This window comes from Prosthecobacter debontii (assembly GCF_900167535.1).
GTDB classification, from domain to species: domain Bacteria; phylum Verrucomicrobiota; class Verrucomicrobiia; order Verrucomicrobiales; family Verrucomicrobiaceae; genus Prosthecobacter; species Prosthecobacter debontii.
Map to the genome: position 1 here is coordinate 1 of NZ_FUYE01000010.1, position 56,912 is coordinate 56,912.

A 56,912-nucleotide genomic window follows, 5' to 3' on the forward strand; every position below is an offset into this window, starting at 1 on the left:
CAGGCTTGGCCTTGAGATGCTGGCGGATGGCGATGCGATGCTCGGCGACAATGGTTTTCTTGCGTCCGGCGCGATGATGACGTGCTTTGATACAACCGGTCTTGCGGCGCTGCTGAAGAAGCTTTTTGACCATGCCTAAAGACACATCGAAGCGGCGAGCGATCTCGGGTTGAGTGCCCTCGCCTTGATCATAGGCTTTGACGATACGTTCACGTAAATCCAGAGAAAGAGTGGCCATGCTCAGACTATCTCACACTCCCTCTTGTTACGCTATAGAATTATTTAATATGCTCTAACCCTATTCAAGAAAGTGACATGCTGAGGGCTAATGGAGACAAGAGCGGGGATTGTCGGGGGGCACGTTCTGCTCAAAAGTGTCAGGATCGGGAAACGGCTGTGGAACCCGCCGCCTCAACGGCTTGGCGACGGCACAATCCGCTTGCATCGCCGGAGGTTAACCCACCCGGTCGGGGGATGAGCATGGAACAGCATCGGTCAGTGGTTTATCGGCATCATCGGAAGGTCTGGGTGGAGATGATGCGGGCGAGGCAGGCTGGGGCTGCGAGATTCATTGAACGCCCATGGAAGGTGCGGTTCACGGCGTCGCAAGGCGTGCGGGACGTCGCCGCGCTCGCAAGAGCGTGGCCGGGGGACGGTGGTGTGAATGGAAAGGTGATGCGGCCACTCTTGGCCGCAGGGTCGGTTTTCCGGGCGGATGGAGACGAACAAAGCCCGTTCACCTGCGGGCAGGATCACCGCAGGCGCGGGACAGGGTGCCCACATCACTTGGATGAGAAGACCACCGTTTGGCAACGGCGGCTACGTGTTGTGCTTTGGAGCCGTTTCGAGCCAGGGATGAGCCATCGGGCAACGGGGGCAATCCGTTTAATGGCAACGGTTTGGGATGCTTTTTCGACCCGGAAGGGGGCGAAAATGCAAAAGCTCTACAAAAGGCATCAAAGGGCTCATTTCAGCCACTATGAACCTAGGGTGTGTTTTAAAATTGGGGAAGAGCTCGTTGAGTCAGAACGGAGGTCAGGGCAAGGCGTGAGCGCCGTGCCTATATCCTCTGCGATACTGGCCCAGCGAAGCAACGCCGCCATGGCCTTCGTTCTGACTCAACCCGGAGGGCCCTTGAGAAGGTGCCGAATAGCTGCGTTGAACAGCTCGGAGCTATGTATCCATAGCCCCATCGGCGTTCGCCTTGCTCTGCAGCACCTTCTCAAGGGCGAGCCTCTCCCGAATTTTAAAACACCCCCTAGACAGCCCTTGGCCCTGGCTTCAAAGAATGGCAGAGACCTGGAAGGTGAGGCCCGGGCGGACTTCAACATGGTCACCGGCTTTTTTTCCCATGAGCTTTTGCCCCAGCGGCGAGGCGGGTGTGATGAGGAGGATCTCCTGGCCCTCCACCTGAATCTCGGTGCCCCCTGCCCCTGGGCCGATGAAGTGCAGATGCTGGCCGTCCAGGGTGACGAGGGAGCCGAGGCCGACCCTGTCCATGACGGCTGGAGGCTGCCGAGAGAGAACCTGGAACTGGTGCACGGCCTCTTGGAGTTCCGCCACGCGCTGGGCCTGGCCCCGGGCCACGTAGGAGGCCTCCAGGGTGCGGGTGTCATACTTATTCTCCGCGCGGCTGTCGGGATCGGTGGCGGCGGCAAAGGAGGCACGAGCCCCGCGCGTCAGTGCAGCGAGTTCCTGGCCTAGAGCCTCGACAATGGCGGAGACGACAGCGGTTTTGTTCATCTGTCTGAGTTGGAAAGCAGGCTCAAAACGTCAAGATCGAAGACGTCCAAAAGCGGCACATCGAGCAAAATGCAAAAATTTCCCATCATGCTTTAATTTCCATAATTTTAAGCTATTTCTATCTACATCTCCCGAAATGCCCGATACCCCCGCCGCTCAGCCCAAAAAGCGTGTGCGCCTAACTCCATGGCGCGGGCCATTTCATTTTTTGCTCCTGCTCATCACGAGCAGCCTGACGCTGATGCTGCCATTAGGCTATCTCCTCGTGGTCGTGGTTCTCGGGTTCTTTGTCGGTTGGCTTGGCTTTGAATGGACGACCTACTTGGCCTTAGCGGAGACGTGGAAGTGGCAGGACATCCTGCCCCTCTCCTACATTGCTGCGGGTGCAGCCACTTGGATCTTTATGCTGCGGCCCTTGCTGCCGAAGCCTCGCGCCGACCATGTGGCGCTGCAGATGGCTCCGGCCAATCAGTCCCGCTTGTTTGCTTTGGTCGATGAGCTGTGCTGGCATCTGCGTCTAGATCCGCCTCAGGAAATCTGGTTTGATACCACCACCAGCATTCGGTCCTCGGTGCGTGATGGCGTGCTGGGCGTCACGGGGGGGGAGCTGATCTTGCACATTGGTCTTCCCGTGGTTTCAGTGGTCAACGCCCGAGAATTCGCTGCTTTGCTCGCCCGGGAGTTGGCCATGAATGCCGGGGGGTTAGGAACGACCTTTTCTCATTTGGTGCGGGAATTGAACGTCTGGTTTTACCGAGCATTGCATGAGCGGGATCCCTGGGAGATGGAGATGCGTGTCGGCAAGTCCAAAGAAACGGCGACCCAACGTCTTGTGCGTGTTGCCACCTGCTTGTGGATGGGCGTGGCTAAAGTTCCCTTCGCACTCTTCGTCATCGCCGCACGTCTCATCAGTCTGGCCGCTTTAGCGCGGCTGTCCTCAGGGGCAGATGCTGCCGGGGTCAATCTGATTGGCAAAAGCCGTTGGAAGAAGCTGCGCGAGAAAATGGACCATCTTCAAAACGCGTGGGACGCTTCGCGAACCGAGATCCAGCGCGGTGTCAGCCAGCATCGTCTGCCGGACAATCTGGCCCTACTGATCGCCCGGCATGTCAGTCGAAATCTGGCCTCAGGTGGTAAGGCTGAGGAGGCCAAGGAATCGACTACGCCCCCTCGTGGAGCGACGATCACAGAAGGGTTGCCTGAAAACATCCCTGCGGCTGCCTTGGTGCGCGGGTTTGTCGATCTCTCCCGCCAAGTGACCTGCTTCTACTATCAACATGAGCTCGGCATCAATTTGCATGAAATGCGATTGGTGGCCGACGAAGAAGTCATTCATCAGAATCGACGAGAGGATGAGTCCCTCGTCGCCATTCGTCGGTATTTTGGCGGCCTGGCGCATCCCGAACGCGCGATGTGCGGCTTGGGCAATACCCACCAAGTGTCACCTGGAAGGCTACAGCTTCAGGAAGAAGTGACCCGAGTGCGTGAGGAGATTCGTCAATGGGGCAGTCGGCTCAAGCTGGCGCTTCAGGAGTGGAACTTAGCCTGGCAGCGCCGTCGTGATTTGGAGGCGGCAGCTGTCCTGAGCCTAGCCGGTTTCACGATCTCCCGTATTCAGTTTGGAACCGATGATTCTTCGCCTCAATCTCTACGCAGTGAAGCCGCTCGCCAGCGCATGCTGATGGAGCACATGGAGACTTCTCTCGCCGCCTACGAAGCCAAACTGGAGAGTCGATTTGCCGCTGCCCTGGGGCTGCTCTGGTGGAGTGAGAAAGAGTTGCTGGATGAGGCCCTGATCGAGCGTCGTAACGACCTACCTGCCTGGGTTTCCATCTATGAAGCCATGGCGGGCTCTCTACCCAGCTTTCGAGAACTCCTAACCACCTTCTTCGCCTTCCAGACACTCGGGGCGCGCCACACGAGCCTGGATGATACCCACAATTACTTCGCAGCGCTTCAGTCCGTCGTGCCTAAGATGAACAATCTGGTCAGGCAGATTCTCTCCTCCATGGACGGTGCCATGTATCCCTTCACGATGAATCGGCGTGCAATTCCTCTGACCGATCATTTGCTACAAGGAAAACTCCCGGAACCGATCAGCGTCTCCATGAATCCCAGCGCTGCGGCCGATACCAAGGCCCTGGCGAGCAAGATGGCCGCCGACACGTCGGAGCTGATTGCGCCCTTTGTCGATCGCTTCCTCCAACTCTACCACAAGGCTTATGCTTGGCTGGCAGAAGCTGCCGAGAAGACAGAACTGCATTTTCTAGGGCCGATGAGTTTAGGAGCCGATGCAGAACTGCTCATGCCCGAAGAGTATGCCAAAATGCACGATAGCCAACCGCTTACGCCGAAGTCTAGACTTCCTTGAAAATCAGGTTTACGCCTGAGCTTGCCCGAGCCAAGGTGGACTGATGCGAATCCTGGCTATCGGAGACATCCACGGCTGCTCCATCGCTCTCCGAACACTGCTGGATGTGGTGCAACCTGGGAGCGATGACATACTCGTCACTCTAGGCGACTATGTGGACCGAGGCCCCGACTCCAAAGGAGTTTTGGACACATTGATCAGCCTTGAAAAAACCACACAGCTCAAGCCTCTTATTGGGAACCACGAGATTCTCTTTCTCGATGCAATCACCGAGCAGCTCGATGCCGAGGCGTGGCTCAGAGTCGGCGGACGCGAGACGATGCAGTCTTATGTGGCTGAGGGTCAAACGCCCACCTGGGCAGATGTGCCAGCAGCGCATATTGAATTTCTCAAGGAACGCGGCCTGCGATACTGGGAAACAGAACAGCACATCTTCGTCCATGCCAATGCCAATTCAGTCTATCCGCTCAGCGAGCAAAGCGACGATTGGCTGTTTTGGACACGCTTCGATGACAGCTTCCCCCATGTGTCAGGTAAGACGATGATTTGCGGCCATACCGCTCAAAAAGACGGTGTGCCGGGCTTACGCCCACGGGCTATTTGCCTGGACACCTGGGCCTATGGTGAGGGCTGGCTGACTTGCATGGATGTGGCAACGGGAGAGTTTGTTCAGGCCAACCAACTTGGGCAAATCAAACGACTTTCCTTGGCTGATCTAGACTTGTTATCCTACCAGTTACCAACTCAAATCATCAAACCCAGTTAGGCTGCTTTCCAAATTCCTAGCTTAATCAGTTGTCGGGTTGCCTCCCCTGCCCAATCGCGATTGGCCAATGGACTCGCGGGACTCGGATGGAGAACACGCCCCACTTTGAACTGCGCCTTACCCTTTAAGCTCTCTTGGGCACGCAAGGCACGCTCTTCCGCAAAGCCACCGATCCCGATCACCCATTCGGGCTCTAAGATCGTAATGACGTCTCTCAAATGCTTATCGCAGAGAGCTTCCATGGCTTCGGTCTCATGAGCTGGCAGTTTGTCCGGGGTTCGATTCCGGCCACCTTCTTCCATGAAAACCAGCGGGCAATAGTTGGCGACGAAGTGTTCCTGAAAGAAGCTCTCAGGACTTCCAAAACGCTGGGCAAAAAGCCCCCAGAGACGGCGTCCACTCACCTCGGAGTTTTTGCAGGCGAAGCCAGTAACCTTACGCTTCGGGTGTTCTTTGTCGGGCTTCCCGACCGGAGCTTCAATCTTCATCCAATCTCGCACGGCAGCAATTTCGCCGAAAGGCACGCCGGTCTGAGTCATCCCAAAGGGCCCCGGATTCATCCCCACAAAGACGACGCGCTTTTGCCCCTCACCATAACGGCTCAGGTAAAGTTCATGAGGAGCGCGGGCATAATCGAGCGGCCGATACACATAGGCCGTCGGAGGTTCGAAATTGACCGCCAGGAGTCCCTCATTGAGATCTCGGGCTGCTTGGATGAGTCGAGCTGAAGTGGACATGATTACAGGACAGCGGCGACTTTTTTGGCGAAGTAAGTGAGGATCATGTTGGCACCGGCGCGACGGATGCCCAGCAGCGATTCCATCACGACTTTGTCTTCATCCAACCAGCCAGCGGCGGCTCCGGCTTTGATCATGAGGTATTCACCACTGACCTGATACGCGGCAATCGGCAGGGTAGTGGCGTCGCGCAGACGCGTGATGATATCCAGGTAAGGACCTGCTGGTTTGACCATCAAGATATCGGCCCCTTCCGCTTCATCCAAGGAGGCTTCGCGCAGAGCTTCCAGAGCGTTGGCCGGATCCATCTGATAGGTTTTCTTGTCCCCAGCTTTCGGAGCTGAGTCCAAAGCTCCGCGAAACGGACCATAGTAGGCGCTGGCATACTTGGCCGTGTAACTCATGATGGAGACTTGAGTGAATCCTGCATCGTCCAGGGCTTCACGCAGCGCTTCGACACGGCCATCCATCATGTCGCTAGGAGCGACGATATCCGCACCGGCTCGGGCATGGCAGAGGGCTTGCTGACAGAGAACCTCGACGGTCTCGTCATTGAGGATACGCCCATCGGTGGCCACCAATCCGTCATGCCCATCACTGTTGTACGGATCGAGCGCTACATCGGTAATGACCATCAAGGTTGGATGGGCTGCTTTCAGAGCTTTGATGGCACGAGGCACCAACCCTTCATCGTTATAAGACTCTTCGGCTCCAGACGTCTTGAGCTCGTCAGGGATGCGTGGAAACAAGACCACGGCAGGAATGCCCAACGCGTGAGCTTCACCCGCTTCCTTGACCAGATCCTCCACACACCAGCGCTGGCAGCCCGGCATGGCACTGATGGGCGTGTTGTCACTCCCATCCTGTAGGAACAGCGGATAGATCAGGTTTCCTGGCGTCAAAACCGTCTCGCGAACGAGATCGCGAATGGCGGGAGACTGTCGGTTACGACGCGGACGGATGGGTAAATTCATGCCTTCATCATGGCGGGCGAGCGAGGGAGATCAAATCCTCACTTCACGGCTTCGATGAAGCTGAGCAGATTCGCCATGTCGTCCAGGCTCATGCCTTGCTCCAATCCCTCGGGCATCAGGCTTTGACCGACCGACTGGCTGCCTTGGATATTGAAACGTTGAATGGTCATTTCGGCTCCCCCCATCATTTTCAAGGTCATGCTGTTGGCATCGTCGCGGGCAATGATGCCGGAGAGCGTTTGTCCGTCCTTGGTGTTGACCGTGTAGGCGATGTATTGGGAGGCGACTTCCTTGTGAGGTTCCAAGATGGCCGTGAGCAAACCGTCGCGGCCGCGGGTTTTGACCGTGGTCATGTTCGGCCCCACTTCGATCCCCTGCCCATTCGCCACATGGCAAGCGAGGCATCGAGACAGGAAGACGATGTTCCCTGCCTGAGCATCCCCTTTCATGGCGACCGCAGGCTGGAATTTTTTCACCACCTCTTCGCGTGAAGGCGGGATAACGGAAGCCAGAACTTGTTTGGCAAGCGTGGCGATCTGCGGACTCTTGTGCTTCGCCAAGGCTTGAATTTGGGAGGCCGAGAAGTCCGATGGCAAGACAGCGGAATCCTTGCTCTGAAGAGATTCAAGGAGTGTCTTCACACTGTCTTCCCGCACCATCATGGCAGCCAGAGCCGCTTCTCGTGACTTCGGCTTCAGTCCTTTCCAAGAAGCCAATAAATGCGCTGCTGTCTGCTTTCCGCCCAAACTGGATAAGGCCGCAATGGAGGCGGTTTGAATGATCTCGCCTTGAGTTTCCTTCAGGCAGGCCAGCAAAGTCGTTTCAGCCTGTTCTTTGGTCGCTAGAGCCAAGAGAGCAATAGCCTCCAGGCGTGAAGCTTCTGCCGCCTTTTCATCGGCTGCCGTTGCGGCCGCTTGGGTAAAGACGACACTCAACTGCCCTTGGCTATCCACTTTGGCAATGGAAGTGCCAGCGTGTTTCAATCCTTGAGCAAAGGCTTTGAGAAGCTTCACTTGGGAAGCGGGTTTCATGGCCACCAAGGAGGCAAGGAGTCGCTGACGATCTTCCGGAACGTCACGCGCAGCCACGATCTCAAACATCGGAATCAAATCATCATCACCACCTTCATTTGTGGCGAGGCGAAGCATCAGTGTTGCCGTGATCAAATCCGCAGGCGCACTCAAAAGGGCGGGTTGAAGGGATTTGTCAGCTCCTGCGTTGGTGGCTTTGGAAAGCTGAGCAAACAGCCTAACGATGGCGTCATCCGCTGCGTCAGGATTCGGCCGCAATCCGCTTCCGAACAAACTGCCCAGGCTAAGCACGGCCTGAAAACGGACTCGCTTCGAGTCGTCTGATTCAGCGAGTTTAAGCAGCGATGGCAACAGCGTATCTGCCGTTGTTGGTGTTGCCTGGATGAGTGACTCGGCAGCTTTGATGCCCTTCTCTTTGACAAAAGGGTCCATTGATACCAAGGCGATTTGAACCGCGCGAACATCCACAGCATGCAAGCCATCGAGGGCGTTCAAGGTATGGATCTTGGCCAAAGGTGAACTGTCTTTAGCAAGGTTTTCAAAGAGCAGCGGCACCACTGCCCTATCCTGTTTTTCATAAAGCAATCGTGCGGCGGTATCGCGATGCCATCCGTTGGAATGCCCCAAGGTTTGAATCAGTTCTGGAGTGCTGGCTTCGTCCAGGGCTGGCTGAGTGCGATAGGCACCTTTTTCTGGGGCGGAATCTTCGCGAATGATGCGCCAGATACGACCGCGATTGCGGCCGCTATTCAGATCCAAATGAGTTTTGATTTCGTCCGGAATGGCCCAGGGATGCTCAATGATCTCCCGATACATGTCACACACATAAAGGTGGCCATCGGGAGCGTTGGCGAAGTTCACCACACGAACCCAAGTGTCGTCACTCGCGGCAAATTCATAGCCCCGCTCATCCGCTGGACGTTCACCCAAGAGATCGATGCCATTGTCGGCATAACGAATGGTTTTGCGATGAATGAGCTGACCACCTGCATCGCCCGTGAAGCTGTTGTTCAGGAAGTCTGGCCCATAAGCATCGCCACGATAAATCGTGGTGCCCGTGGCGCCGGTGAAATAACCACTCACACGCCCCCCGCCTTCCACGGCCCCCTTCACCACACCCGCAATACGCCAGCGGGTACGGATGATCCGCCAGGGCTCATCGGGACTCAGGCGAAAGACCTCTGCAGCGCCGCCATCCACGGCGATGCTTTTGCGCGCCGGAGGCATGGAATAGAAGGGATTCCGCGTCCGATACTTTTCATCGTAGCTCCAGTATTGCAGGTGATCCGAGTTGGAGCAGCCGAACTTGCGACCGTAGTTATCAAAGCTCATGCCATACTGAGCACCACCGGCTTCCAGACCGAACTCATGGGTTAATGGATCAAACCAAAAATCTTTCCCGCCCAACTCCACCTCCGGAAGTTCAGGGTTCTTGAAGCATTTGATTTTTCCACGGTTGCCACCTCCGGCTAACACATGGATGCGGTTATCCTGACCCCACTGAAAGCTGTTCATGAGGCCTTGGACATTGAGAATTTTCAAGCCGGTGCCGAAGCCCGTGTAAACCTTCTCACGGACTTCCGCCTTGCCGTCGCCATCCTGATCTTCGAAGCGCCAGATGTCAGGAGTCGCTCCGACATAAAGGCCCCCCTTGGCCCAGATCAATCCAGTCGGCCACGGGAGATTATCCGCAAAGACTTGGCCTGTTTCAAAAAAGCCATCGCCATCCTTGTCTTCTAAAACCGACACACGTCCGAGATGCGGAGTCACATCACGCATCTCCGAGTAGTCAATCATCTCGCAGACGAACATCCGCCCACGTTCATCGAAGCAAACCGCGATGGGATCTCTCACCAAGGGTTCATGAGCCGCCAGCTCCAACCGGAAACCTTTCTTCACCTCCCACCTCGCCACCGCATCCTTCGGCTCCACCGCAGGATAACGCGGGAGATCCTTGGCAGGGTCTACCGCCACCGCATTCTTCGTGGCTCCATAGGCCTCAGCATGCGTCGTGACGGACTTGATGCCGTCCGCAGGAGGTGGGGCGGCCATGAGTGATCCGACCCAGACAAAAGAAATGACGCCAAATAGTTTCATCATAGAAAGTGCCTAAAACCAACGTGCTAGCGAATCTTGGCGTCCAGTTGGGGGATGATAGGAACAAATACTTTTATCCCTGGCAATGGCAGAAAGCCGATCGTGAAAGCCTGGCACCCAATTTTATCATCCCGAGAAAAGCTTTGAATCCAGATTGCGTCGGCAAGCGAAAAACAGCTCGACAAAACATATACAATTTCATGTCGAAACCTCGTCTATGCATCATTGGCACAGGGATATCCGGGCTCGGATGTGCCTATTTATTAGACAAAAAGTTTGACATCACTCTCTACGAAGCCGCAGATTACGTGGGAGGGCATACAAATACCGTCACGGTGTGCGAAGATGGTGAGGAGGTGCCAATCGACACGGGATTCATGGTTTTCAACCACCAGACCTATCCCCTCCTTTGCCGCCTCTTTCGTGAGCTAGGCGTCGAAACGAAACGGACGGATATGTCCTTCAGCCTTCGGCATGACTCGACGGGCTATGAATACAACGGCAAGAATCTCGACACGCTTTTTGGGCAGCGCAGGAATCTGGTGAGTCCGCGATTTTGGAGGTTTCTGCTGCAAATCCAGCGGTTCAATGAGGAGACGGTGCAAGCCATGAACGATCCTCGGTTCGAGCAAATGTCACTTCGGGAATACACGGAAGCACGTGGTTACGGACAGGATTTCCTGAACCTCTATATTTTACCTATGGGAAGTGCGGTGTGGTCCACACCACCGGAACTGATGATGGATTTTCCCGCGCGGACCTTGATGCACTTTTGGTTTAACCACGGGTTCTTGGGTATGAAAAATCGGCACCCCTGGTGGACCGTCGTGGATGGATCTCGCCAGTATGTGCGTCGATTGATTCCTCCGTTTAAAGATCGCATCCGCCTCAGAACAGCCGTCCAGCGGATCGAGCGTCGGGAAGGCAAGGTCACCGTGCATGCGGAGGGACAGTTGCCGGAGACCTATGACAAAGTCATCCTCGCAACTCATGCGCCGACATCCCTGAAGATGCTTGATGAACCAACGCCTCTCGAAGAGGAGTTATTACCAGTCTTCAAGTATCAGTCGAATATCGCGACTCTACATACGGATGATCGCTTCATGCCGCGCACCCGCAAATGCTGGGCCTCATGGAACTACCACATTCGGTTCAAGCCGAATGGGGTGATTCAGCCGAGCACTCATTACTGGATGAATTTGCTGCAAGGAGTCTCTCAAAAAAACAACTACTTCGTCAGCATCAATGCACCGGACGAAGTGGCGGAGGAGAAGGTCATCCGCCGAATCTCTTACGAGCATCCGCTTTTCGATCTGAAAGCGGTGAATGCTCAAAAGCGGCTACCTGAGCTCAACCGCCTTTCGAAAAACCAGACCACCTATTACTGTGGAGCCTGGTTCCGCTATGGCTTCCATGAAGACGGGTTCATGTCGGCCGTGAATCTCTGCCGCGATCTTTTGGGGGAAGAGCCATGGTAGAGATCAAGTCAGCCATCTACGAATGTGAAGTGATGCACCACAGGCTCAGTCCCAAGGTTCATCACTTCGAATACCGTCTCTTTTACTTGTGGCTGGATCTCGATGAATTGGATTCCTTGAGCCATCAGCTCAAGCTCTTCAAAAGAAACCGAGCTAGCTTGTTTTCCTTCTTTGACACGGATCACATCAGCCTCGGTCAAAAAGATGTCCGGGCTAATCTCTTGGCGATCCTTGAGAAAGATGGGAAAGACATTTCAACGGTTCATCGAATCAGACTGCTGACCTTCCCTCGTGTGCTGGGGTATGTGTTTAACCCCGTCTGCTTCTATTACTGCTTCGATGCCGACGACCGGCCCCTGTATGCAGTAGCCGAAGTGACCAACACCTTTCATGAGCAGAAGCCTTATGTGGCGGATCAACAGGATGGACAGGGTTTTCGCCTGATCACGCCGAAGCACTTCTACGTGTCGCCGTTCTTTGACTTGGAGCTCAACTTTGATTTTAAGCTGCCTGTTCCTAACGAGAAACTGAACATCCATATCGATGATCGGCGCGGCGATGAGCGGGTGATTCTGACCGCCCTGAAAGGCAAACGCCGTGAGCTTACTGACAGCGCCTTACTGAGCTGTGCTGTGCGTTATCCGCTGCTGACGCTGCGAGTCATGTTTCTCATCCATTGGCATGCGCTTCGCCTTTGGATCAAAGGGCTCAAGGTTTACCGCAAAGCAGCCTGTCCTGAACTCCAAACCGGTCTCTACCGCCCGCATCAATCCATCGCCTCCGTTAAACCATGAACTCGACCTCGCTCATCCTTCCCGAAGCAGTCGCCAATACCGAAAGTCAGGTTAAGACCCGGATTGGACTTTATGAAAAGCTTGTGATGAAGCAGCTAAGCCGTTTTTCGCTGGGTGCTCTGCGCATGACTTTGCCAGACGGTCGAGAGTATCACTTGGGGCAATCAGGTGCGGAGATCGAGGCCGAGATGCGAGTGAGAAACCTCGAGTTTTTTCGGCATTGCGCTCTCTATGGCAACATCGGTTTCGGGGAGTCCTACGTCGCCGAGGATTGGGATACCGATGACATCGCGGCAGTCATTTCATGGTTCATCCGCAACATCGCTCATCAGCAAGGTAGCCGAGCTTCGTCCACCCGTCTCAGTGGCATGAATTTCCTCAAGGGAATCAATCGAGTGTTCCATCTTTTACGCCCTAACAGCGTGAGGATGAGCCGACGTAACATCTCGGAGCACTACGATCTTGGGAATGATTTTTATTCGCTGTGGCTGGATGCGACGATGACCTATTCTGCCGCTCGTTTTGAGCATGCTCATCAAAGTCTCGAGGAGGCCCAGTTCAGCAAATACGAGGCTCTATGCCAGAAGCTTAAGCTCAGGCCAACCGATCATGTCCTGGAAATTGGATGCGGCTGGGGAGGTTTCTGTACCCATGCAGCCCGTGAGCATGGCTGTCGTGTCACTGCAGTCACAATCTCCCAACAGCAATTCGACTACGCTCAAAAACGAGTGAAACGCGAAGGCTTGGAGCATCTGATCGAGATCCGACTTCAGGATTATCGTCATGTCACCGGCCAATTTGATAAAATTGCCTCCATTGAAATGCTGGAAGCTGTGGGTGAGTCCTATCTGAACGGATACTTTGCCAAGTGTCACGAGCTACTCAAACCTGAAGGTCTATTGGCATTTCAGGTCATCACCGTGCCAGACTGCCGTTATTCCAACCTGGTGAAAGGAGTTGATTGGATTCAGAAACATATTTTCCCCGGTTCGCTACTCCTCAGTCTGGCTCGGTTTAACCAGGCCATCAACCAAACAGGGGATATGTTCCTGCATGGCCTTGAAGATCTGGGAGCTGGTTATGCCAAGACACTGAATCTTTGGTATGAACGCTTCAATGCACAGCTGGACGAGGTGCGTCGGCTTGGTTTCAGCGAGCCATTCATCCGCAAGTGGAATTTCTATCTGAAATACTGCGAAGCAGCTTTTGCCACTCGGAACATCAGTGTGGTACAGGCGGTTTATACACGGCCTAACAATTATTCACTTCATCAAACCTGGAGCTGAACACAGAGCCGATTAATCCGAAATCTCCATCCCTTTATGATCTGGTTTCTCCGAATCTTTTTTCTCGTCGTCCTGATTTCCATGCTGGGAGTCACCAGTTGGGCCAGTTCTCAAGTGGCCCTCTGGAAGCTGCCGTTTGAGACGTGGACTCACCCGTGGTTTTTGGCAACACTGGCTGACGCCTACTGGGGGTTTTTGACTTTTTACTGCTGGGTCTTCTACAAGAGCAATCATTGGTGGAGCCGATTGCTGTGGCTGGTTGCCGTTCTTCTTCTGGGTAATATTGCGATGGCTGTCTATGCTTTGGTTGAGCTGTTCCGTCTGCCCTCCACCGCTCCCATCGAGGATCTGCTTCTTCGGAGGAAACGTTATGCCTGAGTCTCGACGCAGCTTGTGGCAGAAATGGGTCGTGCAGCCTGTGGTTCAGCAACTAACCCAGGGAACATCTCCTCACCAAGTCGCGCTGGCGATTGCGATGGGATTACTCATCGGCGTATTTCCCATCCTCGGCTCCAATACGCTACTGGCATTGTTGATTGGGATTCCATTGCGCCTCAATCAGCCGCTCCTTCAGGGATTCAAGACAGTCGCATACCCGCTGCAATGGATTTCATTGCTGGGCTTTTACCGGGCAGGTGAAATGATGTTTGGGGTGCCCCATGTCAGCATCCACATCCCGACCATGATGGAACGGTTCTTCACTGAACCTGGTCCATTTTTCCGAGACTACGGCATGACGGCCCTCTACGGCATCGCCGTCTGGTGCCTGATCGCACCACCTTGCGTGATCCTACTTTACGCGATCTCCAAACCTCTGGTGGAAGCCATCGCCAAGAAACTTCCAGCTAAAAAAACAATCCTGGTCTGAACTTCACTTTTTGTTCGTCATGATGATTCTCTCTGCCCTCTTTCTCTTGGCTCTTTTCGCTATTGTCTGGAGGCTGAGCGTCAGAAGCAACAATTACTCCTGGGTCGATGTCGCTTGGGCCATGTCGTTCGCCCCGGTGGCACTCGGATATACCTTGGGGGGGGACGGTTGGCTGCCGCGTCGCCTTGGTGTTGGGCTTCTGGTGGCTGCATGGAGTCTGCGTTTGGGCCTTCATTTATGGTGCCGAGTGGCATCCCATCATCCCGATGAAGACCCTCGCTATGCAGTGCTCCGTGAACGCTGGAAGCAAGGATTACAGAGAAAGTTCTTCTACTTTTTTCAGGCTCAAGGCGTCCTGGTTTGGCTGCTTACCCTACCCGTTGCTCTGATTGTTCAGCGCACATCCACCTCGTTCCATCTTCTCGAATGGGTAGGATTGACCCTCTGGTTCATTGCTTTACTGGGTGAAGGCATTGCTGACGCTCAACTGGCGCACTTTAAACGCACCTCCTCTCACCGTGATGCTGTATGCCAGAATGGCCTTTGGCGCTACAGCCGTCATCCGAACTACTTTTTCCAAAGTCTTCTCTGGTGGGGCTTGTTTTTAATGGCCTTACCTTCGCCTTGGGGGTGGTTGTCCATCCTGGCCCCTTTGTCCATGCTGCACTTTTTGTTAAACGTGACGGGTATTCCTTTGACGGAAAAGCTGTCGGTGCAGAAGCGCGGTGATGTTTACCGCGAATACCAACGGACGACCAGTGCCTTCATCCCCTGGTTTCGCCGTGCTTAACAGGTCTTCTTCTTTACGTCTCACACGCCCCTACCCCCATGATCAATCTCAACGACCTCCTCGCGAAGGACTTACTTCCTGATGCAGCCATCCGTTTCGGTATTCGGCAGCGACTGGCTAACACGCTGCGTAAGCACCGCCAGCCTAATCTGGAGGCTCAGCGCGCGGCTCTCCTACGACACGTCAACGAGTTAAAAGCAAGTCCTGTGGCGATCGCTACCGACGAGGCCAATCAGCAACACTATGAGGTTCCGACTCGCTTTTACCAGCTTTGCCTGGGGCCTCATTTGAAATACAGCAGCGGCTATTGGCCGGCCCCAACCACCACCTTTGAGGAGTCGGAGGCTCACATGCTGCGCCTGACTTGTGAGCGAGCCGAATTGCAGGATGGACAGAACATCTTGGAGCTCGGTTGTGGCTGGGGATCACTTTCTCTCTGGATGGCGGCTCATTATCCGAACGCCAAAATCACCAGCGTTTCCAATTCCCGCACCCAAAAAGAGTTTATTGATGCTGAAGCGGCCAAGCGAGGTCTGACCAACCTCACCATCGTCACGGCAAACATGATCCACTTTCAGGGTGTCGGCGATGGCGTCTTCGATCGCTGTGTTTCGGTGGAAATGTTCGAGCACATGAAAAATTATCAGGAGCTCATGCGCCGCATCTCCACTTGGCTGAAGCCTGGCGGTAAGCTGTTCGTGCATATTTTTACTCATCGTGAGTATGCCTACCATTATGAGGTCACGGGCGAAGATGATTGGATGGCCCGCTACTTCTTCACTGGAGGTCAGATGCCCTCCGATGATCTTCTGCTCTATTTTCAGGACCATCTCAAAATCGACGATCACTGGTGTGTCAGTGGCATTCATTACAGCAAGACTTCCGAAGCTTGGCTGGCCAACATGGATGCGAATAAAGCGGAAATCATGCCTCTCTTTGCAGAGACCTATGGGGCTGATCAGGCCGTGAAATGGTGGGCTTACTGGCGCATCTTCTACATGGCTTGCGCAGAACTTTGGGGCTACCACGAGGGCGAGGAGTGGCTCGTGTCTCACTACCGATTTACCAAACCTATCCCTTCGGAATCTGCATGAAAACGATCCTTGGACTTCTCTTGTTTGCTAATTGGGTGTCGGCAGCTGACCTCTCGACCTTGATCCAGCGGGGCGATGTCTATGATCAGCAGTTACAACCAGATAAAGCCCTGCAATATTATCTGCCCGCCGAAAAACAGGCTCCCACGAATGCCTCCCTGCTGGTGAAAATCGCTCGGCAGTATGTCTTTCGCATGGATTCGCTGAAGACTTCGGCTGAAAAACTAGCTTTAGCACAAACAGCCTTGGGGTATGCCCAACGAGCCGTAAAAGCTGCCCCCAAGGAAGGAGACGGCTATCTTTCCATGGCCATCGTCTATGGGAAAATGACGCCCTTGCTGGGCAACCGCGAGAAAATCGAATTGTCTAAAAAGATCAAAGAAGCCTCTGAGAAAGCTGTTCAATTGGCCCCTCAAAACGATTACGCTTGGCACATGCTGGGTCGCTGGCATCAAGCTTTAGCAGGTATGGGAAGCCTCACCCGCAGTTTAGCTCAGTTGGTTTATGGTGAGCTCCCTGAGGCGTCGCACGAAGAAGCCATACGATGCTTCAAAAAAGCGATCCAACTCAATTCAGAACGTCTGATTCACTACATTGAGTTAGGCCGGACATATGCCCAGATGGGGGATACGGCTCAGGCTCGCCAATGGATTGAAAAAGGCCTGGCGATGCCCAACCGTGAAAAAGACGATCCAGAAACCAAATCACGAGGCAGACGCACCCTCAATAGCTTGTGAACCCGCCAAAAGACGAGATCACAAGAAGGTAAAACTCGATATCTATCGAAGCCGATTAACCGCGCCTGAACAGGAAGAACTCCAGGCTATCCACCAGGGCCTGCCAACTGGCGTCGATCACGTTGGTGGAGACCCCCACGGTGCCCCAGGTGCGGGTGCCGTCGCTGCTGACCACAAGCACGCGAGTTTTGGCCGCTGTGCCACTGCCACTGTCGATGATACGCACCTTGTAGTCTTCCAAACGAACTCGGGCGATTTCAGGGAAGTGCGGCAGCAAGGCTTTGCGCAGGGCTTTATCGAGAGCATTCACGGGGCCGTCACCTTCATCCACGGTGTATTCCGCATTGCCGTTGACATGAATTTTCACCGTAGCTTCGGTGGTTTCAAGGCTCGCTCCGGGATGATGGCGATGCGTCGTGTGATATTCGATGAGATCAAAGATCTGGGTCTGCTGACCGAGCTGTCTGCGGATCAACAGTTCAAAGCTGGCCTCGGCCGCCTCAAATTCGAACCCTTCACTTTCCAGGTGCTTCACGGTGGACAGGATCTTTTGCACCTCGGGGCTGCCCTTGGCCAAGGCAACGCCCATGGTCTCGGCCTTCATCAGGATGTTGGATTGGCCCGACATATCCGAGATGGTGATGACACGTTCGTTGCCGACCAATGAAGGATCCACGTGCTCATAGGTTCGAGCCAGTTTCTGGACGGCATGCACGTGCAAACCGCCTTTGTGCGTGAACGCGGCTATACCGACGTAAGGGGCGCGGATGTCGTGCGGAACGTTGGCCAATTCATCCACGAAGAAGGCCAGATCACGCAGACGTGTCAGGTCCAAGCCCAGGTTGTAACCCATCTTGAGTTGGAGGTTGGGCATCACCGTGATGAGGTTGCAGTTCCCCACACGTTCACCGTAACCATTGATCGTGCCTTGCACCTGATTGGCTCCGGCGCGGACTGCGGCTAAGGCATTGGCCACGCCGACTCCACCATCGTTGTGCGTGTGAATGCCGACGGGGCAGCCGAGATGAGTGATGACTTTGCGGGTCACTTCCTCCACCCATTCAGGCAAGGCACCGCCATTGGTTTCACAGAGCACGACGAGATCAGCCCCTGCATCTTTGGCAGCTTTGACGGTCTTCAGCGAGTATTCGGGATCTTCGCGGAAACTGTCAAAGAAGTGCTCAGCATCGTAGAGCACTTCACGGCCATTCTTTTTCAGATAGGCCACCGTATCGGCAATCATGGCGAGGTTTTCCTCCAAGCTCACTTGGAAGACCTCGGTCACATGCAGAGGCCAAGTCTTGCCCACAATTGTCACTGCAGGAGTCTGTGCGTCCAGGAGCATCTGCACCTGAGGATCCTCCTCCACCTTCATCTTACCGCGCCGTGTCATGCCGAAGGCGGTGATCTTCGCATTCTTCCAGGTGCGCTTGGCGGCTTCTTGGAAAAAGGCCGCGTCTTTGGGGTTAGACCCCGGCCAACCGCCTTCGATGTAATGAACGCCAAAATCATCGAGCCGCTCGGCCACACGGATTTTATCGAGAGTGCTGAAGGAGATGCCGGTGCCCTGGGTGCCATCACGCAGGGTGGTATCGTAGATCGTAACAGGAACGGACATGGAAATGAGAAAAGGAACTCAGGGGGACGAAACGTATCAAAGAGGAGTCACCACCAGATGTTAAAAAAACGCTCCATCCAGCGGAACGCAGGGGGCAGTTGCTCAGATACAGCGCCGACTGGCGCGGAGACAACGGACCGTGACGGACTCCAAAGGCTGCGTTACGCGCAGAGGAGCCCGTTGATAATTCGAATCACGAAGATGGCCGGTTGGCTTGCCATGAGGGCGCGGAGGATACTCATCCGAAGGCCCTAGGCAAGCCTTGCTTTGACTAAATTTGCCCAGGCTTTTTCACTTGGCTGGATACAGAGAGAGCACCCATTCTCCAGCCCGTTCATACCAAAGTCCGACGGGTAAATCGGTCTTTTTCATGCCGAAGCCGTGACCGCCATCGCTGTAGATGTGCAGTTCAGCAGGCAACTTCTGTTTTTTGTATTCCAGATAGATCAGGGCACTGCCAGCAGCACTGTGGGGGTCATTGCTTGCATGAATGAGGCACATCGGCGGGGCTTTATCCGTCACCTTGATCTCTGGCACCAATTGAAACTCCTGTTCCCCCTTGCCGACGAGGTAAGCTGGATAGACCGGGATGGCAAAGTTCGGCGTCGCATCCGCCACATCCAAAGCAGGATCTTGCTCATAGGTGCGATCATTGGCGTGCAGGCTTGTCATCACCGTCAAGTGACCGCCAGCCGAGAAGCCGAGAATCCCAATGCGATCGGGCTGAAAACCAAACTCCGCCGCGCGATGGCGCAGAATGCCGATGGCACGCTGAGCATCTTGAAGAGGAGCCTTGCTAGGGTCGGTTTCATCTCGGCGAGGCACGCGGTATTTCAGCAAGATGGGGGTAACGCCGATGCTACGGAAATAGTCACACACCAGGGTGCCCTCGTGCTCGATGGCGAGGATGCTGTAACCACCGCCAGGGCAGACTAGCACGGCGGTGCCATTGGGTTTATCCACGGGATAAACGGTGATGGTGGGATCGGAGACATTACCCAAACGTTTGATGCCGTCGTCTTTGTCTTTTTTGATGTAGGCTTCAGGCTCGATCTTGAAGCCCTCTTTTTCAGCCGCTCCTTGGGGCCAAAGCTTGATGACCACAGGGTCTTCGGCAGGTGCCAATGCGGCAAAGCCAAGCGAAAGAATGGATAGCGTGAGCAGTCTTTTCATGGTGGAAATGCAGCTAACGGAGGCCGCACCGTTATTCACGCGCAAAAATCATCAGTAAAGATTTAGAATTTAAGTTGCGCGCAGCTCAATGCGAGCCATTATCTCAGCCCGCTCGAAACCAACCCGGTTCTTCCGAGCATCGGGGCGTAGCTCAGCCTGGTAGAGCGCTTGCTTTGGGAGCAAGAAGTCGTCAGTTCGAATCTGGCCGCCCCGACCATTCAGATGAATGGTTTCTAATCTGAAATTTCAGGTTACTGAATGTCCGCTCTCTACGCTGCTACTCTCTCCGCCTTTAAAACCCAAGGCTGGCATTACCGCGAAGTCCAGGGCATGGAGGTTATCGAATCTGAGTTCGAAGCTCATCACACCAAAGTTCCTCTGCATGTGCAGATTTACGGCGAGGCTCATGTGGCCAGTGTGGTATCCACGGCTTCCATCCAAGTTCCCACGACACATCGTCTTCAAGTCGTAGAACTGCTCATGCGCACCAACAAGGAGCTCAATCTGGGCAACTTCGAACTCGAGTGGGATGAAGGCGTGGTCATGTTTCGCGTGGCGAACATTTTCCCCCCCCATCGTTACGACGAACGCATCCTCGCGAACATGGTGCATAGCGCCATTGCCGAGATGGATCGTCTCACACCCTTCCTGGGAGAAATCTGCCAGACTCCCAAAGGCGAACTGCTGCTCGTGAGGGTAAAGGATCTGATGAAACGAGAAGATCTGCTGCCGCCAGCCCTCGAAGAGCAGGCTTGAGTCCACATGCGTCGGGGAGTATCCTGATTCTGCCATGTCGGTCACTACCCGCTTCGCTCCCAGTCCTACAGGATGGCTGCATTTGGGGCATGCCTACGCAGCGCTCTTTGCTGAAGAGCAGGCGCGGCGAGAGGAGGGACGTTTTCTCATCCGACTGGAGGACATTGACGGCACCCGCTCCCGTCCCGAATACGAAACCGCTCTCTTTGAGGATCTGGAATGGCTCGGACTTTCGTGGGAACAGCCCGTGCGGCGGCAATCCGAACATGAAAGTGATTACCGCCAAGCGTTGACTCAACTCGACTCTCTGGGGCTGCTTTACCCCTGCTTTTGCACCCGACGAGAAATTCAAGAGGAGATCGCCCGTGCAGGCCAGGCGCCACACGGCCCGGATGGTCCGCTCTACCCCGGAACTTGTCGGAATCGGAACCTCTCGGAGTGTGCTGATCTCATCGCCAGCGGACAGCCCTACGCACTGCGGTTGAATGTCGAAAAGGCCATTCATCTCGTGAATAAAACGCTCACCTGGGAGGATGCCTCGCGTGGGGTTCAAGAAGCCCAGCCCGCGATTTTTGGTGATGTGGTCCTGGCTCGAAAAGATACACCGGCGAGTTATCACCTGGCGGTCGTCGTGGATGACGCACTCCAGGGCATCACCTTGGTGACCCGTGGAGAAGATCTCTTCGAGGCCACCCACCTGCATCGTCTGCTGCAAGAGTTGCTCAAGCTCCCCGTGCCGCGCTGGCATCATCATTCCTTGATCACCGATGACGCAGGCAAACGACTCGCCAAGCGTGACGATGCACGCTCCTTGCGCTCGCTCAGAGACTCGGGCTGGACTTCCGACGATGTCCGGGCCGCCTTAGCGCGGAGCGCCTAACCAACGACGCAAAAACGCAAAAGTCCCTGCACCGTTGATCGTATGGGGACCCTCGAAGTGCTCGATCTCGGTGCGCTCCCCGATGCCCAGTTGATTGTAAAGCTGGCGCACTTTGGCGTATTCGTAGTTCACCCACTCGTCCACCCCCACACCATCGCGATGGCCACGCTCCACCATGAACGGGCGCGGGGCGATCAGTGCGGCCATCTCAGCGTAGTTGAAGGTGCGGCCCAGGTTCCATTCCCAGATCTCATATTCGCCAGTGAAGACATAGCTCAAGGGCAGATCCGTCGTCGCGCATTTCCGCACCCATTCATTGAAGTCGCCGGAGCAAATGCTGAGGCAATATCCAGGCAACGCCGCAGGGATGCGCATCGCGCTTTTGCCCCCATAACTGAGTCCATAAAAGGCGATCTTATCAGGCTGCACATAGGACTGGGTTTGCAGCCATTCTAAAAGGCGTTGGTGCTGGCCGATGATGACCGAAAAGAGCGACTTGCCGAGTGGATTCAGCTTCCGTTGCAGCGAGCGAAAGGCATCGCCTCCGCGATAAGGATTGTGCGGTGCAAAGACGATATACCCCTGCTCCGCCAGACGCAGGGCAAAGGCTTTGTAGGCCTTCCAGGCGCGAGTCGTTTCATCCGTCTCGAAGCAGTGCTCCGGCAGTCCCTCCAAACCATGCTGACAGACAATGACCGGGCGTTTTTCTCCGGGCTTCAGATCTTTGGGAAGAGCCAGCCAGCCCCACGCAAACACATCGGCCCAGACATCCAGCGTGACTTCGTAAAGGCTCACCGAATCCGTCTCCCGCACCACTCGACTACGCGGATTCATCGGCACATCGGGATCTGGGAAACGACCCAAAACGTCACTCCAGAAACGCTCCCGCTGAGGCTCCATCGCGGCCTCATACGGCTTCACGTCGCCTAAGGGCATCGGTTTCCAGAACTGCGCTTTCCTTTCGGCCTCGGTCGTGATCAGCAATCGCTGGGTGAAAGCCTCCATCTCACGGACAAGATCGCGCTGGGCATTGACGAGCGGCTTCACATGAAAGGTGTCACCGCGCGGTGAATCTGCGATTGCTTGCACCATGGCCTCTCCAGTCTCCCCCGGGAAGAGATGTCGAATGATGTTCTCGTTGGGTTCTTGATCTCGAACGAGCTTGACCCACCCTTGAAAAGCCGGGACCAGAGCTTCAGCTCGCTGCACCTCGTCCTGCACCGCCGCAAACTCAGGGATCACCACGCCACCCGGAGCTGCCATAGCTCGCGCCCCCTTGGCTGCCGCTGGCGGTCCTTTCACTTTCGGAAATCCGGCATGCTGAATCACCAACGGGCGCGGAGCGATCATGGCCGCCAATTCAGCGCCCCCAAACTCGCGCAATAAGCCGAAGACATTGCGATAGATCGGCTGCTGCCACAGGTCTTCGAGCGGGCCAAACGATCCCCACAGATAGGTCGAGGTGATGCGCGAATCGAGAGCCCCCGCAAACAGCGCTAAGCTGCCCCCTTCCCCAAATCCGGCCACGCAGATCGGCAACTTCTCAGGCTGCTGATCGAACCAATCCACAACCCCCAGCACCTTGTGCAGCTCGTAGCCAATGATATGGCGTCCCAGGATGAACGACTGCCGGTAGATCCATTCGCGATGCGGAATGTTGGTGTGAATCCCCAGTCGGTCACTGCCTGAAAAGTCCGCCTCGCGTGAGGCTAACCGAGGAATGACGATCTCCGCTCCTGAATACACCAGCGCGGCTTCCAGCAGCTTTTCCGGCGGTGTATCCGCATCCGGGATGCAGACGATCCGAGCTAAGACTTTCCCCTTGGGGCGAATCCACAGCCCTTCCCCATGCACGCCGTCTAGCACCTGCCAGCGCACGCGTTTGACAGTCACGTTAGCCGTTTCCACCACCGTCTCTGAAGTCTCTGTGTCCGCCACGATCTCCAGGGCTTTCACGGGCAGCCTCTCATCCACCAGCCCGAGCCTCTCTTTGAGACGCTCTCGGTTAGGTTGGATCGAGGTTTCGTAAGCCTGCGGCGATGACAGATCCCTTTTCCACAAAGCCTCGCGCTGACTTCTCGACGCTTCGGTTTCCCGCAGTAGGAAACGATCCATGCCTGCGACCATCGCCGCCGAAAAATCAGCTTCCGGCGCCAGCGGTGCCGTGCCAGGCAACTGAAGCGCCGCCGCAGCGAAGAAAGGCAGTAAATGCATTCCCCTTCTACGGAGTTACCAAGCCGATACTCACAAGGATCTCGGTTTTCAATGAGCAGTTTTCAGGCTCTGTCCCTGGAGGCATGAACCCAGGACTCAAAGAGGAGTCAACCACTCATGGCCACTGATCGACACTGATGGATGTTCTTTCAGCCATGAGTGTCCATGAGTGCCGATCAGTGGTTCATCATCGACTTGGGCACGCGCTCACTCCCGCGCCAGTCCAACCTGCTACCACCTCGGAGAACGGACAGCCGCGAGGACGCCGCTGTCTGCACGCGGGACGCGTGCGCTCCCGTTCCCTGATCACCGCCTCACCAAGCTGCCAACGGCGCGGCGCGCTTTTTAACCATGGCCAACCATCGCTAACGTGAGCGCAGCGAACAGCTCACATCACCGTCACCACCGTCTCTGGGCTCGATACAAGACGGGCTAGCTCACCCAAACGCATATCGGAACCGCCTAATCACCCTCAACCCTTGCCATATCTCCAGCGTGGATCGCAGCCCCGCCGTAGGACGGGTTTGTCCGGCATTGGATCAGCCTCTCTCGCTGGATCAAGGTGCCGAATAACCCGTCTATTCGAACGACGTGAAGAGGCCTCAAGACCTTCGCCCCTAGGACCAAGGCGGAAAAGAGCCTCCTTCCCACTTCCCCATCCAAGGGCTGCCACCTCCCTAGGAGCCGGGTTATCCGGCCACGAGGCACAAGAAGAAAAGCCCCTCCGCAGCCGGACAAACCCAGCCTACGGGGGACCGCTGTGTGCACGTCTATTTGGTCACTCTGCATCGCTCCACGGGCACCCGGCACTGCTCCACGGGCACCCGGCATCATGCCGCCTGAGACTGAAGACCCCTTATTGAGACTCCAAGCCCTCCTTGATGAGAATCCAGCCCCGTTATTGAGAACCCGGGCTCCGTCCTCTGTCTTCCGACCTCCGCGCCTCCGCACGCGAGATCATTCGTTCCCGCACGCGGGATCATTCGTCATTCGTCATTCGTCATTCTTCTTCCCTTGCCACCCCAACCCGCCCCCTGCAAAATCCCCCATGGCGACACCGGAAGAACAGATGAGTCCTCAGGAGCAGAAGGCTTACAACGAGGCGCTGAAGAGGATTGAGGCGTGCCGAAAGAAGGGAAAGCGGGGCACTTCGCTTGATCTGATGAATTTAGGCCTGACCCGCCTGCCGCCGGAGATCGGAAAACTCCATGCCCTAATAGGGCTTTACCTACACGACAACACTCTCTCGAGCCTGCCGCCAGAAATAGTAAAATTCCAGGCTCTGAGGGAGCTTTTTATCTCCTACAACCTACTCACGAGCCTACCGCCGGAGATCGGCCAACTCCAGGCTCTGACAGTGCTTGACCTCCGTAACAACCAACTCACGACCCTGCCGCGGGAGATCGGCCAACTTCAGGCTCTCACAGGGCTTTACCTCCACGACAACCAACTCACGAGCCTGCCGCCGGAGATTGGCCAACTTCAGGCTCTCACAGAACTTGCCCTTTCAGACAGCCAACTCACGAGTCTTCCGCCGGAGATCGGCCAACTGCAGGCTCTGACAGTGCTTGACCTCCGCAACAACCAACTCACGAGTCTTCCGCCGGAGATCGGCCAACTGCAGGCTCTGACAGAACTTGACCTTTCAGACAGCCAACTCACGAGTCTTCCGCCGGAGATCAGCCAACTCCAGGCTCTCACTGAGCTTTACCTGCATGGGAATCCTGGTTTGAATCTACCCCTGGGAGTACTGGGTTTTACATGGATGGAGGTTGCCAACAACGAAGGCAACCCAGCACCTCCAAAAGCGATCCTGGACTACTACTTCGCCCGCCAAAAAGGCACTCGCCCTCTCAACGAAGTGAAGCTGCTCCTGGTCGGGCGTGGAGAGGCCGGAAAGACCTCGGTCTCCCGAGCCCTTCGCGGAGAAGAATTCCAAAAAGACCAAGGCGAGACGCCGGGGATTGAGATTCGGCCTTGGAATTTGGCTTGTCCTGAGGGGGCGCCGGTGAAGGTGCATGTGTGGGACTTCGCCGGGCAGGAGATCACCCATGAGACGCATCGTTTTTTCCTCACGGAGCGCAGTTTATATCTGGTGGTGCTGGATGGGCGCGGCGGGCAGCAGATGGAGGAGGCGGAGTATTGGCTGAGTCATGTGGACCGCTATGGCAGCCGCAAGGACGGCGACAAGGTGGAGCGGTCCCCGGTGATCGTGGTGCTGAACAAGTGGCGCAGCCCGGGGCCCTATGACGTGGAGAAGCGCCGTCTCCAGCGTGAGTATCCAAACATCCGCGCCTTTGTGGAGACAGATTGCCGGGAGGGACATGGCATTGAGACTCTGAAGGAGACCATCTGCGCGGTGCTGGAGCAGATGCCTGCCGTGCGGCAGGAGTGGCCGCTCACTTACTTCAATGTGCGGCAGAAGCTGGATGACCTGGCGATGCCCGAGGATGCCCACCAACGGCGACATTTCCTCAACTGGGACGCCTATAAAGGAGTGTGTGCCGAGTGGGGGGTGACGGAACAGGACCAACAGAAGCGTCTGGCGGAGAACCTGAATGCTCTGGGTGTAGCGCTCTATTACGGCGATGACGAACGGCTCCGCGATACGCGGGTGCTGAACCCCAACTGGGCGGCCAATGGTCTGTATGGTCTGGTGCGCGGCGTGCATCGGAAGCCCTTCCAAAACAAACCGGGGCTGCTCTGGCAGGGAGAGTTTGCCGCAGTGCTGGCCGAGGGTATGGAGGGGATGAGCAAGGAACGGGGGGCGACCATTGACGACTATCCTGAAGAACGAGACGGGGTGCGCGTGCATGACTTCCTGCTGGAGCTGATGCAGGATCGGGAGCTGGGCTTCCTGGCTGGGGAATACCGAAAACAACCGCTGTATCTGCTGCCCGGTCTGCTGACCCTGGATGAACCGGAGCCGAAGGACTACGACATCACCGCGCATATCGACCGGGCAGAGCTGCGCTTCCGCTACCTGTATGAGCTGCTGCCTGCCGGGGTGATGAGCCGGTTCATCGTGCGCACCCATCCACTCAGCGATGACTATTTCCGCTGGCAGCGCGGTGTGGTGCTGGGCTGGGGAAATGCGCGTGCCCTGGTCATGGCCGAACGGCGTCGCAATCCCCGTGTGGATGTCTTTATCCAAGGCGGCACGCCCGAGGAACGCCAGGAACTGGCCGGGGTGGTGCGGGCGAACATGGAGGAGATCCATCGCGGTCTGCCGGACGGGCTCAAAGGCCGTGAGGAACTGGACCTGACGGTGGCCGGTGATCAGTATGAAAACGTGGAGAAACTGGAGCGCCTGGAAGCCGAGAACAAACCGGTGCAAGTGGTGACGGCCCGAGGGGTCATCGAGCTGCCTGCAGAAAAGGAACTGGAGCAGGTGCAACCTGCCAAGGCCCGCCGGAAGACCGCCCCGAAACTGAAGGTCTTCGTCAGCTATGCCCACGCCAACTACAAGCTCTGGGAGCGCCTGAAGACGCATCTGGACATCCTCAAAAACGAACGGCAGGTCTCGATCTGGTTCGACGGTAAGATCCGCCCCGGTAGCGAATGGGACGATGCTATCCGCAAGGAACTGAAGGAGGCGGACATCGTCATCGTGCTGCTCAGCAACGCCTTCTTTGCCTCCAAATATATCCAAGGCGTCGAGATGAAAGAAGCCCGGCGACGCCAGCAAGTTGGAGAAGCCGAAATCCTCCCCGTGCTGCTGGAACCGAGTGAAGCTTTTACCAAGCACAGATGGCTTCGAGACCTGCAAGCCGTGCCTAGCGTCAAGGGGCAACTGCGCCCGATCAGCAGCTTTAACCCCGGCGTCAATGGCTGGCACCTCGTCGAGCAAGCCCTGCGCGGGATGATTGAGGAGGTGGCCCAGCGGAGACGGCGCTGACGGCAATCCCGGCTTGCAATCAAGCGCCCCGAAAGTGACTATCTCGCTATGCGTCTGACTAAGCTCACCTTGAAGAACTTTGCGCCCTTTGCCGATGGCGAAATGGATTTCCCTGCCGTGGAAGGTGAAGACACTGAAGGGCTCGCTGAAGTGCATCTTTTCACCGGTGAAAACGGCACCGGGAAAACACGAGTGCTTGCCGCACTCATGGGCGCGCTAGGCAATCTGAATCCGCTCCAAGATCGAGTGAGGCAGGACTCGGGGGCGGAGATTGAGGTGTGGGGAAAAACCGTCGGTAAGACAACCCTTTCAAGTTACGAAGGTTCATGGGGCTATCGAAACGGAGCAGAAGATCCAGCGAAGCCCAGTTTTCCGATTCAACATGATATAGCCTTTGCATTAGCAGGAACAAGCATTGCATTACTTGATGATGTCAAGGTGAGTGCGGGAGCAGAAATCAAACCTGCGCGCGTTCATGAGACTTTGAATATTAGCGGCTCTGTCGGTGGGGTTGGAATTCTTCAGCGACTGATGAATCTAAGAATGCAAGTGGCCCTTGAGCGAGACGCTAATGGGGCTGCCACTCAGGGACGGATGACAAGCTGCCTTACCCAATTAGAACAAGCGATCTCGACCATCTCAGGAAAATCTTTTTCTATCGTGGTCAAACCAGGAAGAGAGATTCGTCTGATGGCTATGTGGGGAGATGTCGAACTCTACTTCTCCGAACTCCCTGATGGCATGCGATCACTCTTAAACTGGCTCGCTGGCTGGGTCGTTCTTCAGGCGGAACATTATGATGAAGCCGAGGCTCCACTGAATGAACCAGTGGTTCTCATCCTCGACGAACCCGAGAACCATCTGCATCCCGCTTGGCAGCGGCGTGTCTTGCCTGCGGTGCAGAAGTTGTTTCCGAAGGCACAGATGTTTGTGGTTACCCACTCGCCCTTTGTGGTGAGTTCCCTGAATGTCGGTTGGATTCACAAGTTCACCCGCAATTCCCAGGGTCGTGTCGAGATCGAGCCGCCCAAAGCAGCAAGCCGCGGTGACAGCTACATGACGGCGGTGCAGGAAGTTCTCGATTTAGCCGAATGGTTCGATCCCGAAACAGAACAGGAAATCGCCGACTTTGAAGCAGCTCTCGACAAAGCCTATGAGAACAATGGCAGCAGTGTGAACGAGATGCGGAGGAAAGCCGATAAACTGGCTCAACGGAGTCAAGAGGTCACCAATCTCGTGATGGGACTGGTGGCACAATTTGACCGCACGGCAGCAGCCCGTGAAAAATCTGTGAACTGAATGCGAAGACGATGCACGCCTGGGAACGACCGCAAGAGCCTGACGAACTCAAGACGCAGCATCCGGCGTTGACCTTAGCCTTTGCGGAGGAGCATCAGCGGACGGGAAAGGTTCCAAGCTGCGATTGGCCCCAGGTGAAAAATGAAAACGGTGAGATGGAAACGCTTCAAAAGATGCTTTCCCGAAGCACCTGCATGCATTGCAGCTATTGCGATAGTCTGATGGGATATTCCAGTCGCGACACGATCGACCATTTTTTACCCAAGAAGCACTTTCCTCATCTGGCGTATGTCTGGACCAATCTCTATCTTTGCTGCGACGGCTGCCAACGTAAGGGCACGAAGTATGATGAAGAGGCTCTGAGACCGGATGAAGCAGAATACAGTTTTAGTCGTTACTTCCGCTATCGCAGAAACGGAGAAATGAGTGTCGTGGCAACGGATGAAAATGATCGGCGACGTGCTGAGATCACGCTCAACGTTTTAGATTTGAATGATGTCGAGTTGGTTCGAGATCGCGCGGCCGAATTCAGAAAGCACCTCGTCCCACGTGCACGCCCCTTGCGGCCAGGACTTGATTCCAAAACAGCTTTAGCTAGGCAGGAGGCCCAACGCCCCTCATATGAAGACAGGCCATTCAGGGATTTCTTTGCTCAAGATCCTGCTCTTGGTTGAGATTGTCAGTTAATGAGATAGCCGAGAGGAGACGGTAAGGAAGTTTGCTCACGGCGTGTGCAGACCACGTCGTAGCTGCGTCTGAACGGATCATTCACTTCCCTGACGGCTCTTGGGGACCAAGAGCCCTACCGTGCAAGCGGCTCTGGTAGGGCACGTTGTCCCAACGGGCCGCCCGAGGTTGTGAGCTCTCACGGGGAGGGTTTGATGAAAGTGTCAACCCAGGTGTTGGTAGGGACCGGTCTTCGACGTGGAGGCGTCGCTGTCGCTCCTTGAGAGTCGGACGAGACGCATTCATCCTTCCGCCGTTGGCTACGGAGAATGCAGCTCGTCCCTACCCAGGGGGGGGATCAATGCATCTCGACGGCACAGCTGCCGAGGCCGCCGCGGAAGTAGTTGAACTGCACGTTCGGGTGGTCGGCGAGCAGGGACATGGGGACGGCGGAGTCGGCGAGGCGCTTGGAGATCATGAGCGCGGTGAGGCGCTGGCCCAGAGGGTTGTCATGCATGCCGGCCTGCCAGATGCTGACTTTCTCCGCCATCCAGGTTTCTTTGGGGCCGACGGTGATGGCCATCTTTGGCACCATGGTGATGTTACCCCCGCCGGAGGTGCGGGCGTTTTGGGAGAGGGTGACGGGATGCAGATCCACGATGCGGGTGCCGAGCTTACGATACTCCGCTGGGGGTGGCGGCTCGTTCTTCCATTTGCCGCTGCGCTTGAGCGGATCGTTGAAGGCCCAGTGCTTGATGTCCCCCTGCCCGCCTTGCATGACGATGCAGCGCACGCCGCTGTGCCAGCTTTTGACGTATTCGGTCACATCCGCCTTGGGGAAGTGCATGTGGGCATCGGACATGACGAGCTTTTTCTGGATGCGGTCGAAGCACAGCTCACGATCGGCTTTCTCAAAGGAGAGCGGATGCTCCATGGAGACTTCCTTCTTGGTCTCGGGATCATACCACTCATCCATGCCCCAGAAGTGGCCGTCCTTGATGGAGATGCCGAGGTCATTGATCAGGCGTGCCACGAGTGGCAGCTGCTCGGTGGGGCCAATGGGGCCGCAGATGCCGGTGGGGTTATCCGCAGTGGCCTGTTTCCAGGCGTGGATGTACTCCAGGGCTTGAGCCAGGTAAAAGTCCTCCAGGGTGTCATACATCACGACCTTGAATCCCGGCCGGGAGAGCTGGCGGAGATCTCTTTCAGTCAGGCGAGCTGCATCATTGATGAGATCGTAGTCGAGCGTGGTGTAGTCCCACCAGTCGGGGGCGATGTGGCTGAGTTTGCGCGGCATGGTGTCGGAAAAAAGGGGTTAAGGTTACGCTGCGAACGCTGCGGAGTTTGCCGCCTCTCTTCTCCTTTGCCAAGACAGAAAAGCTCTACCTGCATGTGCAAGGATCATCTTATTGTGATGCTGATCCTGGCCGACTTCTCATCCAGAGACAGCGGGTCAGATTCACAGCGTGCTTGCAGCCCCCTCTTGCAAAGCGGGCGAGTCGCACTGAAAACTGAGGGCTGACCGACCATGTCCTACCCTGCCCCAGCCCCTTCCCGCATTGATCTCTCCCAGATCGGAGAGCCTGTGTATCGCGGTTCCGTCCAGCACCTGTATGCGGTGCCGGATCACCCCGCTTACGTCGTGTTTGAAACCACCCCGGCAGGGTCGGTCTTTGATGTGGGCAGCATTTTCACCATCGAGGGCAATGACCTCAATCGCGCCATTTTCCGGCATGCGATGTACACCCGGCTGACGGAAACCGACACCTGGCAGCGGGTTCACGCCGCTCTCCTCAGCACGAGTTCCCTGAACCCCACGTGGCGGGATCAACTGATGGATGGCCCCCTCCAGAGCATGCTGGAAGGCGGTGCCCGCACCCACCATGTGGGGATGCTGGATGGCCAGACGGGCGAGGTGGTCACCACCGGTATGCCGACCACGCCGAGCTGCTTCAACGTGGTGCGTCGGTTCCCTGTGATGAAGCCCCCGCAGCGCAATGTGATGGGGAACTTCGTCTTTGATTACGCTCAGTTTCACCAGAGCGACACCTATGTGGTGCCTCTGGAGTACATCGTGCGTTTTGGCGTCACCAGCGGCAGTTCCATTTTACGCAAATATGAAGCTCTCAGCGACAAAGAGCGCCGCGCCTTTGAGCAGGAATTGGGACTCACTGGCCCGATGAAAGCCTGGCAGATGCTGGATCGCCCGATCTACGACCTCACCAGCAAGTATGAGCCGGAAGACCGTGCCGTGAGTAAGCAGGAGGCCTTGCTGATGTCGGGCCTCAGCGCCCAGCACTTCACCGATACGATCAAGATGGCCCTGCTGGGAGCCTGGGCGGTGAAAGACCTGCTCGATGAGATCGGGCTTCAGCTCTGGGACCTGAAGTGGGAGTTTGCGGTGGATCGCGAAAGCCTGCTGTTTGTGGATACCATTGATGCCGATAGCTTCCGCGCGACCAGCACCGTCCAGGTGGACGGGCGTGAACTCATCATCCACTACAACAAGCAGGCTATGCGTGACTACTACCGCATCGTCTGTGCAGACTGGTATGCAGGCATCAATGCCGCCAAAGCTGAGGCTCAAAAGCTGGGCACTCCCTTCAAACAAATCCTCAAAGAAGGTCAGGCTGCGGGGATCTACCCAGCGACGCCTGAGGTGGATGCGACTTTCCTGGAACTGCAAGCCCGCAAGACGGCCTTGATCAAAGAACACGTCCTCGGCATTTCCGATGCTGAAAAGGTTCGTGCCGGGCTGATCGAGACCGGATTGGCTGAAGCCGAATTCTACCGCAGCCGCGGCCATCTGGAGGAACTGCTGAAGCTGAATGCTCTGTAAGAGGGAGTCACTCTGAAAGCTCTCTGCAAGAGGTGGCGACCGGGCTTAAAGGTAGCCCTCCTTCTTCCAAACAAAAAGCCCTCGAACGTGAGTTCGAGGGCTTTTTGTTAAAACGAGCTACCGTGGACGATCAGTGGGAGGTCGCTTTCTCAGCGCCCAGGCCCGTGTGGGCACGCACGGACAGTTCGGCAAATTTAGACTCCGCTTCGGGATCACGAGGAGTCAGGATCGTGCCCAGATAGGCAGCGAGGAAGCCGAGAGGGATGCTGACGATGCCTGGGTTTTGCAACGGGAATGGAGCCTCTTTGCCAAAGATACCGCTCGGGCTGAGCAGGATCAGGACAATGGAGGAGATCAGCCCTACGGACAGGCCTGCGACAGCACCAGAGGTGTTGAAGCGCTTCCAAAAAACGCTGAAGATGATGACGGGCAAATTGGCACTGGCCGCCACAGCGAAGGCGAGGCCGACCAAGAAGGCGGCATTGACACTGGGGCCCAGGAAGATGGCAATGCCGATACTCACGGCACCCACGACGAAGGCGGTGATGCGGGCAACCTTCACCTCAGCCCCGGGGCGGTTTTCTTTGCCGTGGTGGATCACGTTGGAATAGAAGTCATGCGCGAAGGATGCCGAGGCACTCATGGTCAAGCCAGCGACTACAGCCAGGATGGTGGCAAAGGCGACGGCGCTGATGAAGGAGAAGAACAGCTCGCCGCCCAACTCATGAGCCAGGATCGGAGCTACCATGTTCGGATTTGGCGCACCGCTCTCGGTCAGGATGAGGGACTTCTTCAGGATGGTGGCAGCACCAAAGCCGAAGAAGGTCGTCATGATGTAGAAGAGACCAATGATCGCCATGGCCCAGACCACGGAGGACCGGGCGGTCTTAGCATCTGGCACGGTGTAGAAGCGCACCAGGATGTGTGGCAGACCCGCGGTGCCGAGCACAAGACCCAAGCCGAGAGACACCAGATCCAGAGGTCCCCAGGGGCCTGCTGCCGCGATGCCGTATTTCAGCCCAGGCTCCAGAAGGTTCTTCGGCTCTGCCGTGCCTGCATAATCGGCTTTCGACACTGCTTCAAAGAAACCAGTGAGACTGAAGCTATGATACTGGAGCACGAGATAGCTCAGCAGCACGGCACCCGCCATGAGGAGGAGAGCTTTCACGATCTGCACCCACGTGGTGGCCAACATGCCGCCGAACACCACATACACGAGCATGAGCAGACCCACACCGATCACCGCCGGAGCAAAGGGAACATGGATGAGCTCCTTGATGATGCCACCCGCTCCCACCATCTGGGCAATCATGTAAAAGGTGGAAACTGTCAAAGTGCTGAGGGAAGCCAGCGCCCGCACCGGACGGGGACTCATGCGATAGGCCAGCAAATCGGCCATGGTGTATTTACCCGCATTTCTCAAGGGTTCAGCGACGATCAAGAGCACCGTGATATAGGCGACCAGGAAACCGACTGAATACATGAAACCGTCGTAACCGGAGAAACAGATCATGCCGGAAATCCCCAGGAAGGAAGCGGCACTCATGTAGTCACCAGCCACAGCGAGACCGTTTTGCCAACCCGTAATGCTACGGCCAGCGGCAAAATAGGCGCTGGCACCGGTGTTGCGTTTGGCCGCCCAGAAAGTGATCAGCAACGTGAACCCCACGAAGCAGAGGAACATGATGAGGGAGATAGACATGCGTAAGAAAGTGGAAAAAGGAACTGCGGAGAGAGGATGCAAAAAGAGGGCTTACTTCACGTCGGCAATAACGGCCGCGGCTTCCTTATCCCACTTGGAGGCGACGCGCACATAAACGAAAGCCATGATCCAGGCCATGAAGAACTGTGAGAAGGCAAACAGATAAGCCACATTGACCTCGCCGAAGACTTTCGTTTTCATGAAGTCGGGCGCATACCCCACGAGGATGGGCAGGGCCAAATAATAGGCCATGAAAAAGATGGTCGCTTTGATGATGAAGCGAGCCTTGCGACCTAGCAGGGCATGAAATTCCGGCTTTGCCGCCAGCCGGTTCCAATCCACGGGAGTTTTATTTTCGTCCATGGAACAGGACACTAGGAAGCCACTTCTAAAATGGCAAGAGGGATATCTTTTTTCTCTCTATTATCACGCTAGTTAAATCATCCTAAAGCCTGATTGAAAGAACTCATCGGTCCTGGACGCGTGCTAGTAGTGTTCGTCTTGCGCAAGCAAGTTCCCCACCGGAAGATGGCTTAACATGAAGGGACTCATCTCCGTCGTCACCACCATCCTTCAGGATCGCACCAGCCGAAGTAATCTCCAAGCGTTGGTCCGCCTCCTTGTGGTTTTAGTCGGGCTGACGGTGGTTTTTTCCATTCTCTTCCATCTGATCATGGAGTGGGAGGGCCAGAAACATTCCTGGATCACGGGGTTTTATTGGACGCTTACAGTGATGACGACCTTGGGCTTTGGCGACATCACCTTTGAGGGAGATCTGGGCCGGTTTTTCTCCATTGTCGTGCTGGTCACGGGAGTGATTTTCATGCTGGTGCTGCTGCCTTTCACCTTCATCGAGTTCTTTTATGCCCCGTGGATGCGTGCCCAGGCAGCAGCCAAGGCACCGAGAGAGCTGCCCTCGATCATGAGTAATCATGTGATCCTGACCTGCTACGATGCTGTGGCCACGGCACTGATTCCCATGCTACTCAAATACGGCCACCCTTACGTGGTTCTGTGCCCCACTCTGGTCGAGGCCCTTGAACTCGATGAACGAGGTGTCAAAGCCGCAGTGGGAGATCTCGATGATCCCGAAACCTATCGCAAGATGCGCATCGAACAGGCAGCGATGCTCGTCACCACTCGGGGCGATATGATCAACGCCAACGTCACTTTCACAGCTCGCGAACTGGCCCCCAACCTCCCCATCGTGGCCTCCGCAGGCTCTCACGGGTGCAGGGATGTCTTGGAACTCGCTGGAGCGACCTTGGTTCTGCGTCTGGAAGACGTGATGGGCAATACGTTGGCTCGACGCATCAGCATTCGGGATTCCGACGCACACGTCATTGGCAACCTTGAAGGGCTGCTGATTGCTGAGGCATCAGCTGCTGGCACTCCGTTAGTTGGCACCACCTTAGCGCAAAGCCAAATCCGCACTCAATCAGGCGTGAGTGTCATCGGCACTTGGAATCGTGGGAAGCTTGAGATTGCCCAGCCCGATAAGGTCATCACCGATGACACCTTGTTTGTGCTCGCGGGCACCCAGAAGCAGTTGGATCAATTCAATCGATCCTTCACCACCACAAGCAAAAGCAAGCCACGTGTCCTGATCATTGGCGGCGGCAGAGTTGGCCGTGCCACTTACCACGCGCTGCGCGACATGGATGTTTGCTCGGTCAGTCTGATCGAAAAACGGCCCGATCGTGTTCTCAATATCCCAGATGCGGTGATCGGCGACGCCATGCAGATGGATGTGCTGAAGCAAGCCGGGGCCAGAGAAGCGACTACACTCATCATCACCACGCATGATGACGACACCAATGTGGCGCTCACCATTTTCTTTCGCCGACTGCGGAGTAACTGGCAGATTCTGACCCGAAGCACCATGGATCGAAACGTCGCTACCCTGCTGCGAGCGGGGGCGGACTTGGTCCTCTCCTACGCGGCCATGGGAGCCAATACCATCCTCAACATCCTGCGGGGTTCCGATCATCTGCTGCTCGCCGAAGGCGTGAATGTCTTTCCCGCCGAAATTCCGGCTTCCATGGCTGGCCGAAAACTGAAGGATCTCCAGGTGCGATCACAAACGGGCTGCACCATCATTGCTGTGGAGGAAGGTGGAAAACGCGAAATCAATCCCCCAGCCGACTATCAACTGCCCATGCAGGGACGCATGTTCCTAGTCGGCACCATTGAGGCGGAGGATCTGTTTTTGAAGAGATTCAAACCCGCCTTAGAACCTTTGCGAAAGCGCAAGCATGCCAAGGCGAAACAGCTTTCTAACGCTCCTTAAAAACCCCAGCGGCCTCTTTCATTCGATCCAGCACATAATAAACGGTTTGGCTTCTTAGCCGAACCAGATGGGCGCCGATAATGCGAGGGACAAAGTCAGGAGGCACCTCCAAGATATCCTCTAGGGTGCTGCCATTCAGCCCTTTGCACAGAATCACGGTCATCGCCTTGGTCAGTGTCTGGACCTTAGGTCCCAGCTCAATCGCAAACTCCACCTTTTGACCGCTCGTCACTTTCAGAAAGACCCCCACGGTATCGGTGCATTGCTCATCCTTTCGGACATCTTCCACATCGTAAGACTCGCCTGCTCGACGCCGAAAAGATTCCGCCTGCTCAGATTCATGGATCAGCATTTCCCGGCGTTCGGCTTCCGGTAGAAGCTCGAAAAGCTGGATCAGCTCGTCAAGGGCGGCAGGATAGGGCATCCGTTAAGATGACGGTGGCTTTCCTCGTTCTGGAAACGAAAATTTCAGGAATTTCAGTCCGGCGACTGCACTGTCTTTCCTCACCGGTGCCTCTTGCGCGGCGTATCCAGCAATGATAGCAAAGAGCAAACATGGATTGGTCCCAACTACGCGCAGATTTCCCCATCCTGGATCAGACGGTCCACGGCCATCCTCTGGTGTACTTCGATAACGCCGCCAGCAGCCAAAAACCCCGCCAAGTGGTGGATACCCTGGTGCGCTATTATCAGACGGACAATGCCAACGTTCACCGTGGGCTGCATGAGCTCAGCATGCGCGCGACAGATGCTTTTGAAGCCACCCGGAAGAAAGTGGCTCGATTCATCGGAGCAGCCCGTGAGGAAGAGATCATTTACACTCGCGGCACCACGGAGGCCATCAACCTCGTGGCGGGAGTCTGGCCTGCCCAGTTTCTCCAGCCTGGCGATGTCATTCTCCTCACCGGCATGGAGCACCACAGCAATCTGGTGCCTTGGCAATTGGCCGCCAAGCGCACGGGAGCTGTTTTGAAACACATTCCCGTCTTGGAAGACGGCACTCTGGATCTTGATGCGGCGGAAGTTCTACTGACCGAGGAGGTCAAGCTCTTTGCCTGCGTGCATATCTCCAACTCTCTGGGAACGGTCAATCCGGTGAAAGAACTGGTGGCCAAGGCTAAGGCCTTGGGTGCTGTCACCCTCGTGGACGGAGCTCAGGCAGTGGGGCATGTTCCCGTCGATGTTCAGGACATCGGCTGTGACTTCTATGCTTTCTCCGGTCATAAAATGTGTGCTCCGACCGGGATCGGTGCGCTCTATGGCCGCTATGAGTTGCTGGAAAAAATGGAGCCCTGGCAGGGCGGCGGTGAGATGATCACCACCGTGACTCTGGAAAAGAGCGACTACAAAGCTCCTCCCGCCAAATTTGAAGCCGGCACGCCGAATATCGCTGATGTGATTGGGTTGGGGGCTGCCATTGACTACCTCGAAAACATTGGCGTCGAGGCGATCCAGGCTCATGGAGCTGAGCTAACCGCTTATGCCTACCAGAGAATGGCGGAGCTGCCTGGCATCCGTATTTTAGGTCCAGAGGCTCCCCGGGGGTCTTTGGTCGCCTTCCACCTGGCCTGTGCTCACCCCCATGACTTGGTTGAGTTTGCCAACACTTACGGATTGGCTCTGCGTGGGGGACACCACTGCACTCAGCCGCTGATGAAGCGCTTCAAGGTGCCCGGCACCAGCCGAGCCAGCTTCTACCTTTACAACACGAAAGCCGAGGTGGATCGGATGATGAACATCCTCCACCAAGCTGTAAACTTTTTCTCCTGATGGCCCTCTCAGACGAACTGCGCGACTTGTATCAACAAGTGATCCTCGATCACTCTCGGAATCCACGTAATCACGGTGAACTCACGGGGGACTGTGTGCATGTCCATGGAGACAATCCCACCTGTGGCGATGAGATCGACGTTTGGGTGAAGTTTGGGGCCGACGGTAAAGTCGAAGACATCAAATTCATCGGCCAAGGTTGTGCCATCAGCCAAGCCAGTGCCTCCATGATGACCGTGAAGATCAAAGGCGCGGAGGGCGGTAAGGTTCAATCCCTCATGGAAGACTTCCGCCATGTCGTTCTCGGCGATGCACCCGTTAAGGATGAGGATTCCCTGGGCGAGCTGGTTCTGATGGAAGGCGTGCAGAAGTTTCCCCAGCGGGTGAAGTGTGCCATGCTCGGTTGGAGAGCTTTGGAGCAAGCCATCGGTGAGCACAAGAAGGCAGACTGACCTGCGTCGGACCAGCCTCCCCTAGCCTACATTCATGGGGTCCACATCCCAGGTGATGTAGATGTCTTGGGGCAGACTCAGACCCGCGATCACCTTGCGGATGTGAGCACATAAGGCACGAATTTTTTCACTGCGGAGAAGAAGCTGGAACCGATGGTGCCCATGCGCCTTCGCCAGCGGTGCGGGTGCGGGTTCCCCCATGATGCACCCCTCCGGCAGATCATTCTCCAGACGCTTGTGCAAGGTCTGAAGGGCAAACTCCGCCTGGGCCTCGTGTTTCCCTCGCGCACTGATCAGCACCACATGACTGAAGGGTGGATATTTGAAAGCGATGCGATGCTCGAGCTCCTGAAGAGCATAACCATCGAAGTCATTGTGTCGGCTAAACTGAATGGCCGGACTATGCGGAGCGTGGGTTTGCACAAAGACCTCACCTTTCACCTCACCACGCCCTGCTCGACCTGCCACCTGGACGAGCAATTGGAAGGTGCGCTCCGCCGCACGGAAGTCAGGGATATTCAGGGCTGTGTCAGCATTCAAAACGCCGACTAGCGTGACATTGGGAAAGTCCAGTCCTTTGGCAATCATCTGAGTCCCGATGAGGATGTCCAGCTTCTGCGCTCGAAACTCTTTCAAGGTGTCCCGGAGCTGATTCTTCCGCTGCATGGTGTCCGTATCCACGCGGGCAATACGAGCTTGTGGAAAGACTTCTTTGACGGCCTGCTCCACCCGTTCCGTGCCAAACCCGCTGTATTTGAGCCCAGGCTCCTTGCAGGCAGGACACTTGGTGGGCGGCACTCTCCGGGCCCCGCAGATGTGGCAGACGAGGCGATTGTCCTTCTTATGCAAGGTCATCGGGATGGCACACTCTTGGCATTGGACTGTCTCTCCGCAAGACACGCAAGAAAGGCTGGTATTGAAACCACGACGGTTCAGGAAAAGGATCGTTTGTTCCTTTTTGGTTAGGCGATCGGTGATGGCCGTGCGGAGTTTTTGGGAAAGGATGCCGGTGTTCGCAAAAGACACTTCGGTTCCCTTCCGGCGCTCCATTCGCATATCCACAATCCGGATCAGAGGCATGGATTTCCCGTCTGTCCGCTTGGTCATGGTGAGGAGTTGATACTTCCCAGTGGTGGCGTTCTGAAACGACTCCAGGCTGGGAGTCGCCGAGCCTAACAGGACGGGGCACTTTTCAATTCGCCCCCTCACGACTGCCACGTCTCGGGCATGATAACGCGGAGCGTCTTCCTGCTTGTAAGAAGGCTCATGCTCCTCATCCACAATGATCAAACCCAAGTTCTCGAGAGGAGCAAAAATGGCACTGCGGGCTCCAATCACGATCTGTGCCCTGCCCTCGTGAATCTTGAACCACTCATCGTGTCGTTCCCCATCGCTCAGATGGCTGTGCAGCACAGCAATCGCGTCTTTGCGCTCCGAAAAACGAGCTTTAAATCGTTCAATCGTCTGCGGCGTCAGGCTGATCTCGGGCACGAGCACCAAGGCGGTTTTGCCTTGCTTCAAGACCTCGGCAATCGCTTGCAAATAGACCTCGGTCTTACCGCTTCCGGTCACGCCATGCAGCAGCAAGGTGGAAGGCTTGGGCTCTTCTCCGCCTGCTGGCGATGCCTCGGCGGCAAACATGACACCGAGAGTCTTGATGAGGGTGTCATAAGCCGCTTGCTGCTCCTCCGTCAGCTTCAGTGGCTGGCTAGGCAGAAACTCCTCCGTTTGAAAAGGGTCTCGCTCCACCCGGATCTCGCTGCGGGTGATCCACCCCGCTTTGATCAGTGGCTTGATGATGGTCGTTGCTCGCGGCAGTTCACGGCGCAATTCACTCAAGGTGGCCTCCCCACCATGGCTGCGCAGCTTTTCCAAAATGCGTGCCTGCATGGGGGCCGTCTGATGCAGTTTATCAAAGATTTCCGGGGAGGGTTCCTTCGCCAGTTTGAGATGGCTATCCGTCAAGAACGTCTCCGGCTTTTCCCTCACCGCCTGCGGTAACATCGTCCGCAGCACACGGTTCACAGGCACCACGTAGTATTCGGAAATCCAGTTGGCCAATCGCAGAAGCCCCGAAGTAAACATGGGGCGTGAACCCACGACGGAAAGAATCTCCTTCAGACGCGTATTCCCCTCAGGACTGTCTAAAATCTCTAGGACCACGGCGGTGACACGCTGCTGTTGGAGAGGCACGGTGAGACGGGTGCCAACTCGCACGGATTTCTCCAGTTTCTCGGGGATCGCGTAGTCGAGCTCCAACGCGGCGGCCGTTTCGAGCTGAACCCGCGCCACTTTCCGAATGGCCCCGCTGCCGCTCTCCTCAGGAGACTCACCACGCGGCAATCCCAAATCAAAGAAGCTTTGGGCAGCAGGTGAAGAGGAATGGGAGGTCGGAGGCGGCATTCGTGACCTCACTTTGAACCATCATTTGGGAGCAAATGCACGGACGATGTTCAGGCCCCTGAAAAAGTTGGCCCATTCGGCCACAGTTCGAGCTTGGCTTCGGATCTGGCCGAACGCTAATCTCCGGCCATGATACCTTCGACCCGTCGCCGTTTTCTTCAGCAGCTCACCGTGAGCAGTCTTGGCCTGTGGCTTCCTCAGCTACCTGCGAAAACGATCCCATCGAACAGCGGACTTCCGCGCAGCACACCCGCCGCTCAAGGCGTCTCTTCGGAGGCCCTTCAAGCCTTCTTGGCGAGGATTGCCGAGGCAGAAATCGAGTTACACAGCTTCATGATGGTTCGGCATGGCCACGTCATCGCGGAAGGCTGGTGGGCACCTTATGGACCGGCCTACGTCCACAGCATGTACTCCATGAGCAAGAGCTTCACCTCCACCGCGGTGGGGCTGGCAGTAGCTGAGGGAAAACTCAAAGTCAGTGATCGCGTCATTTCCTTTTTCCCCGAGTCCTTACCTGAGCAAGTCAGTGAAAACCTCGCAGCTTTGACCATCCAGGATCTCCTGACGATGTCGGTGGGCAATGAAAAGGAACCGACGCAGCCCGTCGTCAAATCGGAGGACTGGGTGCGCACCTTCCTGGCTCAACCGATCACCCATCAGCCCGGCACCGAATTCATGTACAACAGCGCCGCCACCTACATGTGCTCGGCCATTGTCCAAAAGGTCACAGGGCAAAAGATCCTGGACTACCTGACCCCACGTCTGTTTGAGCCGCTCGGCATCACGGGCATGCGCTGGGAAACCTGTCCGAAAGGCATCAATACCGGAGGTTGGGGACTGAGCATTCCCACGGAAGCCATGGCGAAGTTTGGCCAGCTTTACCTGCAAAAAGGCCTGTGGAATGGACGCCAACTTTTACCCGCAGCTTGGGTGGAGGAAGCCACCGCATTTCACATTCAGCAACCCGGCGATGCCAGCTCTGGTCGGCCCGATTGGCTGCAGGGTTACGGCTATCAATTCTGGCGCTGTCAGCACGGTCACTTCCGCGGCGATGGTGCCTTTGGACAATTCACCATCGTCCTGCCTGAGCATGATGCTGTCATTGTCATGACCAGTGAAAACAAGAACATGCAGGGACAGCTCGACCTCGTCTGGCAGCATCTCCTGCCAGCCTTTCAAGCCGCTTCAGCCCAAGATGACTCGGCCCTGGCCGAACACCTCCAGGGGCTGAAACTGACACCCCTCCAAGGTCAATCCAACTCACCCAAGATCGAATCCATTGGCGGTAAAACCTTTGCCCTGGAGGTGAATGATTTGGGCCTCACGTCCATCCAGTTTAACTTTCACGGCAGCCGTTTGGCCTTCGTCGCGAAGGCTCAGGATACGGCTCATGAAATCACCTGCGGCATTGGTCAGTGGCAGCTTGGCCAGACTCAGATGCCGGGCACACCACCGCGACTCATTTCCGGCGGCAAACCGACGCTCCCTGTAAATTCCCCTGTCGCGGCCAGTGCCACATGGACCGATGACAGCACCTTGGTCATGACTTGGCAATACTACGAGACTCCCCATCATGACACCGTGACCTGCCGTTTTGACGGAGATCAGGTAAAGGTCAGCTTTCTCAACAGTATTGCCGCCATGGCTCCGAACCCCAAGGATCCTCGCACGGAGTTGGTGGGGAAGATGGTCGGCTGAGATTGGTCAGTTGGAGCCCAACTGACCTACTTCACCGCTGCACCAAGCGATTGGCTAACAAACCATTCACAAAAAGCTGGAGCGGGTGATAAAACATGATCGGCAGGAGAATCAGCGTCAGATCCGCGCGATCTCCGAAGATGAGCATGGCTAAGGGCACCCCCATGGCGAGGGTTTTTTTCACCGAGCAAAAGTAAGCGGCAATGCTGTCCTCGCGATTCAAGCGCAGGGCTCGACAAGCCCCCCAGACCAGCAGCGACATGAAAACGAACAGCGCCACCACGACAGCACCAGTCTGAAGCGTCAAGGTGGTGCCAAAGCGGTGCCAGATCTGCTGCTCCACCGACTCACAAAACGCCGCATACACAATGAACAAGATCACCCCATTGCTGATGCGGGTGATCCACACCTTGTGGCCCTCGATGAGGCTCTTCACATGCGGCCTCGCCAGCATTCCCAGGCTGAACGGCAGGAGAGTGAGTAAGGTGATCTTCAGCAGTAACGGGCCAAACTCCCCCGTCTGCCCCGTCTTCTGCATCAGCAGATGGACAAGGATGGGGGTCACCAGCACGCCGAGAATGTTGGAGAGGGCCGCATTGAACAGCGCCCCCGCCGTATTACCCCCGGCCAAGGCCGTCAGCACCACCGAGGTCGAAATCGTCGAAGGCAGCACACACAGATACAGGAACCCATCACGCACCGCCTGCGGTTGATCCGGAAACAGCCAGGGCACGATTCCATTGAGCATCAGCCCCACGACGGGAAAAACCGCAAACGTGAAGCTCTGGATGATCACATGCAGCCGCCAATTCGCCGCCCCGCTTTTGATCTTTTCGAGAGCCAGCGACAGACCTTGCAGAAACAGAATCAACGCAATGCCCCCATTGCTCACCACCTCCGCATGCAGCCCCCCATGCCGCGATCCCGGCCCCGGGATGATGAATCCCAGAATCACCGCCAGCACAAGCCCGATCAGAAATCCATGCACACGCCACCAGGGCACCGAGGGAGATTGGGCGGAGTGAAGAGAGGACATTCGTCCGCAACAAACGGAAGAACCGGCACGACGCAAATCCGCACTGCGCGTCGCGTCTCGGAAAGCGGATGAGAATCACTCTTCCTTCCCCCACTCGCGGAGTTGTGCGCCGTTGCCACCACTGACTTGTTCTGCCCGGCTGATTGTTATCGATGAACTGCCGACCTGAGGAGAGAAGGCATTAGAAACTCAGACAGGAGCCAAGTCCGACGTCATGCCTCCGGCTTCGGCCAGCCATGACGATTGTAGGTCAAATCTCTTCATCTCACGTTCCTTCGACCAACCCTCCCATCCCTTCTCATCGCCATCAACCCAGGCAGCGATGGAAATGTGCGACAGAATCGTCCGGTCTGAACGGAATCTGGACCGAAAGCCGCCCGTTGTCCTGGTAACGAAACGTCTCGAATGGGCCGACAGAACGGAATCTCAGCCCCCCATGTCCGTAAAATCCTGAATGATCGAATTGCGGCTTCTTGCGGAGCCATCCAGCGCACCCAAGAAAATAAATCGTGTGATCGGGGCATTTCTCGGTAGAACGCTCAAACTAAGCCAAGCAATCGCATTGGCTCCAATGCCTTATTAGGCTCCTTTTTTCTTTTCTGATGAAATGTCCTCGATTGAGCCAAGGTAAATGCTTTGCCTCACTTTAGGGTCAGAAACAACGAATTGCTCTGGCGGAAGAAGCACTATTCGATATTCTTTCTGCGATGAATACTTGGAGGAATCCTTGAGGAAAAATAGATCGCCTTGCTTGGCTCCAAACGGAACGTGCGAGAAATCCCAATACTGCGCTGGCGCAGAAAGGGCACCCCATCCCGGAAGTTGCGCGTTTAATGCTTTCTCAAACCGCTGAAAGAAAGCCGTGACATCGAAAATTTCCACGCACAAATCGCCATCAACCTCTTCATACATTTTTTCTGAGTAGCCTAACGAAAAACACTTCATGAAGTAGGGAATGCGAATTCCGAAACTCATCTTTATCGACCGTAGATTTGCAATGGGCTGCGCACTATCGATTCCTGCATCGCCGACCAGAACGCTTGTCGTCTTCACTGATGGTGATGCGGTTCGGCTCATCTCGTCATCTCGCTGGCCAGCCGTAAGTCCCTCCCGGGCAAATCCCGCCGCTAGCCCGAACGATAGATGTCCGGTGGAGCGAAAATCACCAATGTGACAAGATTGGCCGAAATGCCAAAGATTGGAAGGGTATGACATAGTTTGTTCTGCCTAAGGGTTTAGCTTTGGCAGAGCGGGGACAGGTACGTTGCGTTGACGAACGAAAGGATCATCCGAGCCATGAGTGACGACCAAAACAAGCCACTCGTGCTGTTGCCAGCAGCTTTTTGTTCGCTGTTGAACGTCGATAAATCATCATTATGCCAATTCTCGTCGAGCTTGATCTCTTCTCGCATAGTCACAGGCTTGTGGATGCAACAGCGTCCTCGAACTGCCATGGCCCGTATCTCTGTTCGATCTTCATACAAATGGCCTCTTTCTCACGCTCAATGGCGAGGATCTTGGGATGCTTCATCAGATCCACCTGTCCGTGGTATTCTGCCAACTCTCCTTCATTCCAAAGTCTGTGAGCAGTGTCGAAAATGCGGACGAACTCCTTCACATCCTTGTCGTGGGCAAGAGGCTTTCTGATATTGTTCACCTGTCTGCCCTGGTAACGTCTGTGTGGGTCTCTGAGGAAGAGGATGCGGGGAATGGGCTCCGTGCGCGGAACGATGTCATGGAGCACGCCATCAGGAGACTGCCAGACCGAGTGAAACTCCGCCTCAATCAATACCTTCGCCCGCTCCCAGATAGCCCACCCAATAACAGCCTGCCCGCCGTGGGAACTTACCCGCGCCTCAATCGTTGGGAAACAGTCGCCATCCGAAAGGCGATCCAGAGGCGCGCAAGGGATGTATCCGAGTTCAATGTCAATCGAGCGAACAACCTGCCTCGCGAAGCTGATGACGTAGGGTTTGATTATCCTAGGCGGGCGCATTTGTTTTCAGCGAACGATCAAGCTTTGGCACGGGAGGGGCGGCGGTGAGCATGAATGAAACGGGTGATATCTAATTACGACATAGGCCTCGATACGACAACTAGCGCCCCTCCCAATTGTCTAGCAGCGCCGTTGTTCGCCTTATTGTCTTCACGATCCGGGTTCTCGTCCTGTGCCGTCGCAAACGCCACATGGCCTACCTGGACCACCAATGATTCGAGTCTCGGTTAGTAATTCGGATGCTTTGTTAAATAGATTCCGTCTCTCTTGGCTTGCCTGGGCGTCAAATTCGCGCTGCAGAGCCAACGCCCGCTTGTAGGCCAAAATGGCCTCGATAGCTTCTTGGACCTTATAAATTGCGTATCTGCGCTCAATGTCAGGACTTGGTTGGCTGGCGGGCTGCATATGCTTTAATTTCGAGGTAAACTGCGCGGACTAAGGCTGAAAGAAACTGCTTACAGGTTTTCACTGGTTTCGTGTAGCCTGGGACATTCTTATCACAACCATCAAGCTGCTCAAAGAGCTCAATGTAAACTGAGCCGTATTGCTCGTGTATAACGTCTTTGGAAAGAAAGCGTTTCCTCCAATACATAGCTGTCATCTGTAAAGCGTTGCCAGCTTTTTCAACTGCTGGGCCAATGAGATTATCGCAATCAATGTAGTTCACTCCCGTCCAAGCCTGCTCTAATCTGTGAAGTGCTTGTTCATCTGAGGGGGCAGCACTGGACTTGAGCCACGCACCAACACCAACTATCAAAGCCAGAAAGGTCAGCCCCAGGAAGGTCAGCATGACAATGAAGGTCTGATCCTTATCTAAGCGGGAAAAGATATCGAGGGCCAGCCACTGTCTATAAAGTGACAGAAAGGTAAAAAATGCGACTGCGGCGAGGCCCGCAACGGCGAATGCTACTCTCCAAATACGATCCATATGCTGTTATATGTGTATAGTCTTTTGAGGCGAACAGTGTCATTAGTGTGCTGCAATATCGATATCAGTGCGAGCCGCAGCGCTTATTTCGAGGTCATGGATGAGCTGGAAGGCCCATCCGATCAAGGTTTGAAGGAGTTTGTGCAGCATGATGCATTGCGTTGGCTTTCTTAATCATTGGCTAAACGGAATGAATCGGTATTGCGTGCAATAATATCGATATTTGACAGCTCACCAAACCTTTTGTGAAGGCGAGACTAAAAAGAAGTTGGATAGCAGGCCCAGGCTCGGGGATTAAGGCGTAGAGGCATCGCCGGGAGGCGCATTGAAGGGTGGGGTAGGTCGCCTACTCCGTCAGGAGCAACACGGCACCGAAGACAGCAGCCTCCGGCAAGCAACCAATGTCGAACGGATGGGCATCGTCCAAGTCCCGCGCTTCAGCGAGTGCCCGCTGAGCATCCGCAGCTATTCGAGATCAAGTCAGGGCCCCCACATACCTCCAACCTATTGATCTTTGGTCGCAACAAGCATGGCAAAATGGAAGTTTCGTTAGGCTCCAACCGCCCAAACATTGGACCACCAACTTAGTTAAGCGTATTCTATCCTATAAAGATGCGGTGCTGGGTCCACCATCCATGCGCCGCTTGTTATCTCCTGAAGAACGAAAAACTCGATGGGCGATTGTTCGGGCTCATTGGATTTCAAGAAGTATCTTTGCGTGGTATTGGTCAATAAGGCGACAGAACTCAGTATCGCTTGATGCCATCCGTCACATACCATTGCCCCTCCTATGGATTGGCTATCTGGCCCAACGATTTGAAATTTTTGGAAAGTCATACCCACTCTCTACGCAAACTTCAACCTAATCCTATCATGAAAGAAACTAATCTTTATTCTAGTGCACTCACATACCATCTCACCTAATAGGACAAGTTCTCAAAAACTCGAAGAAGGTCCAAGGTTCTCTACACTTCGAAAAATCCTACAAACTCTCGCTTCGCTCCATCCCATTGAATTCTATCGAGCATGGAAGCGTTCAAGGTTCGAACGTCGTTTTGAACGGCTCCAAAAGCAGAGCACACGCCTTGTAGCTGAATGCTGCAAAGGCCATCCTGAAAAACGTCTATATGTAAAGTGCCAGTTCGCTCCTCACCCTGGCCATAACGATAACGGATTGGTCTCCCCTGAAAAAACGGAACAATCAAGTGAGCGGGCAGATAAACAGTGTCCATGCTTTCCTTACCTCTAAGTCATAAGAATCTTTCTTCTCAATATATGCAATAAACAACTTTATCCATGCATTATCCTGTATACTCCGTTCGGAATTGCGTTTGCAGTTAGTTGATAATCAATGCTTTATGAATTCTTCTTGCGCCGCAAAAAATGGCTTTAAATTAACCCATGAAGAAGCGCGCCGCCAAAAAACCTGAATTTTACGAGGGAAAAGAGGCTGCGCAGCGCTTTGAAAGCCTTCTCGACACAGTTTTAACCGTTCCAAAGGACAAAATTTTGGAACTAGAAAAGGGCGCTCGAAAAAAATCGGGGGCCGAAAAGAAAAATAGAAAAGAAGGTGCCGATTAAGCACTTTTCGAGATCAGTTCCCTGTATCTGATTCTCTTGCCAGATACTTCTGAAACCGCCAAATCAAAGCGGTTGGAATCATTGCCCGTTCTCTCGTTAAATCTAAAGGCCTGCTCATCTAAATATCGGAAAAGATGGCGGCGGCTAGGGCAAATGTAGGTACCCTTAATTGTGCGCTTCAAAAGACTCCAAAAGTTTTCCATGCCGTTTGTGTGAACGTCGCCCATGACATAACAAAAAGCATGATCCACCGTCTTGTGCGTATATCGTTCGTTCAAGCCATTGTAAGACCTGAGGGCATCAGTGTAGAGTTTTGATCCATCCTCAACAAACTCAGACACGCCGCCATGAATGTCAGGCCGTTTGCGAGAGTTTAAAACTTTGAGGCGAACTTGTGAAGGCCTGTCTTCCGTCCCCCTTTCTAGCGCACCAAAGATTGGAATCATAGCAATCGGCCCAGTTCCTTTAACTTTTTCGCGCCGCTTGGATTTATGCATGTTGCTCGCTTTCATGCCGACAAAAGTTTCATCAGCTTCTACCGTCCCCTTCAGCTTGTCGATACTCCCTTGTTGGAAAGCCAAACGGATGCGATGGCCCATGAACCAAGCAGACTTCTGAGTGATTCCTAAAGTGCGGGCTAACTCACAAGATGAAGCGCCGTTTTTGGCATTGGCTATGATCCACATTGCAGCCAACCATTTGTCTAGGCCAAGAGGCGAGTTCTCGAAGATCGTCCCCACCTTAATTGAAAACTGTTTGCGGCAGTCTTTGCAATTCCAGATGCGGCGCGAACGGCTAAAGCCCCCCACATTTTTAGATATACAATGAGGACAGATAACTTGCCCATCAGGCCACCTTTTAGACATGAGGTAGTTATGGCAATTCTCTTGGTTTGAGAAGAAAACGATGGCCTCTAGATGGGTGAGCGGCGCTTCCATCAGGCATTATAATGCCCTAAAGTTAGGGCGCAAAGTAATAGTTAAACTATTCGCACCGCCTATTTTTTTGCTTCTTTTTGCGCGCGAATAACACAGGCTCCAAAATCCAACCCCAACCCATCAGCGATCTTTTTCAAAACCCAAAAAGTGGGCCGCGCATCATCGCTTTCAAGATGGGTGATAGTGGTTCTGGCCACGCCAATTTGCGCCGCCAGTTGGGTTGCAGAAATCCCCGCGCGCAAACGTTCGTTCTTGAGAATCAAGACGATAGCGCGTTCCATAGGATCAATCTGAGAAGGGCGTGGCACCCTACTAAAATTATCGCGTTGACGGGATAAACACGGGCATTAAAATGCCCGATCTATGAGAACGTTTTTCGCCTTCTGGTTGATGATTCTTTTTGCCGCTCCGCTTTATGCTGACAAAGCATACTATGACCAACAAGAGGAAATTCGTAAAGCAGCCGAAAGACTTGTTGAGCATGATCGACAACAGCGGCAAGAGGCGAAGGAACGCTATGACCAAAGATATTCCTATCGCCGCACTCAAAGCGGATGGGAAATTACTTGGATCGTGATCAAATTGATCTTTTGGATAGGGGTGATTGGGTTCGTTGCCTATTGCTTCATGTGATGAATAACTTTTCTAACTTGAAAAAAATGAAAACTTTTTTGGCGGCGCTGCTAATTTTTTCCCTGTCTTCTTGTGCAGCAAGCAAAGTTGTTCACAGACTTAACCATGACTCCACCTTCCAATATTCGGCGGAAGCTTTGGTAAGGGACTATCTAAACTCTCAAATGTATGGAGAAGATGGAAGAAAGTTTGGAATAACTTCAAACTTCTATAACCTGATGCAATATCACATTGAAGGCATGGGCGTGCAATACTGGCAACCCGCTGTGATTTTTCGTGCGCAGGCTGGCAATCAACTTGGCGGAATAACGTGGAAAAGCTACTGTGCAACCCTTCGCCATGATCCAAAAGCCGAAGCCATGCAAGATGCGTATTCAGGTTTACGTCTCACTTCCGTAAAACCCACTGTGGAACAATTGTTGAGGGATAATTGATTATGATAAAAGACGACCCGCTCTCATTTAAAGTATTTCCATATCCGCCCAACCATACGAATGGCAGGAAAAACAATGGAGGGTTCGATCTTGTCGCTTATCCATTTAAAATTGATGACATTCACGAAATAGCTTCCGTCCCTTGGAAGAAGCAGATTATTGTTCACATAAATCGAAAGGAAGGTATTTTTAAAACCTATGGCTGTGATTTCGAAATTACGCCAGAGGGCTATGCTAATGGTTATATCGAATTTTCTTTTCGTGACAATTTTTTGAGCGGCGTAATAGAAAATTACGAATTACTTTTCTCTCGATTCCAGGAATTTCTGATAAGAACACATCCCGACCCTAATGTAATTCTGGATTCTCAAAACCTCCAAAAGGCACAAATCTTCCTTCAGAACGAGGGTTCAGTAATATGGAAGATACATTACGACTACATTGCTCAAAATCAGGATGCAGCCAGCCAACTCGTTCAATTATTCTTTTGTAAGCTTGAGGAGATAGCCAACCGCGAATTAATATCTCCCAAAACAGCTTCCGAAGTATCTTCTTCATAAGTTTAGGAATAGAATGCAATCAGTTGCTGAGGTTGACATCCTCCCCGCCCTAAAAGGACGAGGATTCCTAGGAAGTAATTGGTTGATTTGAAAGATAAAGGCGCGGATAATCGTACAAGAGGCATGAGAGCGATCGTAGAAATTCCGAAAGGCGAGCCGTTTACAGGCACTCAAATACTAACTTTAGAAACCGCGCCACAAGTTGGCCATTATATTGGTGATGCAAACGGAAGGCTTTACCGCATTGAAAAAGTAGTTCATCTACTCACCCGTAACGAAGAAGCTGGCTATCCATTCTTGAAGCTTATCGTTCAGAAGGAGACGACATAAAGACAGTTTTATAAAAAGCGGCGGTCTTGCCAGGAGGGACGTTTTCGATCATCCATTTATAGCCCTCGATCTTTTCAAGGTTGAGAGCGATCTTCTCTTTCAGCCCATCCAACAAGCTCTTGTATGCCCATTCATCAGGAGTCAAATCTGCCATCTTTCGGTTTTGCAACCCCTGCCATCAGGGCATCATTGCACACATTTCTCCGATCTAACTGAGACGATTTCTCGTTAGGAGAGAGGTATGTGGGGGCCCAAGTCAGAGGTCAACTTTCCGAAAAGCAGGTCTAGAAAATGAAAAATCAGACCGAGATTTCCGGAAAGCAGACCAAGAGAATGAAAATCTCGGTCTCGAATGGAAACAGATCATCAGGATTTGATGGAGTGCTGGCACTCGGAATGCCGGACGATTCCGATACAGTAACGGTCCTTACAGTCAAAACCGGAGCCATTTGCTGCCGCGCATGGTTAGGGATTGCGGCTGTTGTCATGGGTTAATTCATCGCCGTGGTGCAGGCTACCACGAAGCTATCGGAACGAACGACAACAATGCCCTGCCAGCCCATGCACTAGCTCCAAAAGCGCTTCGGGCTATCGAAGGTCCAAAGTTGGTCGCCCGGCTGTAGTTGTTGCTTGAGGGCGACCCAATCGGGGAAGTCCGGCGGCAAGGGTCGCTCTCTGCCGAATAACGGCTCCGACTCGACTCGCTCGACGGAAACCAGCTCTCGCCACCACGCCATGAAAGCCTCCGACAACGGGACCGTGTTCCAGTAGGCGTCATCGGGTGAGGGTGGGTGGGCTTCATTCATAGGACGCACGTAGCAACACCTAACCATTAAGCTGAGCCAACCCCGCCGGGGCGGCGGTGATGGTTGAAATGAGCGAAAGGCGACTCTGGCATGGAGCCCCAGCGGTTGCCTCTTGTGCCTCGTTCCCCCCTTGGTTGGTCGGTGGCTTCGATCATCTCCCTGCTGGATAGGAAGTGATATCCTTCATGAGAAGAAATGTATAACCTGCCCCCGAGGGCCCCCGAGGGCCCCCGATAAACACCGGAACCACCGAGCAACTTCCACGCGGCTGCAGCGAAAGCCCATGCCTCCCCCTCATCGCACTCGATCTTTGACTGAGTAAAATCCTCCATGCTGTTGGATTCGCCGTAGTCTCTGACGGCGCAAGTCGCCGCAGTCAGTCCGGGAACTAGAGATCTGTTCGCCCATCCCCACATCCAGGTGGCTGTCTGACTTGAGTAAGTGCCCAGGATCACAACTGGCGTTTCGATGCGGATGTTGCCCTGCTCGTCTAAGAACCGCAAGATGCCCTCATCCTGATTCAGTGACCACTCGTCAAACATCCCCAAGCCATGATCATCCATGGCAAGCTGATTCCGGGCCTTGAGTTCTACGAGCGACTGGTTCAGAAATGCATTATATCGCTTGTCGGACTCAGGCGTAATCTGGTCTGCGATCTTCTTGCCGAAAATAGACTCGAATAGTCCCATGGTCGTTGGTGGCACTGTCAGTTGGGCGGACGTCTAAGCTGTGGTGATGACAAGCGCAAGACGTTGATGACACGACAGACAGCCTTCGAGCCGTTGCCTGCATCTGTTTTGTTCGGCTTGTGTGTCATGTGTGTCCATAGCAAAGCGCAATAACGGAATCTCCACCAGACTCTGCCGACCGATAATTGATAAACGCTGAGCACTCATTGAGGGCTTCGTAAATCTCAGGGCAACGGGTCTTCAGTGCCCTCATCCCCTTGAGGTCGAGACGCAGGCTGCTCTCTCCAACAGCAAAATCCTTCATGCAGTCGATCCACGCATCCATGTTCCGGCCATAGTAGTCTGGAGAGTCGAACAACTGGGCGAAGAGTTCGTGGAAAGACTCCCATCCGGTGACCGTCGTCAGGTCTATTGTGGCGATCTTCATGTCTTAGCCGAACAGTGTCATTAGTGTGCTGCAATATCGATATCAATGCGATACGCAGTGGTTATTTCCGGGGCATCCATGAGCGGGCAGGCCTGTCCAGTCAAGGTTTGAAGGAGTTTGGGGAGCATGATGCATGAAGTTTGGCTTTCTTAACCATGGGCTCAACAAAAGGAATCGATATAGCGTGCAAAATATCGATCTTTGACGGCTCACCAAGTGGTTCGAATCATAGGCTTAATAAACCGGCTACGATTGGAAAGGAGAGCAATGCGAACAAAACAAACTTCAAAAAAGATCGATATCGCAATTTGATCATGAGGAATTCTCGATCACCAAAGTCTTCGGGAGAAAAAAGGAAGCTCATCATTTTGAATCGATTGCTCCAGCTTTCACCTTGGCCGATTAATTCAGACACCTCACCCCATCCACTGGCTTGAGCCTTTCTCACGGATGATGCCAATGCCTTACCCTCAAGAAAATTGAGCACCACAATTGGAAGCCAAACACCAACAAGGTAGACAATAAAAAATGAAGACGTGTCGAATTTGGGAGCTACCCAAAAAAGCATCATTTTGAGCCCGAGGGCCCCACACGTGATCCCTGCCCAAGACAACCAATACACTTTAATTGCGGGCAGTTTCATTTTGCTGAATGTCAAAGCTATGGCGACGGCGAGCGCAAGACTCCGCTCATGCGACAGACTGCTACGAGCCGTTGCCACCAGCGCCTTGTTCGCCTTAGTTACATGGATGTTCATTTGTAACGATCTCGGAAATCTCCAAAGAACTGATCGGGGTGTTGACGAATGTAAGTCGTTCGAGCCGACTTGGCGGCCTCTTTCTCCGCGTAGAACCGGTCTGTGGCTAAATCGACTTTAGAGTCTTCATAGCGAGACATAAACTCGTCTAATTGCTCATCCGGAGCCTCCGTCTGCGGAGGCTTCATCGCCAGTTCCTCATCATACGCAGCCTTGGCTGCATCCGCTATCTGAACCAGAGTGGTCAGCCCAAGGCGCTGGTAACCCTCTCTAGCCATTGGGAAATAGTGCCGAGTCGAGTTGTAAAAATACTGTTGGAAACCGCCATTGCTGACCTCTGTCTCAAGCTGAAGAGTCGTGTAAATAGTCTGATAACCGATCCCAAGCTCCGAGAGTGTTGTTAAGCTTTGATCAAGAGACTTGATGGGCATGGCCCAAACAATATCGAAGATAGCAATCTCGAGTTCATCATCAGGAATTGCAGCCAAAGTTTCAGCGGTAATGTGTCTCCACTTGGGGCGCTGCTGCAAACTTCCGAAAAACGCTCCCGTATGCTTCTCGACCAGTGAGGCAGCCTTGTCGCCACCTGGGGAAACTGGAGGTAGTGGTTGCTGTGGTGAAGACTTTTTGCGTGTGAATGGCCACATGGCAGGAAGCGTGTTCTAGTTGGGCTAACGTCAGATGTGGTGGCACGGCGGCGCAGGACTCACAGAGCGAAGCGAACGAGGGACGTTGTCCGCCGTTGCCACCCATGACTTGTTCTGCTTCTTCATGTTTTTCCGGGTTCAGACTTTGATTCTTCCAGACTGCCAGCCATCCACAAGATCTGCGACGGTCGTGGCAACGGGTTCGAATTGGCGTTCAATCGGGTGGTAAGTGTAGATCCCATCCTTCTCGGGGTGGCAGCAAAACTGAATCCGATCGACTCCCGGACCTCCAATCGAAACCCACCCCGGACAATCTATCATCTCCCATTCGTCAACAGGACGGACGGTCCAATAGTGCTCCTCCTGCGAGTAAACGCCGTCACGCGGAGCTTGGACCTTCATCGCAATGTTATCGTGGAGGGTCATGATTTCTTGGCAGAACAGTGTGATTAGTGTGCTGCGATATCAATATCAGTGCGATACGCAGCGGTTATTTCCGGGTCATGAATGAGCTTGAAGGCCCGTCCCATCAAGGATTGAAGGAGTTTGGACAGCATGATGCATGAAGTTTGGCTTTCTTAATCATGGGCTAAACGGAATAAATCGATATGGTGCGCAAAATATCGATCTTTGACGGATCACCAATCTTTTTGTTAAGATGAAGACTAAAGAGAGGATGAGAGGAACCGTCAGGCTGGGGCATAAGGATGTAGAGGCCCTTGCTCGTACTCCGACACGGTCACCCGCACACGGAGTGTGCGGACCACGCCGCTGAGTCATGTCGCAGTCAGCGGCTGGCAGCACTACTTAGACCCACTCCGAGCTAGCCACAATAGGCGGTCTCTAAAGATTTGGAACCCCTTTGGGGTTCACCGGTCATTCAGGGTTTGATCGCCACGTTTTTTCCAGGGGAGCCGTTGCGCAGCAACTCTTCGCTGTGATTCGCAAACCCGTTGGGTTTGAAGACAGGACCACGCCACATCGGAAATGCTTTTCGTGATTGGCTAGAAGCCCAAGCGGAGCAGCGGCTCATTCGATGCATGGTAAGCAACGGTCTCAAGGAGTGGCACTCGCTGAGTACCAAGAAGGCAGTTGGCAACTGCCGCTCCTTGGTGAAAGGCCAATCAGAAAACAAAAACGCGCCCGGCTTTTCGGGCCGGACGCGTTGTCATTTTGAGCGATTGAGCTCCAAGGCTCCCGTTGCGGCGCAACGGGGCTACTTTTAGTAGCGGTAGTGATCGGTCTTGTAAGGACCATCCACAGGCACGCCGATGTAGTCGGCCTGTTCCTGGGAGAGTTTGGTCAGCTTGACGCCGATCTTGGCCAGGTGGAGGCGGGCGACTTCTTCGTCCAGCTTCTTCGGCAGCACGGTCACGCCGACAGGGCGGGTGTCCTTGGTTTCCCACAGCTCGATCTGAGCGAGGGTCTGGTTGGTGAAGCTGTTGCTCATGACGAAGCTCGGGTGGCCGGTGGCGCAGCCGAGGTTCACGAGACGGCCTTCAGCCAGCATGAAGATGCTGTTGCCAGCCGGGAAGGTGTACTTGTCCACCTGAGGCTTGATGTTGAGGCGCTTGACGTCGGAGCGGGCGTTCAGGCGGTCCACCTGGATCTCGTTGTCGAAGTGGCCGATGTTACAGACGATAGCTTGGTCCTTCATCTTCTCCATGTGCTCCAGAGTGATGATGTCCTTGTTACCGGTGGTGGTGACGTAGATGTCGCCAGTGCCGAGGGTGTCTTCGATCGGCATGACGCGGTAACCTTCCATGGCGGCCTGGAGGGCACACACTGGGTCGATTTCGGTCACGATGACCTGGGCGCCCATGCCACGCAGAGCGGCGGCACAGCCTTTACCCACGTCGCCATAACCGCAGACGACGCCGACTTTACCGGCGATCATGACGTCGGTGGCGCGCTTGATGCCGTCCAGGAGGGACTCGCGGCAGCCGTAGAGGTTGTCGAACTTGGACTTGGTGACGCTGTCGTTGACGTTGATGGCGGGGAACAGGAGCTTGCCTGCCTTGGCCATTTCATAGAGGCGGTGCACACCGGTGGTGGTCTCTTCGGAGACGCCTTTGAGGTCCTTCACGATTGTGTGGAAGATGCCAGGCTGCTCTTTCTGGATCTGCTTGAGCAGGTCCTTGATGACTTTCACTTCGTGGTTGTCGGAAGGGGTGTCCACCCAGGTGTCACCGTTTTCCATTTCATAACCCTTGTGGATGAGGAGGGTCACGTCACCACCGTCATCGACGATCAGTTCTGGGCCTTTGTCTCCTGGGAAGATGATGGCCTTCCAGGTGCACCACCAGTATTCTTCCAGAGTCTCGCCCTTCCAGGCGAACACCGGTGTGCCGGAGGCCGCGATGGCGGCAGCGGCGTGGTCTTGGGTGGAGAAAATATTGCAGGAAGCCCAGCGCACGTCGGCACCCAGTTCCTTCAGCGTCTCGATCAGCACGCCGGTCTGGATGGTCATGTGCAGGGAACCGGTGATACGGACGCCAGCGAGGGGCTTCTTCGGACCATACTTCTCACGGGTGGCCATGAGTCCTGGCATTTCGCTCTCGGCGATGTCGAGTTCTTTACGGCCAAAATCGGCGAGGCCGATGTCTTTTACTTTGTAGTCGGACATGTGGGGTAGGTAGGGCGTGGTTCGTTTAGAGGAATGAAATCCAATACATCAACGCATCTTGATGTGATGATATGATCCTGATTCAGCCGCGAGTGTCAAC

At 54.7% G+C, this 56,912-nt stretch carries 52 protein-coding genes and 1 tRNA gene; 27 read left to right on the forward strand and 26 right to left on the reverse strand.

Annotated features, from left to right (window positions below):
- Together B5D61_RS15095 and B5D61_RS15100 are read right to left on the reverse strand one after the other, a co-directional pair.
- The coding region (locus B5D61_RS15095; protein WP_139373069.1) for a helix-turn-helix domain-containing protein at window positions 1-238 on the reverse strand (238 nt) is incomplete at its 3' end.
- A gap of 1,043 nt (window positions 239-1,281) precedes the next feature.
- Window positions 1,282-1,743 (reverse strand): GreA/GreB family elongation factor, encoded by a 462-nt coding sequence (locus B5D61_RS15100; RefSeq protein WP_078814247.1) that lies wholly within the window; start codon window positions 1,741-1,743, stop codon window positions 1,282-1,284.
- A 136-nt stretch (window positions 1,744-1,879) separates the two neighbouring features.
- On the opposite strand from B5D61_RS15100, the gene B5D61_RS15105 reads away from it, so the two are divergent.
- Both B5D61_RS15105 and B5D61_RS15110 read left to right on the forward strand, forming a co-directional pair.
- A complete protein-coding gene (locus B5D61_RS15105) occupies window positions 1,880-4,114 on the forward strand; it encodes a M48 family metalloprotease (protein ID WP_078814248.1) in 2,235 nt (744 codons plus the stop codon).
- Window positions 4,115-4,157: 43 nt separating this feature from the next.
- Complete coding sequence (locus tag B5D61_RS15110; protein WP_078814249.1) at window positions 4,158-4,880, forward strand: metallophosphoesterase family protein; 723 nt, start codon at window positions 4,158-4,160, stop codon at window positions 4,878-4,880.
- Here the strand turns inward: B5D61_RS15110 and B5D61_RS15115 are convergent.
- Genes B5D61_RS15115 through B5D61_RS15125 form a run of 3 tightly spaced genes read right to left on the reverse strand, consistent with a single transcriptional unit; the run spans window position 4,877 to window position 9,722 of the window.
- On the reverse strand, window positions 4,877-5,617 hold the full coding sequence (locus B5D61_RS15115) for a uracil-DNA glycosylase family protein (protein ID WP_078814250.1): 741 nt from the start codon (window positions 5,615-5,617) through the stop codon (window positions 4,877-4,879). The genes B5D61_RS15110 and B5D61_RS15115 overlap by 4 nt on opposite strands.
- A gap of 2 nt (window positions 5,618-5,619) precedes the next feature.
- A complete protein-coding gene (gene hemB, locus B5D61_RS15120) occupies window positions 5,620-6,591 on the reverse strand; it encodes a porphobilinogen synthase (RefSeq protein ID WP_078814251.1) in 972 nt (323 codons plus the stop codon).
- A gap of 38 nt (window positions 6,592-6,629) precedes the next feature.
- Window positions 6,630-9,722, reverse strand: a complete 3,093-nt coding sequence (locus B5D61_RS15125; protein ID WP_078814252.1) for a PVC-type heme-binding CxxCH protein — start codon at window positions 9,720-9,722, stop codon at window positions 6,630-6,632.
- 197 nt (window positions 9,723-9,919) lie between these two features.
- On the opposite strand from B5D61_RS15125, the gene B5D61_RS15130 reads away from it, so the two are divergent.
- Genes B5D61_RS15130 through B5D61_RS15165 form a run of 8 tightly spaced genes read left to right on the forward strand, consistent with a single transcriptional unit; the run spans window position 9,920 to window position 16,766 of the window.
- Window positions 9,920-11,197: an NAD(P)/FAD-dependent oxidoreductase gene (locus tag B5D61_RS15130; protein ID WP_078814395.1), complete on the forward strand. Its 1,278-nt coding sequence runs from the start codon at window positions 9,920-9,922 to the stop codon at window positions 11,195-11,197.
- Window positions 11,191-11,991, forward strand: coding sequence for a DUF1365 domain-containing protein (locus tag B5D61_RS15135; protein ID WP_078814253.1), 801 nt, complete (start codon window positions 11,191-11,193; stop codon window positions 11,989-11,991). Before B5D61_RS15130 ends, B5D61_RS15135 begins: the two co-directional genes overlap by 7 nt.
- Entirely contained in the window at window positions 11,988-13,277 is a 1,290-nt protein-coding gene (locus tag B5D61_RS15140; protein ID WP_078814254.1) for an SAM-dependent methyltransferase, read from the forward strand. Before B5D61_RS15135 ends, B5D61_RS15140 begins: the two co-directional genes overlap by 4 nt.
- 36 nt (window positions 13,278-13,313) lie before the next feature.
- Window positions 13,314-13,655: a DUF1475 family protein gene (locus B5D61_RS15145; protein ID WP_078814255.1), complete on the forward strand. Its 342-nt coding sequence runs from the start codon at window positions 13,314-13,316 to the stop codon at window positions 13,653-13,655.
- Entirely contained in the window at window positions 13,648-14,145 is a 498-nt protein-coding gene (locus B5D61_RS15150; protein ID WP_176159464.1) for a DUF2062 domain-containing protein, read from the forward strand. Before B5D61_RS15145 ends, B5D61_RS15150 begins: the two co-directional genes overlap by 8 nt.
- Before the next feature lie 19 nt (window positions 14,146-14,164).
- Window positions 14,165-14,935 carry a DUF1295 domain-containing protein gene (locus tag B5D61_RS15155; RefSeq protein ID WP_078814257.1) on the forward strand — a complete coding sequence of 257 codons (771 nt, stop codon included), beginning with the start codon at window positions 14,165-14,167 and terminating at the stop codon, window positions 14,933-14,935.
- A 38-nt stretch (window positions 14,936-14,973) separates the two neighbouring features.
- Window positions 14,974-16,029: an SAM-dependent methyltransferase gene (locus B5D61_RS15160; RefSeq protein ID WP_078814258.1), complete on the forward strand. Its 1,056-nt coding sequence runs from the start codon at window positions 14,974-14,976 to the stop codon at window positions 16,027-16,029.
- On the forward strand, window positions 16,026-16,766 hold the full coding sequence (locus tag B5D61_RS15165) for a tetratricopeptide repeat protein (RefSeq protein ID WP_078814259.1): 741 nt from the start codon (window positions 16,026-16,028) through the stop codon (window positions 16,764-16,766). Before B5D61_RS15160 ends, B5D61_RS15165 begins: the two co-directional genes overlap by 4 nt.
- A 55-nt stretch (window positions 16,767-16,821) precedes the next feature.
- Here B5D61_RS15165 and cimA read toward each other — a convergent pair whose 3' ends face one another.
- Together cimA and B5D61_RS15175 are read right to left on the reverse strand one after the other, a co-directional pair.
- Window positions 16,822-18,384 (reverse strand): citramalate synthase, encoded by a 1,563-nt coding sequence (gene cimA, locus B5D61_RS15170; protein ID WP_078814260.1) that lies wholly within the window; start codon window positions 18,382-18,384, stop codon window positions 16,822-16,824.
- A 291-nt stretch (window positions 18,385-18,675) separates the two neighbouring features.
- Window positions 18,676-19,557 carry an alpha/beta hydrolase gene (locus B5D61_RS15175; protein WP_078814261.1) on the reverse strand — a complete coding sequence of 294 codons (882 nt, stop codon included), beginning with the start codon at window positions 19,555-19,557 and terminating at the stop codon, window positions 18,676-18,678.
- A gap of 140 nt (window positions 19,558-19,697) precedes the next feature.
- Between B5D61_RS15175 and B5D61_RS15180 the strand changes: the two genes are divergently transcribed.
- The 3 genes from B5D61_RS15180 (at window position 19,698) to gluQRS (ending at window position 21,193) form a co-directional block, all read left to right on the forward strand.
- Window positions 19,698-19,774 (forward strand) — tRNA-Pro (locus B5D61_RS15180).
- Window positions 19,775-19,815: 41 nt separating this feature from the next.
- Window positions 19,816-20,313, forward strand: coding sequence for a YbjN domain-containing protein (locus tag B5D61_RS15185; RefSeq protein WP_078814262.1), 498 nt, complete (start codon window positions 19,816-19,818; stop codon window positions 20,311-20,313).
- Between the two features lie 34 nt (window positions 20,314-20,347).
- Complete coding sequence (gene gluQRS / locus B5D61_RS15190; protein ID WP_078814263.1) at window positions 20,348-21,193, forward strand: tRNA glutamyl-Q(34) synthetase GluQRS; 846 nt, start codon at window positions 20,348-20,350, stop codon at window positions 21,191-21,193.
- Here gluQRS and B5D61_RS15195 read toward each other — a convergent pair.
- Complete coding sequence (locus tag B5D61_RS15195; RefSeq protein ID WP_078814264.1) at window positions 21,176-23,407, reverse strand: alpha/beta hydrolase family protein; 2,232 nt, start codon at window positions 23,405-23,407, stop codon at window positions 21,176-21,178. The two genes, gluQRS and B5D61_RS15195, sit on opposite strands and share 18 nt — an antisense overlap.
- Before the next feature lie 1,048 nt (window positions 23,408-24,455).
- On the opposite strand from B5D61_RS15195, the gene B5D61_RS15205 reads away from it, so the two are divergent.
- Genes B5D61_RS15205 through B5D61_RS15215 form a run of 3 tightly spaced genes read left to right on the forward strand, consistent with a single transcriptional unit; the run spans window position 24,456 to window position 29,278 of the window.
- The gene (locus B5D61_RS15205) at window positions 24,456-27,305 is read left to right on the forward strand and encodes a leucine-rich repeat domain-containing protein (protein WP_176159465.1); all 2,850 of its coding nucleotides are present in this window, start codon (window positions 24,456-24,458) and stop codon (window positions 27,303-27,305) included.
- Window positions 27,306-27,353: 48 nt separating this feature from the next.
- Window positions 27,354-28,604, forward strand: coding sequence for an AAA family ATPase (locus tag B5D61_RS15210; RefSeq protein ID WP_078814267.1), 1,251 nt, complete (start codon window positions 27,354-27,356; stop codon window positions 28,602-28,604).
- 11 nt (window positions 28,605-28,615) lie between these two features.
- Window positions 28,616-29,278 carry an HNH endonuclease gene (locus B5D61_RS15215; protein ID WP_078814268.1) on the forward strand — a complete coding sequence of 221 codons (663 nt, stop codon included), beginning with the start codon at window positions 28,616-28,618 and terminating at the stop codon, window positions 29,276-29,278.
- A gap of 350 nt (window positions 29,279-29,628) precedes the next feature.
- Here B5D61_RS15215 and B5D61_RS15220 read toward each other — a convergent pair whose 3' ends face one another.
- A complete protein-coding gene (locus B5D61_RS15220; RefSeq protein WP_078814269.1) occupies window positions 29,629-30,567 on the reverse strand; it encodes a sugar phosphate isomerase family in 939 nt (312 codons plus the stop codon).
- Between the two features lie 231 nt (window positions 30,568-30,798).
- Here B5D61_RS15220 and B5D61_RS15225 point away from each other — a divergent pair, with 231 nt between their 5' ends.
- Window positions 30,799-32,109, forward strand: coding sequence for a phosphoribosylaminoimidazolesuccinocarboxamide synthase (locus B5D61_RS15225; protein ID WP_078814270.1), 1,311 nt, complete (start codon window positions 30,799-30,801; stop codon window positions 32,107-32,109).
- Window positions 32,110-32,239: 130 nt separating this feature from the next.
- Here B5D61_RS15225 and B5D61_RS15230 read toward each other — a convergent pair whose 3' ends face one another.
- On the reverse strand, window positions 32,240-33,811 hold the full coding sequence (locus tag B5D61_RS15230; RefSeq protein WP_078814271.1) for a solute symporter family protein: 1,572 nt from the start codon (window positions 33,809-33,811) through the stop codon (window positions 32,240-32,242).
- A gap of 51 nt (window positions 33,812-33,862) precedes the next feature.
- Entirely contained in the window at window positions 33,863-34,174 is a 312-nt protein-coding gene (locus B5D61_RS15235) for a DUF485 domain-containing protein (protein ID WP_078814272.1), read from the reverse strand.
- Window positions 34,175-34,349: 175 nt separating this feature from the next.
- Here B5D61_RS15235 and B5D61_RS15240 point away from each other — a divergent pair, with 175 nt between their 5' ends.
- Window positions 34,350-36,101 (forward strand): potassium channel family protein, encoded by a 1,752-nt coding sequence (locus B5D61_RS15240; RefSeq protein ID WP_078814273.1) that lies wholly within the window; start codon window positions 34,350-34,352, stop codon window positions 36,099-36,101.
- Here B5D61_RS15240 and B5D61_RS15245 read toward each other — a convergent pair.
- Window positions 36,088-36,525, reverse strand: coding sequence for a SufE family protein (locus B5D61_RS15245; protein ID WP_078814274.1), 438 nt, complete (start codon window positions 36,523-36,525; stop codon window positions 36,088-36,090). The two genes, B5D61_RS15240 and B5D61_RS15245, sit on opposite strands and share 14 nt — an antisense overlap.
- 131 nt (window positions 36,526-36,656) lie before the next feature.
- Between B5D61_RS15245 and B5D61_RS15250 the strand changes: the two genes are divergently transcribed.
- On the forward strand, window positions 36,657-37,871 hold the full coding sequence (locus B5D61_RS15250) for an aminotransferase class V-fold PLP-dependent enzyme (protein WP_078814275.1): 1,215 nt from the start codon (window positions 36,657-36,659) through the stop codon (window positions 37,869-37,871).
- Window positions 37,871-38,323, forward strand: coding sequence for a Fe-S cluster assembly sulfur transfer protein SufU (gene sufU, locus B5D61_RS15255; RefSeq protein ID WP_078814276.1), 453 nt, complete (start codon window positions 37,871-37,873; stop codon window positions 38,321-38,323). Before B5D61_RS15250 ends, sufU begins: the two co-directional genes overlap by 1 nt.
- Window positions 38,324-38,344: 21 nt before the next feature.
- Here the strand turns inward: sufU and priA are convergent, their stop codons facing one another.
- Window positions 38,345-40,726, reverse strand: coding sequence for a replication restart helicase PriA (gene priA / locus B5D61_RS15260; protein ID WP_078814277.1), 2,382 nt, complete (start codon window positions 40,724-40,726; stop codon window positions 38,345-38,347).
- 129 nt (window positions 40,727-40,855) lie between these two features.
- On the opposite strand from priA, the gene B5D61_RS15265 reads away from it, so the two are divergent.
- Entirely contained in the window at window positions 40,856-42,424 is a 1,569-nt protein-coding gene (locus tag B5D61_RS15265; protein WP_078814278.1) for a serine hydrolase domain-containing protein, read from the forward strand.
- A 31-nt stretch (window positions 42,425-42,455) separates the two neighbouring features.
- On the opposite strand, the gene B5D61_RS15270 is transcribed toward B5D61_RS15265, so the two are convergent.
- The 4 genes from B5D61_RS15270 to B5D61_RS15285 form a co-directional block, all read right to left on the reverse strand.
- Window positions 42,456-43,460, reverse strand: a complete 1,005-nt coding sequence (locus tag B5D61_RS15270) for a bile acid:sodium symporter family protein (protein ID WP_078814279.1) — start codon at window positions 43,458-43,460, stop codon at window positions 42,456-42,458.
- A 579-nt stretch (window positions 43,461-44,039) separates the two neighbouring features.
- The gene (locus B5D61_RS15275; protein ID WP_078814280.1) at window positions 44,040-44,675 is read right to left on the reverse strand and encodes a hypothetical protein; all 636 of its coding nucleotides are present in this window, start codon (window positions 44,673-44,675) and stop codon (window positions 44,040-44,042) included.
- Between the two features lie 199 nt (window positions 44,676-44,874).
- Window positions 44,875-45,456, reverse strand: coding sequence for a hypothetical protein (locus B5D61_RS15280; protein ID WP_078814281.1), 582 nt, complete (start codon window positions 45,454-45,456; stop codon window positions 44,875-44,877).
- 376 nt (window positions 45,457-45,832) lie between these two features.
- On the reverse strand, window positions 45,833-46,384 hold the full coding sequence (locus tag B5D61_RS15285) for a hypothetical protein (protein ID WP_078814282.1): 552 nt from the start codon (window positions 46,382-46,384) through the stop codon (window positions 45,833-45,835).
- Between the two features lie 1,401 nt (window positions 46,385-47,785).
- Here B5D61_RS15285 and B5D61_RS15300 point away from each other — a divergent pair.
- Window positions 47,786-47,965 (forward strand): hypothetical protein, encoded by a 180-nt coding sequence (locus tag B5D61_RS15300; RefSeq protein WP_078814285.1) that lies wholly within the window; start codon window positions 47,786-47,788, stop codon window positions 47,963-47,965.
- Here B5D61_RS15300 and B5D61_RS15305 read toward each other — a convergent pair.
- A complete protein-coding gene (locus B5D61_RS15305; protein WP_078814286.1) occupies window positions 47,962-48,903 on the reverse strand; it encodes an IS1595 family transposase in 942 nt (313 codons plus the stop codon). The genes B5D61_RS15300 and B5D61_RS15305 overlap by 4 nt on opposite strands.
- 59 nt (window positions 48,904-48,962) lie before the next feature.
- On the reverse strand, window positions 48,963-49,184 hold the full coding sequence (locus B5D61_RS15310; RefSeq protein ID WP_078814287.1) for a helix-turn-helix domain-containing protein: 222 nt from the start codon (window positions 49,182-49,184) through the stop codon (window positions 48,963-48,965).
- A gap of 82 nt (window positions 49,185-49,266) precedes the next feature.
- Here B5D61_RS15310 and B5D61_RS15315 point away from each other — a divergent pair, with 82 nt between their 5' ends.
- The 5 genes from B5D61_RS15315 (at window position 49,267) to B5D61_RS26665 (ending at window position 51,355) form a co-directional block, all read left to right on the forward strand.
- Window positions 49,267-49,536 (forward strand): hypothetical protein, encoded by a 270-nt coding sequence (locus B5D61_RS15315; protein ID WP_078814288.1) that lies wholly within the window; start codon window positions 49,267-49,269, stop codon window positions 49,534-49,536.
- On the forward strand, window positions 49,536-49,970 hold the full coding sequence (locus tag B5D61_RS15320; protein WP_139373282.1) for a hypothetical protein: 435 nt from the start codon (window positions 49,536-49,538) through the stop codon (window positions 49,968-49,970). Before B5D61_RS15315 ends, B5D61_RS15320 begins: the two co-directional genes overlap by 1 nt.
- Before the next feature lie 2 nt (window positions 49,971-49,972).
- Window positions 49,973-50,530, forward strand: coding sequence for a hypothetical protein (locus B5D61_RS15325; protein ID WP_078814290.1), 558 nt, complete (start codon window positions 49,973-49,975; stop codon window positions 50,528-50,530).
- Window positions 50,531-50,653: 123 nt separating this feature from the next.
- The gene (locus B5D61_RS25780; RefSeq protein ID WP_139373283.1) at window positions 50,654-50,860 is read left to right on the forward strand and encodes a hypothetical protein; all 207 of its coding nucleotides are present in this window, start codon (window positions 50,654-50,656) and stop codon (window positions 50,858-50,860) included.
- A 291-nt stretch (window positions 50,861-51,151) separates the two neighbouring features.
- Window positions 51,152-51,355, forward strand: a complete 204-nt coding sequence (locus B5D61_RS26665; RefSeq protein WP_139373284.1) for a hypothetical protein — start codon at window positions 51,152-51,154, stop codon at window positions 51,353-51,355.
- Window positions 51,356-51,426: 71 nt separating this feature from the next.
- Here the strand turns inward: B5D61_RS26665 and B5D61_RS15335 are convergent, their stop codons facing one another.
- From B5D61_RS15335 to ahcY, 7 genes are all read right to left on the reverse strand, one after another.
- Window positions 51,427-51,666 carry a hypothetical protein gene (locus B5D61_RS15335; protein WP_139373285.1) on the reverse strand — a complete coding sequence of 80 codons (240 nt, stop codon included), beginning with the start codon at window positions 51,664-51,666 and terminating at the stop codon, window positions 51,427-51,429.
- Between the two features lie 26 nt (window positions 51,667-51,692).
- Window positions 51,693-52,355: a DUF6882 domain-containing protein gene (locus tag B5D61_RS15340; RefSeq protein ID WP_078814293.1), complete on the reverse strand. Its 663-nt coding sequence runs from the start codon at window positions 52,353-52,355 to the stop codon at window positions 51,693-51,695.
- A gap of 124 nt (window positions 52,356-52,479) precedes the next feature.
- On the reverse strand, window positions 52,480-52,782 hold the full coding sequence (locus B5D61_RS15345; RefSeq protein WP_078814294.1) for a barstar family protein: 303 nt from the start codon (window positions 52,780-52,782) through the stop codon (window positions 52,480-52,482).
- Window positions 52,783-53,008: 226 nt separating this feature from the next.
- Window positions 53,009-53,539 carry a hypothetical protein gene (locus tag B5D61_RS15350; RefSeq protein ID WP_078814295.1) on the reverse strand — a complete coding sequence of 177 codons (531 nt, stop codon included), beginning with the start codon at window positions 53,537-53,539 and terminating at the stop codon, window positions 53,009-53,011.
- Window positions 53,536-54,186, reverse strand: a complete 651-nt coding sequence (locus B5D61_RS15355; RefSeq protein WP_078814296.1) for a DMP19 family protein — start codon at window positions 54,184-54,186, stop codon at window positions 53,536-53,538. Before B5D61_RS15355 ends, B5D61_RS15350 begins: the two co-directional genes overlap by 4 nt.
- A 138-nt stretch (window positions 54,187-54,324) precedes the next feature.
- Window positions 54,325-54,612 carry a hypothetical protein gene (locus B5D61_RS15360; protein WP_078814297.1) on the reverse strand — a complete coding sequence of 96 codons (288 nt, stop codon included), beginning with the start codon at window positions 54,610-54,612 and terminating at the stop codon, window positions 54,325-54,327.
- A gap of 796 nt (window positions 54,613-55,408) precedes the next feature.
- On the reverse strand, window positions 55,409-56,812 hold the full coding sequence (gene ahcY / locus B5D61_RS15365; protein ID WP_078814298.1) for an adenosylhomocysteinase: 1,404 nt from the start codon (window positions 56,810-56,812) through the stop codon (window positions 55,409-55,411).
- Window positions 56,813-56,912: the final 100 nt, after the last annotated feature.

Bases quoted from the DNA above. Each gene is read 5' to 3' on its own strand.
- B5D61_RS15100 (WP_078814247.1), bottom strand. From the start codon at position 1,743: ATGAACAAAACCGCTGTCGTCTCCGCCATTGTCGAGGCTCTAGGCCAG.
- B5D61_RS15105 (WP_078814248.1), top strand. From the start codon at position 1,880: ATGCCCGATACCCCCGCCGCTCAGCCCAAAAAGCGTGTGCGCCTAACT.
- B5D61_RS15110 (WP_078814249.1), top strand. From the start codon at position 4,158: ATGCGAATCCTGGCTATCGGAGACATCCACGGCTGCTCCATCGCTCTC.
- B5D61_RS15115 (WP_078814250.1), bottom strand. From the start codon at position 5,617: ATGTCCACTTCAGCTCGACTCATCCAAGCAGCCCGAGATCTCAATGAG.
- hemB (WP_078814251.1), bottom strand. From the start codon at position 6,591: ATGAATTTACCCATCCGTCCGCGTCGTAACCGACAGTCTCCCGCCATT.
- B5D61_RS15125 (WP_078814252.1), bottom strand. From the start codon at position 9,722: ATGATGAAACTATTTGGCGTCATTTCTTTTGTCTGGGTCGGATCACTC.
- B5D61_RS15130 (WP_078814395.1), top strand. From the start codon at position 9,920: ATGTCGAAACCTCGTCTATGCATCATTGGCACAGGGATATCCGGGCTC.
- B5D61_RS15135 (WP_078814253.1), top strand. From the start codon at position 11,191: ATGGTAGAGATCAAGTCAGCCATCTACGAATGTGAAGTGATGCACCAC.
- B5D61_RS15140 (WP_078814254.1), top strand. From the start codon at position 11,988: ATGAACTCGACCTCGCTCATCCTTCCCGAAGCAGTCGCCAATACCGAA.
- B5D61_RS15145 (WP_078814255.1), top strand. From the start codon at position 13,314: ATGATCTGGTTTCTCCGAATCTTTTTTCTCGTCGTCCTGATTTCCATG.
- B5D61_RS15150 (WP_176159464.1), top strand. From the start codon at position 13,648: ATGCCTGAGTCTCGACGCAGCTTGTGGCAGAAATGGGTCGTGCAGCCT.
- B5D61_RS15155 (WP_078814257.1), top strand. From the start codon at position 14,165: ATGATGATTCTCTCTGCCCTCTTTCTCTTGGCTCTTTTCGCTATTGTC.
- B5D61_RS15160 (WP_078814258.1), top strand. From the start codon at position 14,974: ATGATCAATCTCAACGACCTCCTCGCGAAGGACTTACTTCCTGATGCA.
- B5D61_RS15165 (WP_078814259.1), top strand. From the start codon at position 16,026: ATGAAAACGATCCTTGGACTTCTCTTGTTTGCTAATTGGGTGTCGGCA.
- cimA (WP_078814260.1), bottom strand. From the start codon at position 18,384: ATGTCCGTTCCTGTTACGATCTACGATACCACCCTGCGTGATGGCACC.
- B5D61_RS15175 (WP_078814261.1), bottom strand. From the start codon at position 19,557: ATGAAAAGACTGCTCACGCTATCCATTCTTTCGCTTGGCTTTGCCGCA.
- B5D61_RS15185 (WP_078814262.1), top strand. From the start codon at position 19,816: ATGTCCGCTCTCTACGCTGCTACTCTCTCCGCCTTTAAAACCCAAGGC.
- gluQRS (WP_078814263.1), top strand. From the start codon at position 20,348: ATGTCGGTCACTACCCGCTTCGCTCCCAGTCCTACAGGATGGCTGCAT.
- B5D61_RS15195 (WP_078814264.1), bottom strand. From the start codon at position 23,407: ATGCATTTACTGCCTTTCTTCGCTGCGGCGGCGCTTCAGTTGCCTGGC.
- B5D61_RS15205 (WP_176159465.1), top strand. From the start codon at position 24,456: ATGGCGACACCGGAAGAACAGATGAGTCCTCAGGAGCAGAAGGCTTAC.
- B5D61_RS15210 (WP_078814267.1), top strand. From the start codon at position 27,354: ATGCGTCTGACTAAGCTCACCTTGAAGAACTTTGCGCCCTTTGCCGAT.
- B5D61_RS15215 (WP_078814268.1), top strand. From the start codon at position 28,616: ATGCACGCCTGGGAACGACCGCAAGAGCCTGACGAACTCAAGACGCAG.
- B5D61_RS15220 (WP_078814269.1), bottom strand. From the start codon at position 30,567: ATGCCGCGCAAACTCAGCCACATCGCCCCCGACTGGTGGGACTACACC.
- B5D61_RS15225 (WP_078814270.1), top strand. From the start codon at position 30,799: ATGTCCTACCCTGCCCCAGCCCCTTCCCGCATTGATCTCTCCCAGATC.
- B5D61_RS15230 (WP_078814271.1), bottom strand. From the start codon at position 33,811: ATGTCTATCTCCCTCATCATGTTCCTCTGCTTCGTGGGGTTCACGTTG.
- B5D61_RS15235 (WP_078814272.1), bottom strand. From the start codon at position 34,174: ATGGACGAAAATAAAACTCCCGTGGATTGGAACCGGCTGGCGGCAAAG.
- B5D61_RS15240 (WP_078814273.1), top strand. From the start codon at position 34,350: ATGAAGGGACTCATCTCCGTCGTCACCACCATCCTTCAGGATCGCACC.
- B5D61_RS15245 (WP_078814274.1), bottom strand. From the start codon at position 36,525: ATGCCCTATCCTGCCGCCCTTGACGAGCTGATCCAGCTTTTCGAGCTT.
- B5D61_RS15250 (WP_078814275.1), top strand. From the start codon at position 36,657: ATGGATTGGTCCCAACTACGCGCAGATTTCCCCATCCTGGATCAGACG.
- sufU (WP_078814276.1), top strand. From the start codon at position 37,871: ATGGCCCTCTCAGACGAACTGCGCGACTTGTATCAACAAGTGATCCTC.
- priA (WP_078814277.1), bottom strand. From the start codon at position 40,726: ATGCCGCCTCCGACCTCCCATTCCTCTTCACCTGCTGCCCAAAGCTTC.
- B5D61_RS15265 (WP_078814278.1), top strand. From the start codon at position 40,856: ATGATACCTTCGACCCGTCGCCGTTTTCTTCAGCAGCTCACCGTGAGC.
- B5D61_RS15270 (WP_078814279.1), bottom strand. From the start codon at position 43,460: ATGTCCTCTCTTCACTCCGCCCAATCTCCCTCGGTGCCCTGGTGGCGT.
- B5D61_RS15275 (WP_078814280.1), bottom strand. From the start codon at position 44,675: ATGTCATACCCTTCCAATCTTTGGCATTTCGGCCAATCTTGTCACATT.
- B5D61_RS15280 (WP_078814281.1), bottom strand. From the start codon at position 45,456: ATGCGCCCGCCTAGGATAATCAAACCCTACGTCATCAGCTTCGCGAGG.
- B5D61_RS15285 (WP_078814282.1), bottom strand. From the start codon at position 46,384: ATGGATCGTATTTGGAGAGTAGCATTCGCCGTTGCGGGCCTCGCCGCA.
- B5D61_RS15300 (WP_078814285.1), top strand. From the start codon at position 47,786: ATGAAGAAGCGCGCCGCCAAAAAACCTGAATTTTACGAGGGAAAAGAG.
- B5D61_RS15305 (WP_078814286.1), bottom strand. From the start codon at position 48,903: ATGGAAGCGCCGCTCACCCATCTAGAGGCCATCGTTTTCTTCTCAAAC.
- B5D61_RS15310 (WP_078814287.1), bottom strand. From the start codon at position 49,184: ATGGAACGCGCTATCGTCTTGATTCTCAAGAACGAACGTTTGCGCGCG.
- B5D61_RS15315 (WP_078814288.1), top strand. From the start codon at position 49,267: ATGAGAACGTTTTTCGCCTTCTGGTTGATGATTCTTTTTGCCGCTCCG.
- B5D61_RS15320 (WP_139373282.1), top strand. From the start codon at position 49,536: ATGAATAACTTTTCTAACTTGAAAAAAATGAAAACTTTTTTGGCGGCG.
- B5D61_RS15325 (WP_078814290.1), top strand. From the start codon at position 49,973: ATGATAAAAGACGACCCGCTCTCATTTAAAGTATTTCCATATCCGCCC.
- B5D61_RS25780 (WP_139373283.1), top strand. From the start codon at position 50,654: ATGAGAGCGATCGTAGAAATTCCGAAAGGCGAGCCGTTTACAGGCACT.
- B5D61_RS26665 (WP_139373284.1), top strand. From the start codon at position 51,152: ATGAAAAATCAGACCGAGATTTCCGGAAAGCAGACCAAGAGAATGAAA.
- B5D61_RS15335 (WP_139373285.1), bottom strand. From the start codon at position 51,666: ATGAATGAAGCCCACCCACCCTCACCCGATGACGCCTACTGGAACACG.
- B5D61_RS15340 (WP_078814293.1), bottom strand. From the start codon at position 52,355: ATGGGACTATTCGAGTCTATTTTCGGCAAGAAGATCGCAGACCAGATT.
- B5D61_RS15345 (WP_078814294.1), bottom strand. From the start codon at position 52,782: ATGAAGATCGCCACAATAGACCTGACGACGGTCACCGGATGGGAGTCT.
- B5D61_RS15350 (WP_078814295.1), bottom strand. From the start codon at position 53,539: ATGAACATCCATGTAACTAAGGCGAACAAGGCGCTGGTGGCAACGGCT.
- B5D61_RS15355 (WP_078814296.1), bottom strand. From the start codon at position 54,186: ATGTGGCCATTCACACGCAAAAAGTCTTCACCACAGCAACCACTACCT.
- B5D61_RS15360 (WP_078814297.1), bottom strand. From the start codon at position 54,612: ATGACCCTCCACGATAACATTGCGATGAAGGTCCAAGCTCCGCGTGAC.
- ahcY (WP_078814298.1), bottom strand. From the start codon at position 56,812: ATGTCCGACTACAAAGTAAAAGACATCGGCCTCGCCGATTTTGGCCGT.